Source organism: Thermococcus henrietii, from assembly GCF_900198835.1.
Taxonomy (GTDB): Archaea; Methanobacteriota_B; Thermococci; order Thermococcales; family Thermococcaceae; genus Thermococcus; species Thermococcus henrietii.
On record NZ_LT900021.1, the window covers coordinates 1,048,498 to 1,104,407 of the forward strand.

57 protein-coding genes and 3 pseudogenes (1 of these 60 running past the window's edge) are annotated in these 55,910 nt (G+C 54.5%); 35 read left to right on the top strand and 25 right to left on the bottom strand.

Annotated elements, in window-relative coordinates; genetic code table 11:
- From CS910_RS05835 to CS910_RS05845, 4 genes are all read right to left on the bottom strand, one after another.
- On the bottom strand, positions 1-537 hold the 5' portion of the coding sequence (locus CS910_RS05835; RefSeq protein ID WP_099210213.1) for a translation initiation factor IF-2 N-terminal domain-containing protein. Its footprint begins 90 nt before the window's first position; the window shows 537 of its 627 coding nt (coding positions 1-537); the start codon lies at positions 535-537; its stop codon lies beyond the left edge, outside the window.
- A 43-nt stretch (positions 538-580) separates the two neighbouring features.
- Positions 581-757 (bottom strand): hypothetical protein, encoded by a 177-nt coding sequence (locus tag CS910_RS11890; RefSeq protein WP_158523812.1) that lies wholly within the window; start codon positions 755-757, stop codon positions 581-583.
- A gap of 48 nt (positions 758-805) precedes the next feature.
- Positions 806-1,633, bottom strand: coding sequence for a DUF2202 domain-containing protein (locus CS910_RS05840; protein ID WP_099212444.1), 828 nt, complete (start codon positions 1,631-1,633; stop codon positions 806-808).
- A gap of 200 nt (positions 1,634-1,833) precedes the next feature.
- Complete coding sequence (locus CS910_RS05845) at positions 1,834-3,069, bottom strand: 2,3-bisphosphoglycerate-independent phosphoglycerate mutase (protein ID WP_099210215.1); 1,236 nt, start codon at positions 3,067-3,069, stop codon at positions 1,834-1,836.
- 94 nt (positions 3,070-3,163) lie between these two features.
- Here CS910_RS05845 and CS910_RS05850 point away from each other — a divergent pair, with 94 nt between their 5' ends.
- From CS910_RS05850 to CS910_RS05860, 3 genes are all read left to right on the top strand, one after another.
- Entirely contained in the window at positions 3,164-4,096 is a 933-nt protein-coding gene (locus CS910_RS05850) for a sodium:calcium antiporter (protein WP_099212446.1), read from the top strand.
- Between the two features lie 40 nt (positions 4,097-4,136).
- Positions 4,137-4,631: an HIT family protein gene (locus CS910_RS05855; RefSeq protein WP_099210217.1), complete on the top strand. Its 495-nt coding sequence runs from the start codon at positions 4,137-4,139 to the stop codon at positions 4,629-4,631.
- A 75-nt stretch (positions 4,632-4,706) separates the two neighbouring features.
- Complete coding sequence (locus CS910_RS05860; protein ID WP_173866230.1) at positions 4,707-4,931, top strand: TRAM domain-containing protein; 225 nt, start codon at positions 4,707-4,709, stop codon at positions 4,929-4,931.
- A gap of 5 nt (positions 4,932-4,936) precedes the next feature.
- Here CS910_RS05860 and CS910_RS05865 read toward each other — a convergent pair whose 3' ends face one another.
- From CS910_RS05865 to CS910_RS05880, 4 genes and pseudogenes are all read right to left on the bottom strand, one after another.
- Positions 4,937-5,623, bottom strand: a complete 687-nt coding sequence (locus CS910_RS05865) for a hypothetical protein (RefSeq protein ID WP_099210221.1) — start codon at positions 5,621-5,623, stop codon at positions 4,937-4,939.
- 65 nt (positions 5,624-5,688) lie between these two features.
- Positions 5,689-6,117 (bottom strand): annotated as a pseudogene (gene thyX / locus CS910_RS05870) (FAD-dependent thymidylate synthase); the annotation flags it as partial.
- Positions 6,118-6,312: 195 nt separating this feature from the next.
- Positions 6,313-6,732: pseudogene (locus CS910_RS05875) on the bottom strand (LAGLIDADG family homing endonuclease); the annotation flags it as partial.
- Between the two features lie 264 nt (positions 6,733-6,996).
- A pseudogene (locus CS910_RS05880) lies at positions 6,997-7,326 on the bottom strand (FAD-dependent thymidylate synthase); the annotation flags it as partial.
- Positions 7,327-7,544: 218 nt separating this feature from the next.
- On the opposite strand from CS910_RS05880, the gene argF reads away from it, so the two are divergent.
- The 3 genes from argF to CS910_RS05895 all read left to right on the top strand — a co-directional run bounded on the left by argF (position 7,545) and on the right by CS910_RS05895 (position 10,925).
- Positions 7,545-8,492 carry an ornithine carbamoyltransferase gene (gene argF, locus CS910_RS05885; RefSeq protein ID WP_099210223.1) on the top strand — a complete coding sequence of 316 codons (948 nt, stop codon included), beginning with the start codon at positions 7,545-7,547 and terminating at the stop codon, positions 8,490-8,492.
- A 156-nt stretch (positions 8,493-8,648) separates the two neighbouring features.
- Entirely contained in the window at positions 8,649-9,968 is a 1,320-nt protein-coding gene (locus tag CS910_RS05890) for an ATP-binding protein (protein ID WP_099210225.1), read from the top strand.
- Positions 9,969-9,995: 27 nt separating this feature from the next.
- Positions 9,996-10,925: an NOL1/NOP2/sun family putative RNA methylase gene (locus CS910_RS05895; protein ID WP_099210227.1), complete on the top strand. Its 930-nt coding sequence runs from the start codon at positions 9,996-9,998 to the stop codon at positions 10,923-10,925.
- On the opposite strand, the gene CS910_RS05900 is transcribed toward CS910_RS05895, so the two are convergent.
- From CS910_RS05900 to CS910_RS11895, 4 genes are all read right to left on the bottom strand, one after another.
- Complete coding sequence (locus CS910_RS05900) at positions 10,922-11,908, bottom strand: hypothetical protein (protein WP_099210229.1); 987 nt, start codon at positions 11,906-11,908, stop codon at positions 10,922-10,924. The genes CS910_RS05895 and CS910_RS05900 overlap by 4 nt on opposite strands.
- Complete coding sequence (locus tag CS910_RS05905; RefSeq protein WP_099210231.1) at positions 11,908-12,480, bottom strand: metallophosphoesterase; 573 nt, start codon at positions 12,478-12,480, stop codon at positions 11,908-11,910. The genes CS910_RS05900 and CS910_RS05905 overlap by 1 nt, the downstream gene beginning before the upstream one ends.
- 286 nt (positions 12,481-12,766) lie before the next feature.
- Positions 12,767-13,294: a hypothetical protein gene (locus CS910_RS05915; protein WP_158523813.1), complete on the bottom strand. Its 528-nt coding sequence runs from the start codon at positions 13,292-13,294 to the stop codon at positions 12,767-12,769.
- A complete protein-coding gene (locus tag CS910_RS11895) occupies positions 13,291-13,671 on the bottom strand; it encodes a hypothetical protein (protein WP_158523815.1) in 381 nt (126 codons plus the stop codon). The genes CS910_RS05915 and CS910_RS11895 overlap by 4 nt, the downstream gene beginning before the upstream one ends.
- A 102-nt stretch (positions 13,672-13,773) precedes the next feature.
- Here CS910_RS11895 and CS910_RS05920 point away from each other — a divergent pair, with 102 nt between their 5' ends.
- From CS910_RS05920 to speB, 8 genes are all read left to right on the top strand, one after another.
- The gene (locus CS910_RS05920; protein WP_099210237.1) at positions 13,774-14,847 is read left to right on the top strand and encodes a saccharopine dehydrogenase family protein; all 1,074 of its coding nucleotides are present in this window, start codon (positions 13,774-13,776) and stop codon (positions 14,845-14,847) included.
- Positions 14,825-15,487, top strand: a complete 663-nt coding sequence (locus CS910_RS05925; RefSeq protein WP_099210239.1) for a 16S rRNA methyltransferase — start codon at positions 14,825-14,827, stop codon at positions 15,485-15,487. Before CS910_RS05920 ends, CS910_RS05925 begins: the two co-directional genes overlap by 23 nt.
- Positions 15,488-15,582: 95 nt before the next feature.
- Positions 15,583-16,962, top strand: coding sequence for a sodium-dependent transporter (locus CS910_RS05930; RefSeq protein WP_099210241.1), 1,380 nt, complete (start codon positions 15,583-15,585; stop codon positions 16,960-16,962).
- 67 nt (positions 16,963-17,029) lie between these two features.
- A complete protein-coding gene (locus CS910_RS05935; RefSeq protein ID WP_099210243.1) occupies positions 17,030-17,440 on the top strand; it encodes a translation initiation factor IF-5A in 411 nt (136 codons plus the stop codon).
- 55 nt (positions 17,441-17,495) lie between these two features.
- On the top strand, positions 17,496-18,041 hold the full coding sequence (locus CS910_RS05940) for an adenine nucleotide alpha hydrolase family protein (protein ID WP_099210245.1): 546 nt from the start codon (positions 17,496-17,498) through the stop codon (positions 18,039-18,041).
- A gap of 9 nt (positions 18,042-18,050) precedes the next feature.
- The gene (locus CS910_RS05945; RefSeq protein ID WP_099210246.1) at positions 18,051-19,328 is read left to right on the top strand and encodes an ArsB/NhaD family transporter; all 1,278 of its coding nucleotides are present in this window, start codon (positions 18,051-18,053) and stop codon (positions 19,326-19,328) included.
- A 9-nt stretch (positions 19,329-19,337) separates the two neighbouring features.
- Positions 19,338-19,784 (top strand): universal stress protein, encoded by a 447-nt coding sequence (locus CS910_RS05950; protein ID WP_099210248.1) that lies wholly within the window; start codon positions 19,338-19,340, stop codon positions 19,782-19,784.
- 39 nt (positions 19,785-19,823) lie between these two features.
- Positions 19,824-20,693 carry an agmatinase gene (speB, locus tag CS910_RS05955; RefSeq protein ID WP_099210250.1) on the top strand — a complete coding sequence of 290 codons (870 nt, stop codon included), beginning with the start codon at positions 19,824-19,826 and terminating at the stop codon, positions 20,691-20,693.
- Here the strand turns inward: speB and CS910_RS05960 are convergent.
- From CS910_RS05960 to CS910_RS05970, 3 genes are all read right to left on the bottom strand, one after another.
- Positions 20,688-22,013, bottom strand: a complete 1,326-nt coding sequence (locus tag CS910_RS05960) for a cation:proton antiporter (protein ID WP_099210251.1) — start codon at positions 22,011-22,013, stop codon at positions 20,688-20,690. The two genes, speB and CS910_RS05960, sit on opposite strands and share 6 nt — an antisense overlap.
- A gap of 149 nt (positions 22,014-22,162) precedes the next feature.
- The gene (locus CS910_RS05965) at positions 22,163-23,878 is read right to left on the bottom strand and encodes a chloride channel protein (protein ID WP_099210253.1); all 1,716 of its coding nucleotides are present in this window, start codon (positions 23,876-23,878) and stop codon (positions 22,163-22,165) included.
- A gap of 5 nt (positions 23,879-23,883) precedes the next feature.
- Positions 23,884-24,354: a hypothetical protein gene (locus tag CS910_RS05970; protein ID WP_099210255.1), complete on the bottom strand. Its 471-nt coding sequence runs from the start codon at positions 24,352-24,354 to the stop codon at positions 23,884-23,886.
- Positions 24,355-24,444: 90 nt separating this feature from the next.
- On the opposite strand from CS910_RS05970, the gene CS910_RS05975 reads away from it, so the two are divergent.
- The 10 genes from CS910_RS05975 to CS910_RS06020 all read left to right on the top strand — a co-directional run bounded on the left by CS910_RS05975 (position 24,445) and on the right by CS910_RS06020 (position 35,648).
- The gene (locus CS910_RS05975) at positions 24,445-25,710 is read left to right on the top strand and encodes a TIGR00375 family protein (protein WP_099210257.1); all 1,266 of its coding nucleotides are present in this window, start codon (positions 24,445-24,447) and stop codon (positions 25,708-25,710) included.
- Between the two features lie 85 nt (positions 25,711-25,795).
- On the top strand, positions 25,796-27,034 hold the full coding sequence (locus tag CS910_RS05980) for an ATP-binding protein (RefSeq protein WP_223211935.1): 1,239 nt from the start codon (positions 25,796-25,798) through the stop codon (positions 27,032-27,034).
- A complete protein-coding gene (locus tag CS910_RS05985) occupies positions 27,031-27,984 on the top strand; it encodes a thiamine-phosphate kinase (protein WP_099210259.1) in 954 nt (317 codons plus the stop codon). The genes CS910_RS05980 and CS910_RS05985 overlap by 4 nt, the downstream gene beginning before the upstream one ends.
- Before the next feature lie 17 nt (positions 27,985-28,001).
- Positions 28,002-28,880, top strand: coding sequence for a lysylphosphatidylglycerol synthase transmembrane domain-containing protein (locus tag CS910_RS05990; RefSeq protein WP_099212448.1), 879 nt, complete (start codon positions 28,002-28,004; stop codon positions 28,878-28,880).
- A complete protein-coding gene (locus CS910_RS05995) occupies positions 28,856-30,001 on the top strand; it encodes a glycosyltransferase family 4 protein (RefSeq protein WP_099210261.1) in 1,146 nt (381 codons plus the stop codon). Before CS910_RS05990 ends, CS910_RS05995 begins: the two co-directional genes overlap by 25 nt.
- The gene (locus CS910_RS06000) at positions 29,994-30,716 is read left to right on the top strand and encodes a polysaccharide deacetylase family protein (RefSeq protein ID WP_099210263.1); all 723 of its coding nucleotides are present in this window, start codon (positions 29,994-29,996) and stop codon (positions 30,714-30,716) included. The genes CS910_RS05995 and CS910_RS06000 overlap by 8 nt, the downstream gene beginning before the upstream one ends.
- Before the next feature lie 24 nt (positions 30,717-30,740).
- The gene (gene amrS / locus CS910_RS06005) at positions 30,741-31,790 is read left to right on the top strand and encodes an AmmeMemoRadiSam system radical SAM enzyme (RefSeq protein ID WP_099210264.1); all 1,050 of its coding nucleotides are present in this window, start codon (positions 30,741-30,743) and stop codon (positions 31,788-31,790) included.
- Between the two features lie 2 nt (positions 31,791-31,792).
- The gene (locus CS910_RS06010; protein WP_099210265.1) at positions 31,793-32,626 is read left to right on the top strand and encodes a hypothetical protein; all 834 of its coding nucleotides are present in this window, start codon (positions 31,793-31,795) and stop codon (positions 32,624-32,626) included.
- A 190-nt stretch (positions 32,627-32,816) separates the two neighbouring features.
- Entirely contained in the window at positions 32,817-34,796 is a 1,980-nt protein-coding gene (locus CS910_RS06015) for an S-layer protein (protein WP_099210266.1), read from the top strand.
- Positions 34,797-34,850: 54 nt separating this feature from the next.
- A complete protein-coding gene (locus CS910_RS06020) occupies positions 34,851-35,648 on the top strand; it encodes a hypothetical protein (protein ID WP_099210268.1) in 798 nt (265 codons plus the stop codon).
- On the opposite strand, the gene CS910_RS06025 is transcribed toward CS910_RS06020, so the two are convergent.
- Positions 35,638-37,383, bottom strand: coding sequence for a radical SAM protein (locus CS910_RS06025; RefSeq protein ID WP_099210270.1), 1,746 nt, complete (start codon positions 37,381-37,383; stop codon positions 35,638-35,640). The two genes, CS910_RS06020 and CS910_RS06025, sit on opposite strands and share 11 nt — an antisense overlap.
- Before the next feature lie 59 nt (positions 37,384-37,442).
- Here CS910_RS06025 and CS910_RS06030 point away from each other — a divergent pair, with 59 nt between their 5' ends.
- The gene (locus CS910_RS06030; protein ID WP_099210272.1) at positions 37,443-37,964 is read left to right on the top strand and encodes a ferritin family protein; all 522 of its coding nucleotides are present in this window, start codon (positions 37,443-37,445) and stop codon (positions 37,962-37,964) included.
- Here CS910_RS06030 and rsmA read toward each other — a convergent pair.
- The 6 genes from rsmA to CS910_RS06060 form a co-directional block, all read right to left on the bottom strand.
- A complete protein-coding gene (gene rsmA, locus CS910_RS06035) occupies positions 37,942-38,775 on the bottom strand; it encodes a 16S rRNA (adenine(1518)-N(6)/adenine(1519)-N(6))-dimethyltransferase RsmA (protein ID WP_099210274.1) in 834 nt (277 codons plus the stop codon). The genes CS910_RS06030 and rsmA overlap by 23 nt on opposite strands.
- Positions 38,772-39,392, bottom strand: coding sequence for a DUF655 domain-containing protein (locus CS910_RS06040; protein WP_042689188.1), 621 nt, complete (start codon positions 39,390-39,392; stop codon positions 38,772-38,774). The genes rsmA and CS910_RS06040 overlap by 4 nt, the downstream gene beginning before the upstream one ends.
- Before the next feature lie 69 nt (positions 39,393-39,461).
- A complete protein-coding gene (locus CS910_RS06045) occupies positions 39,462-39,830 on the bottom strand; it encodes an RNA polymerase Rpb4 family protein (RefSeq protein ID WP_042689190.1) in 369 nt (122 codons plus the stop codon).
- Between the two features lie 2 nt (positions 39,831-39,832).
- Positions 39,833-40,129 carry a 50S ribosomal protein L21e gene (locus CS910_RS06050; protein ID WP_042689191.1) on the bottom strand — a complete coding sequence of 99 codons (297 nt, stop codon included), beginning with the start codon at positions 40,127-40,129 and terminating at the stop codon, positions 39,833-39,835.
- A 178-nt stretch (positions 40,130-40,307) separates the two neighbouring features.
- A complete protein-coding gene (locus tag CS910_RS06055; RefSeq protein WP_145955370.1) occupies positions 40,308-41,834 on the bottom strand; it encodes a CGP-CTERM sorting domain-containing protein in 1,527 nt (508 codons plus the stop codon).
- A gap of 51 nt (positions 41,835-41,885) precedes the next feature.
- Complete coding sequence (locus CS910_RS06060; protein WP_099210278.1) at positions 41,886-43,046, bottom strand: tRNA pseudouridine(54/55) synthase Pus10; 1,161 nt, start codon at positions 43,044-43,046, stop codon at positions 41,886-41,888.
- A gap of 44 nt (positions 43,047-43,090) precedes the next feature.
- On the opposite strand from CS910_RS06060, the gene CS910_RS06065 reads away from it, so the two are divergent.
- Positions 43,091-43,384, top strand: a complete 294-nt coding sequence (locus tag CS910_RS06065; RefSeq protein ID WP_099210280.1) for a transcriptional regulator — start codon at positions 43,091-43,093, stop codon at positions 43,382-43,384.
- Here the strand turns inward: CS910_RS06065 and CS910_RS06070 are convergent, their stop codons facing one another.
- Positions 43,385-44,356, bottom strand: a complete 972-nt coding sequence (locus CS910_RS06070) for a glycosyltransferase (protein ID WP_099210282.1) — start codon at positions 44,354-44,356, stop codon at positions 43,385-43,387.
- Between the two features lie 84 nt (positions 44,357-44,440).
- Here CS910_RS06070 and gatD point away from each other — a divergent pair, with 84 nt between their 5' ends.
- The 4 genes from gatD to CS910_RS06090 all read left to right on the top strand — a co-directional run bounded on the left by gatD (position 44,441) and on the right by CS910_RS06090 (position 48,873).
- A complete protein-coding gene (gene gatD, locus CS910_RS06075; protein WP_099210284.1) occupies positions 44,441-45,760 on the top strand; it encodes a Glu-tRNA(Gln) amidotransferase subunit GatD in 1,320 nt (439 codons plus the stop codon).
- 5 nt (positions 45,761-45,765) lie between these two features.
- Entirely contained in the window at positions 45,766-47,658 is a 1,893-nt protein-coding gene (gene gatE / locus CS910_RS06080) for a Glu-tRNA(Gln) amidotransferase subunit GatE (RefSeq protein ID WP_099210286.1), read from the top strand.
- A 30-nt stretch (positions 47,659-47,688) separates the two neighbouring features.
- A complete protein-coding gene (locus CS910_RS06085) occupies positions 47,689-48,192 on the top strand; it encodes a hypothetical protein (RefSeq protein ID WP_099210288.1) in 504 nt (167 codons plus the stop codon).
- A 108-nt stretch (positions 48,193-48,300) separates the two neighbouring features.
- A complete protein-coding gene (locus CS910_RS06090; protein WP_099210290.1) occupies positions 48,301-48,873 on the top strand; it encodes a hypothetical protein in 573 nt (190 codons plus the stop codon).
- On the opposite strand, the gene hmgA is transcribed toward CS910_RS06090, so the two are convergent.
- Positions 48,870-50,090, bottom strand: a complete 1,221-nt coding sequence (gene hmgA, locus CS910_RS06095; RefSeq protein ID WP_099210292.1) for a hydroxymethylglutaryl-CoA reductase (NADPH) — start codon at positions 50,088-50,090, stop codon at positions 48,870-48,872. The genes CS910_RS06090 and hmgA overlap by 4 nt on opposite strands.
- A 17-nt stretch (positions 50,091-50,107) precedes the next feature.
- Positions 50,108-50,851, bottom strand: a complete 744-nt coding sequence (locus CS910_RS06100) for a MinD/ParA family ATP-binding protein (RefSeq protein ID WP_042689209.1) — start codon at positions 50,849-50,851, stop codon at positions 50,108-50,110.
- A 192-nt stretch (positions 50,852-51,043) separates the two neighbouring features.
- Here CS910_RS06100 and tdh point away from each other — a divergent pair, with 192 nt between their 5' ends.
- The 5 genes from tdh (at position 51,044) to pheT (ending at position 55,875) form a co-directional block, all read left to right on the top strand.
- On the top strand, positions 51,044-52,093 hold the full coding sequence (gene tdh / locus CS910_RS06105; RefSeq protein ID WP_099210294.1) for an L-threonine 3-dehydrogenase: 1,050 nt from the start codon (positions 51,044-51,046) through the stop codon (positions 52,091-52,093).
- A 68-nt stretch (positions 52,094-52,161) separates the two neighbouring features.
- Positions 52,162-53,661 carry a phenylalanine--tRNA ligase subunit alpha gene (gene pheS, locus CS910_RS06110; RefSeq protein WP_099210297.1) on the top strand — a complete coding sequence of 500 codons (1,500 nt, stop codon included), beginning with the start codon at positions 52,162-52,164 and terminating at the stop codon, positions 53,659-53,661.
- 5 nt (positions 53,662-53,666) lie between these two features.
- Positions 53,667-53,939, top strand: a complete 273-nt coding sequence (locus tag CS910_RS06115; protein ID WP_099210299.1) for a DUF4258 domain-containing protein — start codon at positions 53,667-53,669, stop codon at positions 53,937-53,939.
- Positions 53,936-54,166, top strand: coding sequence for a DUF2283 domain-containing protein (locus tag CS910_RS06120; protein WP_099210301.1), 231 nt, complete (start codon positions 53,936-53,938; stop codon positions 54,164-54,166). Before CS910_RS06115 ends, CS910_RS06120 begins: the two co-directional genes overlap by 4 nt.
- A gap of 2 nt (positions 54,167-54,168) precedes the next feature.
- Positions 54,169-55,875: a phenylalanine--tRNA ligase subunit beta gene (gene pheT / locus CS910_RS06125; RefSeq protein WP_099210303.1), complete on the top strand. Its 1,707-nt coding sequence runs from the start codon at positions 54,169-54,171 to the stop codon at positions 55,873-55,875.
- Positions 55,876-55,910: the final 35 nt, after the last annotated feature.

Sequence of the window (55,910 nt, forward strand, 5' to 3'; positions counted from 1 at the left end):
CTTCTCGTCAGGGGTCGCCTCTATTCCCTTCTCCTTTAGCTTCTTTACCAGCGCGTCCGCTGAGACGTTGAACTCGTCTGCCAGTTGTTTGACCGTGTAGTCTTTTATCATAGTACCCGTGATGTAGACCGTTGAGTTCGTGGACTCCTCGTAGTAGGAGTCGTAAGTCGTATCGCTCTCCTCACTGCCAACGTAGGCCGAAAAGGCCTGGTATCCTCCCGCGAGGAGCAGGAGTGGTATTATCAGTCCCGCGATGGTCTTTACCTTAGAGCCCCTAAAGGCGGACTTCAACATGACCCACATGCTCTTGAAGCCGACGACCAGATGAACGGCTACGAGGCCAATCATCACGAAGCCAAGGCATGTGTGAACGTTGGTCAGTGTGTCCTTGTCCATTCCGAGGAACGTCCATCCTGTTGTGTGGGCAATCCTCCCGCTGGGCGCCAGGTACAAGCCTATTCCCGTTATCGCTATCGCCACGAAGACTATCAGGAGGAGCAGGTCAACGACTCCCCTAAGGAGTGCGGAGGTCCTCATTGGACCACCTCCGGTGGGCATTTTCCTATACAGAGCATCTTTCTCACCTCATCAACGCGTATATTATGAGCCCTATCACGATGAAGGGCAGGAGCAGGAAAGCCAGCTTGGCGAATATTATCAGCAGGGTGAAGGGGAGGAAGGGCCAGCCGAAGCCGAATCCCCTCCTCCCGTGCATTGGACCCATTACCGGTCCGAATCCCCTTGGCATTTTCACCACCAAATCACGCCGTCTGCTTTAACTCTCGACGAAAAGAAATGAAAGGCTTCAAATGCCGAACCTTCCAAGGAATCCCCTCATCCACTTCCAGGCGTGGGCGAAGGCGTTGGTGATGGTGTTGGTTATACCGCCGTCCTGGGCGGCCTTCATCTGACCACCCATGGCGCCGTGGCCGTGGCCCATTCCGCCCATGCCACCCATTCCGTGGGCCGGTGCGGAGCTCAGTATCTCGTCAACCTGCTCCTGCGGAAGCACCTGGGCGGTGTAGTTCACGCCCATCGCCTCGAGCTGGCCGACGAAGGCCCTGAGGTGGTTCTCACTGCCGGCCATGAGGTTGCTGTAGACGGTCTTGATGTCCTCGTTGTCGGTCTTGGCAATCCAGTCCTCGAGGTCCTTTATGTCGGTTTCCTCGATGAGGGCACCGACCTTAAGGGCGTCCTCGGTGCTCTGGCTTCCCATCCCGACGAGCTGGTCGTAGAGGTTCTGGAGCTCCTCGTTCTGGAAGACTCCTACCTGGTTGAGCGTGCCCGGGGCGGTCAGGTTGTACTTCTCTATGAGACTAAGCACCATGTCCATGTGCCTCTGTTCGCTCTGGGCTATGTTGCTGAAGACGACGAGACCGGTCTCGTTGTAGAGCGTCAGGTAAACGTCCCTGGCAAGCTTCTCCTCCTCAACCATGTAGAGCAGGCCGTTAATCTCGTCCTCGCTCAGGGGTGCATAGTAATTGGCTAGCGTGCTGTTGAGCATGGGCGCCGTCTGGGTGCTCTGGCTCGCGTAGGGGTTGGGTCCCGGCTGACCGCGCCACGCCGCGACTCCTCCCAGGGTCATTCCTATTAACAGGGCAATCAGCCCCAATCCAAACCACATCTTTCTCATGTTCTCAACCTCCTCCATGTGTAACTTCAATGTTACATATGCACGAATGGTTTATAAAGTTTGCGGTTATTGAGAAAGGTAACTGGGGGACCAAAAGGGAACCACTGAAAAAGCAGGGGGACGTTCTACCCAAGAAATCCATCAGGAAAACCCAGTGATGGTGCAACGCAGTCCAAAAAGTTGAAATTTGGAGAAAAGGATTAAGCCCCGAACTTCTCGGAGCGGTTCATGAGGTCCATCATTATGGGCACTATGTCGTGGCCCCTTATCCTGCCGAGTCCGCCACGCATGCACTCGCGCTCGCCGAAGCTCTCGGTGTAGTCCGGCCTGACGCCACCGCCGGCTATGAGAACCGGAACGGGGTCCCCGCTGTGGTTCATGACCTCGCAGGGCGTGCTGTGGTCGCCGGTTATCGCTATGACCACGTCCTCAAGGTCAACGTGCTCAATGATGTAGCCTATCATCCTGTCAGCCTTCTCAATCATCTCAGCCTTGAGCTTCGGGTTGTTGTCGTGGCCCGCTGCATCTGTCGGCTTGAAGTGGAGGAACACGAAGTCGTACTCCTTGAGCAGTTCGACGGTCTTCTTTGCTTTGGCCATCTCATCGGTGTTGTACTCGCCGGTTGCCCCCTCCGGCGTGTAAACGTCGAAGCCTATCGCCCTCGCAACGCCCTTGACGAGCGAAACCGCTATGACGGCTCCGGCCTTGACCTTCCACTGCTCGGTGAACTTCATCGGAATGTTCGGGTAGGTTCCGGCTCCCCTTATCAGGAGGTAATTGGCTACCGGTTTGCCCTCCTTCCTGCGCCTCTCGTTGATTGGGTGCTTTTCAAGAACCTCATGGGCCTGCCTGACGAACTCCTCAAGGATTTCCGCAACCTTCTTGCTCTCCTCGTCCTCCCAGGTGAACCTGTGGGGGGGCTTTCCGGCCTCGTGGGGGTCGTTCTCGCCGACGCGGTAGCCCTTGGCCATGCCCTTGAGGACCAGAACGGCCCTGTGACCGGTGGCCCCAACGAAGATGAAGTCAACCGGGAGCTTTACCTTCTCCTGTATCGCCTTCGCGAGCTCGTGGGCTTCTTCGGTGCTTATCCTCCCAGCTCTTCTGTCAACGATTATCCCGTTCTCGATTGTTGCGAAGTTAACTCTAAATGCCAAATCGTCCTCATCCAAATCCAACCCGACGCCGAGGGCCTCAAGGAAGCCCCTTCCGCGGTAGACCTTGTAGGGGTCGTAGCCGAAGATACTCAAATGTGCCGTGTCGCTTCCCGCCGGCTGGCCGGGCTTTATCGGGTCCTGCTGGCCGAGGATTCCGAGTTTGGCGAGCTTGTCCATGTTTGGGGTCTTTGCGTACTCCAGCGGGGTCTTTCCTCCAAACTCTTTAATCGGTCTGTCGCCGAGGCCGTCGAGGATTATGAGAAGTCCCTTCCTCTTCTTCATACCTATCACCGGGGGTGATTAGTCGGGCCGGTTAATAAGTTTGTTGGGCAACCTTTTAAACGGCTCCCGGGAAGGTGTTCCGGAGGGGAGAAGAATGCTTGAATTCGTGACGTGGACGCTGGCGATAGTCATCGGAATAGCGATTCTCGTCTTGGCTGGGGATAAGCTGTCGGACAAGATAATCGAGGTCGCGAGGAAGGCCGGAATATCGCCCCTCGTCATAAGCATCGTCCTCGTGAGCCTTTCAACGACCCTTCCCGAGATAACGACGAGCGCCCTCGCGAGCTACCAGGGCGTCAACGGAATAGCCCTTGGAAACGCCCTCGGGAGCATATTCGCCAACATCGCCCTAATCCTCGGCCTCGCCTCGATGATTAGGCCCCTGAAAGCGGGTAAATCGGCCTACGAGAACTCCCTCGTTATGCTCGCCTCTCTCGTCTTCCTAATCCTCCTCTCCCTCGACGGCACCCTCAGCCGGCTCGACGGACTTCTGCTCCTCCTTGCCTACGCTATCTACCTCCGCTGGATTCTCAAGAAGCACGCGAGGAGCGAGGTCGACTGGGAGCCGAGCGGGAACGTTACGGCCCTCGACTACGTTCTCCTAATAGTCCTCGGCCTCTTCCTCGTCGGCGGTGCTGAGGCCGTCGTTTTCGGTGGCAAGAACATCGCCCAGGCTCTTGGAATCTCGGACTTCGTGATAGGAGCGACCGTCGTCGCAATCGGAACGTCCCTCCCCGAGATGACCAACGCCCTCTACGGGGCCCTGCGTGAGCGCGGGAGCATAAGCGTCGGCAACATCATCGGCGCCAACATAATGAACGCCCTCGTCGTCCTTGGAATAGCCTCCGTAATAAGGCCCATCCAGACCGGGGCTTCCGTGCTGACAATCCTCCTCGTGCTCTTCGCCATGATTCCGATGATAGTTTCGCTGAAGAGAACCGGCGGGATAGACAGGCGCGTCGGGGCGTACTTCCTCGTCCTCTACGTCGTCTACCTCGTCCTGATTTTCTCGGGCGTGGAACTGTAAGGTTTTTAAGTCCTCTCCCTTTCTTCCTTCGGTGGTGAGAATGAAGGTCCTGTGGGCACCGTGGAGAATCGAGTACATACGCTCACCCAAGCACGATGGCTGTATCTTCTGCGACTTCCCGAAGGAGAACCTGGACAAGGAGAGGCTAATCCTCTACCGCGGAAAGCACGCCTTCGTCATAATGAACAACTACCCATACAACCCCGGCCACGTGATGGTCGCTCCCTACCGGCACGTCGCCAACTGGGAGGAGCTGACCGATGAGGAGCTGCTCGAGATAATGAAGCTCACCCAGCTCATGATTAAGGCGATAAAGAGGGCCATGAACCCGGACGGCTTCAACCTTGGCGTGAACCTCGGCAGGGTGGCTGGAGCTGGAATAGACAGTCACGTTCACCTCCACATAGTCCCGCGCTGGAACGGCGACACGAACTTCATGCCTGTAATAGCGGACACCAAGGTTATCCCCGAATCTCTTCAGGAAGCCTATGACGAGCTCAAGAGGGCTATAGAGGAAGTCGAGAGGGAAGTTTGAGCTTCCATATGGATTCTCCTTCTTCTGGCAAGCTTTTTATAGTTCCTCGTCCCCTCGTTTCTTGAGAACCCTTCGGTGGTGTTTGAGTTGGAGCGGAAAAGCCTTCCCTCCAGGAAGCCCCCTGTAAAGAGGGGCGAGCGCTACAAGGTTCGGATTGAAGGCCTCGGGAAGGGCGGAGACGGCATCGCCCGGATTAAGGGCTTCGTGATTTTTGTGCCGAACACCGAGGTTGGAGAAGAGGTTCAGATTGAAATAAAAAGTGTGAAGGAACGCTTTGCCCTCGGGGAGGTCGTTGGCTGACCTCCTCATATCTTCCTTGCCCTAATCTTGAACTTCTTGTCGAGGGGAAGCCCTTCGAAGGGTTCGCTTCCAAGCTCTATGACCGGTATCTCGGCCTCGATTACGGATTCCTTCATGCCATACCTGACTCGCAGCTCCCTCAGCTTGCCGTCCCGAACCTTGACCGCGAGGTACGTTCCGTCCTCCGCCTCACCCTCCAAGATGAAGTCCTTACCGAACTCCATCGCGATTCTTTTGACGAGTGCTGGAGCCGTTTCGGGACCTATGTGTTCGACTTCACCTTCACTTCCCCGGAATCTTACCACCGGGCATGCCATCGAGGAGCAGAACTCCTTTATTGCCTCGGCTATACCCTTTGCGAAGTTCTCAAGGGGTTTGCCCATAAACGTTTCCCCGAAGCCGGCCCAGCTTGCCGTGACCTTGAGTTTTCTTCCATCCATCTTGAACGTGACCGTTAGGATTCCCTTGTCTCCCCTGAATGTGTATATTGCTTCATCTCTGCCCATGCCGACGTCGAGCTCGAACTCGTAGCCGAAGTTGAAGATGAACCGCGGGACTTTGAACCTGACCCGGCCGTTCTGGAAGCTCTCGAAGTACGGGAAGAACGGCAGGGTCTTTTCGGGTTCACTGAGTATGACCTGGAGTGTCTCCCATCCGTACGGTAGTTCAACTTCAAAGCTCTTTGACTTCACGTTTGTCCACCCCTTTTTAAGTATGGATAAAAGACCGTTGGGGGATTTTTAAATTCTGCGGAATATCACTCGCCGTCTGCAACTTTTTTCCACTTCTCTTTCGTCCTCTTCCAGCAACCCGGCGGCATGAGTTCCCGCTCCGGGCAGTAACCGAGCTGAATGCAGCGCGGCCCGAGCTTCGCCCACCTTATAATCGGTCTGAGCTCGTCGTTTCTGGCAATCTCCTCCAGCATCTTCCAGGCCACTTCGCGAATCTCCCATTGGGCCCTCTCGCAGAGCCTGAGACCGAAGAAGTGCTTCAGCTCGCGCAGGTTCATCGTTACCACTATCTTCGTCCGCACCGCCTGGGGGAGAATGAAGCGCGCGTCCTCCTTTGGAACTCCAGCCTGAACAGACTTAATGTAGAGCTCCCTGGCGTCCCGCATAAGGTCATACCACCGGTATGCCAAAAACGGGTTCTCCAAGACACTTTCAGGTATGGTAAACTCGTACTCCGCAAGCCTCTTTCGTATGGCGTTCTGGATTCTCTCCTTGAGCTCGGGGACAACGGCAAGAGCCTTGAGTATGTTGGCCCTCCTTGTTAGGAATGGGTCGGCGTCTCTGTAGAGAAGTCTTAGCAGATTTTCGGAACCCCTACCCTTGGTGTAGCGAAGGTACCCAATTCCCTGTTTTTCATAGTATTTTAATGCACCTTCAGGAAGCCCCAATTCGGACAGCATGAACATCGTATCCTCGAGGGCTTTTTTACTTGAGCTAACAAACGTTACCTCTGTTCTTTGAAAAGTGCCGTCTCTGAAGACCACTTTGATGTAGCCATCTCCGTCTAGGTAGCCCCTGAGAAAATGAGGCCAGAGGTTTTTGGATACCCCTTTAATCACCCTCTCAAAACTTAGGGTTTTATCCTTTCTTTCAGAAACCCCCCACTTCTTAAGGTCTTTGATTAGCTTTTTGTTTCCAACCCATATCCGGACCGTGTTCCTGCCCTTCTGAGCTTTTACTTTTATCCCTCGCCCAATACGCTCTGCTATCTCTATTAAGAGGGTTTTTTCGAGGTTTTTCTGGTCTATTATAAGGGCGTTCCTTGACTCATTGATGCTACCATCAGCCATTATAAAACCGAGGATGTAAGCCTTGTCCGGCTCGTTAATGTTCTCGAAGAAATCCTCATTCACAATCCTTCCATTGTAAGCTTCTCCCGCTTTTCGGGGAGTGACACCATACGCCCTGAGTATCGAGAGAACCGAAGTGGGATGGAGTCCTGTTATCTTCGCTATTTGCCACGACGAGAGACCATCTTCAATGTACCATTTAACGATCTCCTCTTCTTGGTTTATACTGAGCTTACAGTGCGGGTTTCTCTTCTCTCCAGATGGCTCGGGCAGTTTGTACTCCTTTAGGTTCGCGGAAGAAACGAACTGATACCTCTGGCTCTGCTGGGTGTAGCTTGCTATTCTGTGACGAACAAGTTGATGCGAACAAACACGAGAACAGCCCTCAATTGAGAACGTCAGAACAGCGTGCTCGAGTATGGACTCGTGGCCGTAGCCGAGAACCCTCGGGAGGTGCATCTCGACGTCCGTTTTGGTGATTCGCTCAAAAGCCTCGCTCTCCCATTCGTCCCAGTAGCTTATGAGCGCCGACCATGTGACGGTTTCAAGGGGCTTTTTCGTATAATTGACGAGCCTGACCCTGATTCCATTCATGCCGAGAATCACCAACGAGCAAAGGTGCCCGACCTTATTAGGTTTGCTTTGACGCGGGGGAGTTAAAGTGATGGTTTCTTTAGTGCTTCTTCATGCCCAGTTTTGGTCTACGTTTGGAAAGTGAGAGGCGAGGTGACTTCAAATAATTTCAGGAAAACCGATGTTTTTCCGACGAAAGGGTTATTAAATTCAGGGGCCAGCCTTAAACGGTGATGCACATGGTGGTTAGCCTTGCCGGAAGGGACGTTCTCTGCCTCCAGGACTTCACGAAGGAGGAAATTGAAACGGTTCTCAAGACCGCCGAGATGATGAAGATTTGGAACAAGATTGGAAAGCCCCACCGCGTTCTCGAGGGCAAGACCCTTGGAATGATTTTCCAGAAACCCTCGACTAGAACCCGCGTCAGCTTTGAGGTCGGTATCTACCAGCTTGGAGGTCTGGGACTCTACTTCAGCGCCAACGACCTCCAGCTCAGGCGTGGTGAAACCATAGCCGACACCGCGCGCGTTCTCAGCAGGTACGTTGATGGAATCGTCGCTAGGGTCTACGCCCATAAGGACGTTGAGGATCTCGCCAAGTACGCGAGCGTTCCGGTGATAAACGCGCTCAGCGACTTCAGCCACCCGTGCCAGGCCCTGGCGGACTACCAGACCATCCTCGAGAAGAAGGGCCGCATAGCCGGCCTCAAGGTCGTCTACGTCGGTGATGGAAACAACGTTGCCCACTCACTCATGATAGCCGGAACCAAGCTTGGAGCGAACGTCGTCGTCGCCACCCCCGAGGGCTACGAACCCGACGAGAAGGTCATAAAGTGGGCCGAGGAGAACGCGGCCGAGAGCGGTGGCTCGTTCGAGCTCCTCCACGACCCGGTTCAGGCCGTCAAGGACGCGGACGTCATCTACACCGACGTCTGGGCGTCGATGGGCCAGGAAGCCGAGGCGGAAGAGAGGAGAAAGATATTCAGGCCGTTCCAGGTCAATAAGGAGCTCGTCAAGCACGCCAAGCCGGACTTCATCTTCATGCACTGCCTCCCGGCCCACAGGGGAGAGGAGGTTACCGACGACGTCATAGACGGCCCGAACAGCGTCGTCTGGGACGAGGCCGAGAACAGGCTCCACGCCCAGAAGGCCCTGATGGCCCTCATCATGGGCGGGATAAAGGTCTGACGCCTTTCCCCTCTTTTCTACCTAATGATTTTTGCCAGTTGTGAAAGCCGTCTTTTATAAACCTTGCAATTTATGAAAGTGGTCTTTCACAAAAGGTGCAGTTTGTGAAAGTAGGGTTTCACAAACCTTATAAGTTATGAAAGCATACTTTCACACATGACAGTCAAGATTGTTAAACTCATTAGGCACAATCCCTGGTGGAAGGGGGAAGGCTGGGAGCGAGAAGACCCAAACCTCTCCCGTGTGGGAGAGATTATTCCCAGAAAGGAAATCGAGATACAAAATGGTTCGATAACACTTCTCCGGGGAATCCGCCGGGCTGGAAAGAGTTTCTACGTCAAGACCCTCGTGAAGAAGCTAATCTCAGAAGGGATACCCGCTCAGAGAATAGTCTACATTCCCTGCGACAGGTTCACGCGAAGAGAAGTTAGAGGTTTTATCAACGAGCTGAGGTTCAGACACGGCAAGCTTTACGTCTTCCTCGACGAAATAACTTATCTAGAAGGCTGGCGCCTCCTCCTCAAGGAACTCGGTGAAGAAGGAGTCACTACAGTCGCGACCGGCTCAAATCCTGTGGAGATAAAGAGGGAGGCGGAACTTCTACCGGGGAGGGGCATAGAGGGGAACGAGTACTACTTCAACCCCCTCAACTTCAGGGAGTTTGCGCGCTTCATGAACCCCAGACTGCCCGATGTCTCATTCAGGTACAGTGAGCCTGATGTTGATAACATCTTTCCTTGGTACGAGGAACTTGAAGGGTTGTTTTACGCGTACCTCCTCACAGGGGGTTTTCCAGAGGCCGTCTTAGATTTCAAGGCAACGAAGGTCGTTGGAGAGGAGCGCTACGAGGAGATAATAAGGCTGGTCCTCGGTGAGATTGCCAAGTCCGGAAAGAGCGAGGAGACTGCGAGGGAACTGTTGGAGGCCGTTTTCAGGCTCAGGGGCAACCGCGTTGATTACGTGACCCTCGCGGAAGAAGTTGGCGTTTCCCATCCCACGGTCAGGGATTACCTTGCGACCCTTGAGAGCGCGAGGGTGATTTACACCCTTGAGGCCTGGGACGTGAGCAGAAAGAGGTATGCCCATCGGAAGGAGAAAAAGATAGTCTTCCAGAGCCCCCTCATAGCGACGGCCCTTGCGGTGTATCTCGGAGACGACCCCGTTGAGTTCGTTGAGGGGAACATCGAGTGGCTCGTCGAGAACACCGTCGCCTCTCACGTCATCTGGCACCTTGAGGAACCCCTGTTGAGGGAAAAGCACTCCTTCGCGGGGTTCTACTACGACAGGACCAAGGAGTGCGACCTCGTGATAAAAGAACGCGGAAAGTTCTTTGGAATCGAGGTCAAGTACGGAAAAGTAAAGCGGAATACCTACCCATTCCCAGTGATTTACCTCTCGAAGGACGAGCTTGGAGATGACACCGTTCCGGTATCGCTCTACCTCTACGGCCTGAAGAAGAGCCGGAAGTCAATATGATTTTAAACCCCACCCCCAACTCCCCACATGCTCGAAAAGTTGTTTTCCCTTGGCTACTCCAAGACCTTCGCGGAGCGCTATTACGAACTCTGGGGAGAGCGGGCCTTAAGCATAGCCGAGGCGATGGAAAGGCCCCTGCCAAGGTGCTTCCGCGTAAACACGCTCAGGATAGAGGTTCCTAAGCTCACCAAGCTCCTCAACAAGAAGGGCTTCCAGTTTAAGAGGGTCCCCTGGACGAGGGAAGGTTTCTGCCTGACGAGAGAACCCTTCTCAATTACCTCCACGCCCGAGTATCTGAGCGGTCTCCTCTACATCCAGGAGGCCAGCTCGATGTACCCGCCGGTTGCCCTCGAACCAAAGCCCGGTGAAACCGTTGCGGACATGGCTTCCGCCCCGGGCGGAAAGACGAGCTATCTGGCCCAGCTAATGGAAAACGAGGGCATTATCTACGCCTTCGACGTCGGCGAGGACAGATTAAAGGAGACCCGGCTCAATCTCTCGCGCCTTGGCGTTACGAACACCGTTCTCTTCCACCGCTCTTCGCTCTACATAGAAGAGCTTGGCGTTGAGTTCGATAAAATCCTCCTCGATGCCCCCTGCACCGGCTCCGGGACAATACACAAGAACCCCGAGCGGAAAGCTAACAGAACGATGGAGGACGTCAAATTCTGCCAGAACCTCCAGATGAAGATGCTTGAGAAGGCTTTGAGCGTCCTCAGAAGGGGCGGAATCCTGGTTTACTCCACCTGCTCGCTCGAGCCGGAGGAGAACGAGTTCGTAATCCAGTGGGTTCTCGATAACTTCGACGTTGAACTGCTTCCCCTCCGCTACGGTGAGCCGGCCTTAACGAGGCCCTTCGGAATCGAGCTGAGCGAGGAAATAAAGAAGGCGAGGCGCTTCTATCCCGACAGACACGGGACGAGCGGTTTCTTCGTCGCGAAGCTCAGGAAGCTTTAGCCTTCTCTTCTTCCCCTATCGGTTTCCCCAAGGAGCCTCTCCTCTACCTCGTGGAGCTTTTCCCTGACATCGTCGCTTAGCATCTTCTCAAGTTCAGCCCTTGCTTTCTCGGCCAGCTCGAACTTCGACTTGAACTTCCCGAGTTTCACCCAGTCTATCTTCTTGCCCTCGACGAAGACGTCTATGTCGCAGAGCCTCTTGTAGCCCCTGTATTCAAGCCCCTTCAGCAGGAACTTCACGCGGAGCGGGTCTTCCCACGTCAGGAGCTTGAGCCGATAAACGGGAACGCGCATGAATGGCCTCGGGTAGTCCCAGTCCCAGCCCTCGCCGACGATAAAGCCGAGGTCGAGGTCCTCTATGATGAGAATCAGCCTTTCAATGTTCTCCTCGTAGCGTCTCTCGGTGTCGTAGAGCTTTATCGTTATCTCGTTCCACTCGGGCAGGAGCTTGAAGAGCAACAGTGGCGTATCAATCAGCAGTTCCCGGTAAACGCTCAGGAAATCCTTTTTCACGAGGACCGCCCCTTCAACGTCCTCCGGCCCTATCGGCGAGCTCAGCTTTTTCCTCGTGACCGAAATCACAGTGTCGCAGGCCTCGCCAAGGTTCAGCGCGTCAAGCTGGCTCATTACCTCCCCGTTGAACTCCTCCGCGAGCAACTTCAGGGCCTCGTCAACCTTCTCCGGGACGCGGAGGAGGATTATCGTGCTCTCAATCTCGACCCTCTCAACCGGCAGGTCGCTGTTCACTATCTTAGCGAGAACGACCTTGGCTCCCCTCCTTATCAGGAAGCCCGTGTCCGGTGGCACCGTTTTGGTCTCCTCCGGTGGCGTCACGAGTAGTATCGTTTCAAACTCACTGCTGTCCCTTATCGCCTGCTCTGTTGGAATCTCCTCAACGCCAAAAAGCTCCCGAATTCCGGATTTTAGTTTCTCAACGTCCCCCCTCAGGAACACGATTGAGGGGCCAAAGCGCATGAGCCTCATCACAACCCCCTCCTGAGCTTGTAACCCCTAGCCGTGTCGGTACCCACGGGGTAATCCACCTTCACGACCCTCCCGCTCGGCAGGAAGATGAAGTTGACGCCGAGAACAGCGTTCAAACCCCTTGGAATGACCTTGAAGTTGTGGCCGTAGAGCTTGAAGTCGGCCTCTTTATCGGCAACGTCTCGCCAGCAGTGGCCGAGGGCGAAGGTTCTCCCGCCAATCTCGACGACGCTTCCCGGCTCGACGACACTTTCACTGAAGAACCGCCTCAAAAGTTCCGGGTCGTCTTCGTTGCCGGGGACGATGTAGAGCCTGGCACCGGAGCCCTTGAGAACCCGTGCGAGCTTCCGCAGACCTGCCTCGTAGGCGGGCTTCAGGTCGGGTCTCCGTTCGAGCTTGACGTTGTCCACCAGGTCCCCGGTGTGGATTATCACGTCCGGTCTCTGCTCGTCTATAAGCTCCTCAATGAACCTGTAAACGCTCTCCGGCGTGTCGCCTATGTGCATGACGAGGGTCTCCTCTGAGTTTCCCCTGAGCTTTCTAAGCTTTCTCCTCCTCAGGAAGCCGAGCATGGAGAACACTAATAGAGGTTGGCAGGTTCAGGTATATTATCCTTTTGACATAGAAACCTCAGTGCGAGCAAACCTGCAATCCGACAGACCATGAAGAAGGCCGTCGAAAAGACCACCAGCCGAACGGAATTCAAGAACAGTCCCCAGAACAGGACTGAGGGAAGATACGGTGTGAAAAGGACGTTGCCAAACGGCTTTGGGTTAATCTCGGAGATATCCCCTTTCATCTCAGCGTCGTCCATAATCTTTGAGAGTTCATGGAGGATGTACACTCCAAACAGCACAATCAGAAAGAGACTGCCAAAGGCGAAGAAGCTGTTGGCCGTTTAAACGCCCAGAAGAATGTGAAGGCTACAGTTGCTCCCGAGAGCATGAGAATGACGTCGCCCATGAGCTTTCTCCTCTCGAGAGGGGCAAACGTGGTGGTTCTGTTTATGATGGAGAGCCATATAACTAGATAACCCGCCTCAAAAAGGATGAACAGCCCGATTTGAGTGGCAAGGCTTGAATAAGTGATAAATGGGAATATTAGGAAACTAAAGAAAAACGCCATTGTGGAAGCTACACCTGCAAGCAATCTATCGGGAATGGCGATTCCAGTCAGAAGCGCAAGGAGAATTCCGAGCAGGAAAGGTGTCCTCAGCAGAAGTCCAGCAATTAGCTTTGGCCATTCAATCTCAATGGGGACTAATCCCTGCCAGTAAACCTCAATAAATTGTGTGCCATTTACTTCCGGAGAACTGAACAAGAGTTCTGAGGGTATGCCTACGTTAACAGCATGATTGCCTTTCATTTCCCAGAGGGCTATTTTCACAACATTATATCTGAAATCGAAGCGCAGTTTAACAGGGATAGTTGCCCCAGGAGGATATGTGTGATTTTCCACATTAAGAGCCATCTGAAATGTCCAAGAAAACGGACCCGTAACGTTGAGCTGTTCAGGATAGATGTCTGCCCATTTGGGGTTAGTGATACGTTGGTTGGGTTGGTAATGTATCCCCTGCAGACCCCTTCTGCAGTCGGCTCGATTCCCCATCCCTGCTCATAAACGGCGGTAACCCGTATTGGAGAGCAGTTTAGCGTTGCGTTGACCTTGTATACGGAAGGCATTTTATCCGCGCCTACTGGAAGTGCAAGCAGTAGGATTAGCAACACTCCGAGACCGAGTCCCAGTGCGGTTCTCGCGTTCATCGTCCTCCATGTTTCTTACCGGAGAGCGCTTATAAATTTTTACTTCTGGTAGTATCATGCAAGCCTTATTAAGCTCCACATTAACTTATTCCGGTGTCCAAAATGAAGGTTCTCGTTCTCGGCGCCGGAAACGTTGGAAGGGCTATAGCGTGGGATTTGAGGGACGAGTTTGACGTCCACGTCGCCGACCTCAGCGAGGAGAGGCTGAAGGCCGTCTCCGAGTTCGCCACACCGCTCAAGCTCGATGCCTCTCGCTTCGACAGGCTCGTCGAGGCAATGAAAGGATTCGAGCTCGTTATTGGTGCACTGCCCGGCCGCTTCGGCTATTCATCAATCAAAGCCGCGATAAAGGCCGGCGTTGACATAGTGGACGTCTCATTTATGCCCGAGAACCCGCTAGAACTCCGTGAGGAAGCTGAAAACGCCCAGGTTACAGTGATATTCGATGCGGGCTTCGCCCCCGGACTGAGCCACATCCTCATGGGCAGAATCTGGAACGAGCTCGATGACATGAGCGAGGGCTACATCTACGTTGGTGGCCTTCCAAAAGAGCCGAGACCGCCACTCTATTACAGAATTACATGGTCACCTAAGGATTTAATTGAAGAGTACACCCGGCCGGCGCGGGTTATACGGGACGGCGAAGTTAAAGAGATAGACCCGCTCTCTGAGGTTAAGACCGCCGAAATAGAGGGCTTCACCTTCGAGGCCTTTCCGAGCGACGGCCTGAGGAGCTTGCTCGAGAGCGTGAGGGTCGGGAGGCTTGAGGAGTGGACGCTCCGCTGGCCGGGACACCTTGAGAAGATGAAGGTCCTTAGAGAGCTTGGATTCTTCAAGGAGGAACACGTTGACAAGACGCTCGAGGTCATAAGCCCGCTGATGACCTATGAGAGTCCCGATTTCTCGATTATGAAAGTTATCGGAAGCGAGCCCGGAAGGACGATAAGCTACACCCTCTACGATGAGGAGAGGGAATTCACCTCGATGGCGCGCGTAACGGGTTACACCGCCTCCGCTATAGCGAGGCTTGTAGCCGAGGGAAGCTGCATCTTCGGCGTCATTCCGCCCGAGATTCTCGGCATGCGCATAGACACCTTCAGGAGAATTCTCGACGACCTTGAGGAGAGGGGAATAAAGCCGAGGAGGGATGAGAATGCTCCATCTGGTGATAGCTGATTCGGAGCTTGAGCTCGTGCCAAAATCGATAGTGGAGCATCCAGCCGTTGTGAACTACGCGAGGAGGAGGGGCAAGAAGCCGGAGGAAGTGATACTTGAGAGCAGTTACCACCACGCGGCGCTCAGGAAGCTCGAAGACGGTGAGAGGCGCGGAAGACCGGACATAGTGCACATCTGCCTACTCAACGCTCTGGAGAGCATAGCCAACAAGGAGGGGAAGCTCCGCGTTTACGTCCACACGAGGAACGACGAGGTGATATACATAAAGCCAGAGACGAGGCTTCCAAGGAACTACAACCGCTTCTTGGGCTTAATGGAGAGCCTCTTCAAGAACGGGGTCGTTCCAAAGGATTTAGCTCTACTCCGCATCGAGAAGAAAACGCTGGGTGAGCTCGTGGAAGAAATAGGTCCCGACGGGGTCTTCGTGATGCACGAGGAAGGGGAGCTAATGAAGCCGAGGGACTTCGGCGAGGTTTTAGCGGGGCTGGAGAAACCGCTCGTAATCGTTGGCGGCTTCCCGCACGGGGACTTCAGGAGCTCCGTTGAGGGAAAAAAGGTTAGCCTCTACCGCGAGCCCCTGATGGCGTGGACGATTGTAAACGAGATATTGGTAAATTTCGAGGCCAATCTACTCCTTTGAATTCCATTTCCGTTATTGAACGTCTAGCATGCCACAATGTTTTTATATAATCCTTACATTTCGCCCTTGAGAATCATAGAATAGGGGTGTTTGCAATGAGGAAGGTAAACATAATGATGGCCCTGCTCATTACGGGCTACATCCTCGGTGTGTGGAGTTTCTTAGTGGTTCCAAAGTACTACATGGTCTTTGGTCTCAAGGGCTTCCTGATTTCGCTGGTTCCAGCTGTAGTTGCCCTGTTCCTGGCATACAATGAAGCCCAGAGCACCAAAAAGACGAGATATCTTATATACGAGCTGTTCTTCAAGGTTGCGAGGACCCCCGCGGTGATATTCACCCTGCTGATGTTCTTGCTTGTAATCCTTGGTGTTACGGCCTATGCCTCTGGCTGGGGTCTCGTATACCTGTTCGGTGGCAACACCACGTACACCGTCCCCTTTGCAATCCTAACGATTCTCCTTGCGGCACTCCTCCTCATGCTGGCCAAGGGCAAAACCCTTGAATTCATATCCGGAATCTCCGTTCTGATGATTATCTTCACGATTATCTCAGCGTTCCTTATCAGGAGCAAAGCCCTCAGCGTCGTTACTTCCCAGCAGGCAACCTACTACATGAATCAGGCGGTCTCCAGCATAACCTCCCTCCACCAGCCCCTCTCGTTTGAGGGCGTGATACTGCTCCTCGCCTCGGTCATAGTGGCGTTCGGTCTCGGTGCTGGAGTTTACTACGTCCTTGGTAGCTTTGCTCCGGAGGACCTCGACTTCAAGCGTGTCCTCCTCGGTGTGTTCATCCTCCAGATAATCCTCAGCTTTGCGGCCGCCTACACCATGGCGTACTCCCTCGGCCCCGCCTTCCAGGCCTTCGAAAAGAGCGTCCACAACCCAAACATGAACGTTGAGCAGAGCTTTAAGCTCTACTCCCAGTTCAGGGCCCTTCAGGCGTACGCGACGAACAGCACCGCACCGCTTCCCCAGTCGGTTAGGGTGTTCTACTTCATCCCACAGGTTCTTAAGGGCAACGTTCCGGGGGCAAGTACAATCACGTTCCTCCTGATACTCTCCTTCTACTTCGCAGGTCTCACCACTATAATCGTCCTCCTTGAGATGGGCACCCAAATGCTCTCAGAAGTCATGCAGCTCGGAAGGACGAAGGGACTCGCCGGCGTTTCCATCGTTGGCATGATTGTCGCGATAGTCATGGAGCTCGGTTCGGCTAAGACGATGTTCTTCACAGTCCCGTTCAGCGTCGGTGCAATAATAGCCATAGCTGAGGCATACCCGGTCCTCAAGTCAGACCTTACCTCCAAAAAGAGCCTCCTGTCGCTTTCCCTGGTGTTTTTGGCGTTCGTTGGTGTATTCTCCCTTTACTACGCCTTCAAGAGCTCAAGCGACGCCGTTAAGCTTGGTGCAGTACTCGGTCTCGTCCTGCTGGTACCCCTTTTGATGAACGGGGTGCTCTTAAAGAGCCGTCGCTGAGCTTTTTCAAAAATTTTTTAAACGCCTTTTCTAACTCCTCCCAGAGCGCTTATGGGAGGTATGAAAAATGGGAGACAAGACCAAGGTTCAGGTCAGCAAGCTCAAGCCCGGAAGGTACATAATTATCGACGGCGAGCCCTGCAGAATCGTGAACGTGACCGTTTCTTCGCCCGGAAAGCACGGCTCCGCCAAAGCCAGGATTGAGGCCGTTGGAATCTTCGACAGAAAGGTCAGGAGCATCGTTAAGCCGACCAGCGCGGAAGTTGACGTCCCGATTATCGACAAGCGCGTTGGTCAGGTCATAGCCATAACCCCTGACACCGTCCAGATTATGGACATGGAGACCTACGAGCTCTACGACGTTCCAATCGAGACTGGCGTCGAGGACGAGGTCAAGGACCAGCTCAAGGAAGGAATCACCGTCGAGTACTGGGAGACCCTCGGCAGGATTCAGATTAAGAAGGTCAGGGGCGAGTGAGCCCCTCCCACACAACCTTTTAAAGGCCTCTTCTCGATAAACTTAGGGTGTTGCCATGGTAAACTTCAGTGAGCTTGTTCTCCGCAAGTTCAGAAACATAGCGGGCTCTCGCTACGAGGAGATACTCAAGGCGTATCAGGAGTTCTTCCTAACCGAGGAGGAGCTTCAGATTCCGGTGGTAACCTCGATTCTTCTCATCCTGGACAGGTTCTCGGGCAGGGTTCCAAACGAGGTTTTTGATGTCCTCTCCGCTTACCCCGGTGCAAGGGTTGACGTGGTCTACCTTATAGACGAGGGGCTGTTCGCGTTAATCCGCGACACCCTCGGCGAAAATGAGGCAGAGGAGTTCCGCAGAAAGGAGGAAGCCCTTGGGAGGGAGATGATAACCCTGGCGGAGAGGGCTCTGAGCGAACTTGGCCTCGACTACTCGGTTGAGATAACGTTCGCCGACAAGGTTGAGTTCGTTGAAAGGGAGAGCGAGGAAAGGGATTTGCTTGTTCTCTCAAGGCACTTTGGCTCCGAGAGCGTGAAGACCCACAAGGTCAGCCCAGTTGTTTTCAGAATCGTCCAGGGAATTAAGAAACCCGTAATCGTTTACTGAGGTGGTATCATGAACGCCCAGGAGATTATAGCGCTCGCAGTGTTCCTTGGGGTTTACGCCTTCATCATAACCGAGAGGATTCACAGAACGGTCGCCGCGATGGTCGGCGCGAGCGTTATCCTGCTTGTAGGCATAGTACCCTGGGAGAAGGTCCCCGAATACCTCGACCTCGGAACGATTCTCCTCTTGGCCGGAATGATGGTCGTCGTGAACGTCTCCCGCGAGAGCGGGCTCTTCGAGTACATTGCCATAAAGACTGCAAAGTTCTCAAAGGGCGACCCCATGAAGGTTCTCCTGCTGTTCTCGGTCGTTACCGCGGTTGTGAGTGCTTTCCTTGACAACGTCACCACTGTTCTACTGCTCACTCCAATGCTCCTCTACATAACCAAGAAGATGAACGTTAACCCGGTTCCTTTCCTGCTCGCCGAGATATTCGCGTCCAACATAGGCGGAACAGCGACGCTAATCGGCGACCCCCCGAACATCATGATTGGCTCCGCCGCGAAGCTCAGCTTCAACGAGTTCCTGAGCAACATGGGGCCGATAGCGGTCGTTGACCTGTTCGTGACGGTAGCCATAGTTTACCTCGCATACAGGAATACGATTAAGGTCAGCCCGTCGAAGAGGGCCGAGATTGAGAGGCTGATAATGGGAATGGACGAGCGCGATGCGATACGTGACAGGGAGCTCTTCAGGAAGTCGGTGATAATAATCCTTGGTATCGTCTTGGGATTCTTCCTTCACGACACTATGGGCGTTGAGCCGGCGGTCATAGCGCTCCTCGGCGCTTCTGCGATGCTCCTCTGGAGCGGTTTCTCGCCGGAGGAGGCCCTCGAGAAGGTCGAGTGGGCGACGCTCTTCTTCTTTGGAGGGCTCTTCCTAATCGTTGGAGCCCTAGTCGAAACGGGGGTTATAGACGCGCTCGCCGACAGAATCATCGGGCTCATTCACAGCGAGGCCCAGGCAATATTCGTAATCTCGTGGTTCTCGGCGATATCGAGTGCAATCGTTGACAACATTCCCCTCACGGCTACAATGATTCCGCTGATAAAGGCGATGGGTTCGAGCATGAACACATATCCTCTCTGGTGGGCGCTCTCCCTCGGCGCCTGTCTCGGAGGAAACGGTACCGCTATCGGTGCGAGTGCCAACGTTGTCGTCATTGGAATAGCTCACAGAGAGGGAATTAGAATAACCTTCGGCGAGTTCCTGAAGGTTGGCGCCGTGATAATGTTCTCGACAGTTTTGGTGGGGAGTTTAATGCTCTGGATTAGGTACGGACTGTGAGGTGGTGGTATGAAGATACTTGTCCTTGTTGATGGTTCGAAGTGGAGCCAGAAGGCGGCCCTGCATGCCTTCGCCATAGCGAGAGGCAAAAACGCGAAGGTCGTCCTTTTCTCGGTTCTCGACAGGAGGGAGGCGAGGGCCATAGCGTTCCACGCCAGCGTTCGGAGCGGAAGCCTTGAGGAAATCAAGCGCTTTGAGGAGACCCTGTGGGAGGAAAACAAAAGGAGCATAAAGGACCTGCTAACGACGCTCCTCGAACTCGGCCAGCGCGAGGGCGTCAACTGCGCCTTCAAAATCGTCGAGGGACCGGCCAAGGACAGAATCCTTGAGGAAGCGAACTCGGGCTACTCCCTCGTCGTCATGGGCGCCTACGGAAAGAGCGGAAAGACGAGGATAGGCTCGCTCCTCGAGGAGGTCGTCGGTCACATTGAACCGCCTGTGATGATTGTGAGGTAGCTTTAAAACCCCTCTTCCAATTCCGGGCCGGGTGGTGGTATGGAGTTCCTCTACACCTACGAGACATTCAAGCTTGAGCTCCCCCTCACGGAGCCCGAAAAGGCTAGGTACGTTATACTCGGGGTTCCCTTCGACGGGACAACGAGCTACAAAGCTGGAGCGCGCTTCGGGCCGGCGCTGATACGACAGGCGACGCTGAACCTCGAGAGCTACGTACTGGACTACGACCTTGACATAGCCGAACTCCCGATAGCGGACATCGGTGACGTCGCGGTCGTCGCCGGTGACCCGAGGAGAACCGCCGACAGGGTCAGGGAGACGATTGAAGAGCTTAAGCGGGCGAACCCGAACGCGATACCGATACTCCTCGGCGGGGAGCACTCCCAGACGCTCGGAGCGGTTGAGGCTTTAAGACCCAAAAGCTACGTTGTCTTCGACGCCCACCTCGACCTCAGGGACAGCTACGAGGACAACCCCTACAACCACGCCTGTGTCGCCAGAAGAATAGCGGAGCTGGAAGTTAAGGAGGCCATGTTCGGAATCAGGAGCGGGACGAGGGAGGAAGTTGAGTTCGCGGAGGAAAGAGGAATCCGCTGGGTTCACGCAAGGGACTATGACTTCGAGTCGTTCGTGGAACTCGTTAGGCCCCTTCCGGAACCGGTTTACCTCTCGGTGGACATAGACGTCTTCGACTTGGCCCTCGTCCCGACGACGGGAACGCCCGAGGCCGGTGGTCTGGGCTTCTGGGAAGTGGTTGAAGCAATCGAATGGTTGGTTGAGAACAAGAGAATAGCGGGTTTCGATATAATGGAAGTCGCTGGGGAAACTATTGGTAACCCGACTGCGTTGACAGCCGCAAAGTTGCTCTTCTACTTCATTGGGGCAATGGAAAAAATGGGGAAGTCATGAGGCCCTTGCCCTCTTCTTCTCGTGGTACTTTCTCATCCTGTCCTCTACCGTTTCTGGCTGGAGGAGCCGGCTCTTGAGGAAGGGCACCCACAGGGTCTCGGTTATGACCGACGCCAGGACAGTGATAACCGTTACCGCGAGGATTACCTCTCCCCAGTAGACGGTCAATGTACTGCTGTGGTATTTCATTGCCAAGCTGAGCGGCAGGGCCGCGAGTGCCGATGGAACGACACCCCTCGGGCCCTCGAGGGCTATGAAGATGTACTCCTTCTTGCCCCACCACTTGAGGATTGGTAGCGCCGCTATCGGCCTGGCGACGAGCATTATGAAGTACGCCACGAGGATTCCGCCCCAGAGGTTGTTCAGCAGGGGCTTGAGATTTAGGCTCGCCCCGAGGAGGACGAATATGAATATCGTCGCTATGGCGGCTATGCTCTCGTTGAAATGAACCTCCTTTTCGATGGCCTTCATGACCTTGTTGAGCACCTGGGGCTTCTCTCTCTTGCTGAAGACCTTATAGTTACCGAGGATTATTCCGGTGGTGGTCGCCACAAGGTAACCCGAAGCTTGGAGCTTTTCGCCAATCATAAAGCCTCCAAAGGCCAGGAAGAGGGAGAAAATCTCAATCTCTGGGAACTCGAATATCTTGGTTTTCTTGATGAACCAGTAACCGAAGGCACCGACGGCTATGCCTACGACTATGGAAACGACGACCTCGTAGAGGAAGTAAACGACCGCCGCACCGTAGACGCCGAGGTGTGAGCTAAAGCTTGCGAAGATGCCGCCACTGGCATTGGGCACGAGCATAGCCACTGCAACGGCCGTGAGGACTATACCGAGGGGGTCGTTGAAGATTGACTCCGTGACTATCGTCGTTTCGATGTCCTGCTGGACGCGGTACTGCCTGAAGAGTGGAATCAACGTGGCCGGGTCGGTTGCGCTTATGATGGCGCCGAAGAGGAACCCGATGAGAAACGGGGCGTGAAAGACGACCGAGAAGAACCATGCCGACAGAAGAGCCGTGATGAGGAGCCCGACAGTGTCGAGGGTTGCTATCGTTGGAAAGTTCCTCTTCAACAGCTTCCAACTCAGGTTGTGGCCCTCCGTGAAGAGAATCATTACCAAACCGAAGACACGAACGTAATCAAAAAGCTCGTGGGCAATGTTCCTTGGTACGAGCGCGGCTATCGGACCGAGTATCATGCCCGCGATTATGAAGAGCGGGACGTAGGAGATGTTATAGCGCCTGCTTATCAGCATGGCAATTATCCCTGAACCCAGCACCGCCACAAGGACCCTCGCAACCATGTCTGTTGTCATGTTACCGCCTCCTTTTTTCTTCGTTTCACGTCTTGTAGGATAGAATTTAAAACTTTCCCCAGGTATTTTTAAGAGTTAGGCATCTCTAACGATAGAGTTTCAGAAAAAAAGGCCGGAACTGGGCGTTTATCCATAGAAAGTTGAACCACTCACCAGAGGTATATCCCCTCGATGGCGTGATAATAGGCTTTGTAGATGTCTTTTTTCGTGACGACACCGAGAAGCCTTCCGGAATCATCCACAACGGGGATGAGGTTCTGGTCGTTCATGAGAATCTTTTCCAACGCGTCCTGTGCCGTCTCCCTCGGCGTTACAACTGCAAAGTTCCTTCTCATGAACCGCTCAACGGGGAGCTTCTTGATGGCGGTTGACTTACCGAGTATGTCGGGAACCCCGATTATGCCAACAACTCGTCCCTCGTCATCCACAACGGGGAGGAAATCGTGACCCGTGGAGGCTATTATGCGCTCAACCTCCATTAGGGGTCTCTTTTCGTAAATCCTGACGACTTTCGTGCTCATTATCTCGTGAACGGCTATTGTCTCCAGGATTAATGGTCTTCCCGTCTTGACTTTGATGCCCTTCCGTTCGAGTTTAATTGTGTACACGGAGGACCCCTTAAAGAATGCCCTCGCCGTCAGGAACGCAACGACTGAGGTCAATGCAACCGCCGGCGAGTAGGCGTAGGTTCCGGACATCTCGGTTATCATAATTATTTGAGTTAGCGGGGCCTGAGTTGCCGCCGCAAAGAAGCCGGCCATTCCCGCTAGAGCGTAGGCCTCGACGTTTGCTGGAGCGAAGTGTGAGACTAGGGTTCCAAAAGCTGAACCGAGCATAGTTCCAATGAAGAGGCTTGGGGCAAAGATTCCGCCGGAGAAGCCGGAGCTTATCGCCAAAAGCGTCGCCGTCATCTTTGCCAGCGCGAGAACAATTAGCATATCAAATGCAAACTTTCCAAGGAGTGCATCCTTTATTCCCCCAAAGCCGATTCCAAAGATACCATCGTGGGGCAGGAGCATTCCGATTAGGCCGATTCCCAGGGCGCCGATGAGGAGGCGGAGCTCGAAGGGGTACTTTTTGGAGAATCTATCAAAGGCGTCGGTGGCCCTGTAGAGAGCCTTCGTGTAAGCGTAGCCAATGAGGCCGAGAACAACGCCGAGGAGGAAATAGAAGGGAATCCCCGCGAGAACGCTTATGTTGGGATTCAGAACCGGAAAGCGGGCCGGATTGTGGAGGACCACGAGGGTTATGGCGTTGCCGATTATAGCGGAGACGAATATCGGGACGAGGTTTATCGTTATTGCACCCATGTAGATGACCTCGAGGGCGAACATTGCTCCGGCCAGGGGCGTGTTGAAGGTTCCCGCGATTCCAGCTGCCAGGCCGCAGGTGGTTATGAGCTTCCTCGCCTGCGGTTTTGGGAGCTTCTCGGCCAGCGCCGAATCGAGGGCCGCACCGATGAACGCGGCCGGGCCTTCACGGCCGAGCGGACCTCCAGCCCCAATAGAAATTGCAGTTGCGAGCGTTTTCAGAAATGCCAGCTTCGCACCAATCTTACCGCTCTTGAAGATTATGCCCTCGATGACCTCGGGGACACCGTTTCCCCTCAACTCGGGGTATTTCTTCACCATCGGCGCTATCAGGAGCGCGCCGAACACAGGGAGGAGAATGTACCCGAGGTTGACCCCGTGGAACTCGTAGGAAATCCTCGGAAGCACGGAGGTGAAAAAGAGGGAGTGGATGACCTCAATCAGCACCCTGAACACGAGCGCACCCACTCCCCCAACTAATCCCGCCAGCGCGGAGATTCCGAGGAGGATTGACCATTTCCTGACGTACTTCTGAAGGTCCCACTCCCCGTTCATAGTCCTCAACCGAAGAAGGCTCCCATCATGTCCATCTGCTCGTCGCTCATGGACTTCACTTTGAACTCGGGCATCTCGGCCTTGAGCTCCTCGTACTCCTCCCCGGTTATCTCCCTCGCCTCACCGTCCTCGACGAGGTAGAAGATGCCGTAGTCAGGGTCGCGGTAGGCCACGAGGAACTTCCCGACCTCAATGTCGTCGAAGTTCACGAAGATGACGTTTCCGCCGGTGTAGGGCTTCCTGCACTTGAAGGGGAAGCTGGAGGAGTTGAGCATCGCATCACCCAAGGCCTGGTTGGCCTTCTCGCCGTTTATCTCGGTCCAGAATGGCCTTCCCTCGAAGTCGCCCTCGACGACGATGAGAAACCTCTGGCCGTCGAGCTCGACTATCGGGGCTCCGCTCTCCTGCAGTATCTTGAAGAGCTCGCCGATGGTTTCCGCGTTTCTCAGAGACGAGACGAATCCCTCAACCTTCATGCCTTTCACCGTTCTCAACTCCAAAATCCGGGTTATAAGGGTTTGGGAGAAGGTTTTTTAGAGGCCCCGAAAACTTTGGGCGGTGGTGAGATGTTAGTAGATGCCGACCTTCACCTTCACTCCCGCTACTCCAAGGCGGTCTCAAAGGCGATGACGATACCCAATCTGGCAGAAAACGCGCGCTTCAAGGGCCTTGGCTTGGTCGGAACGGGTGACATTCTCAACCCCCATTGGGAGGTGGAGCTCCTTAGATACGCCAAGAAAGTCGATGAAGGGACCTACGAGCTCAACGGGGTTCGCTTCCTCCTAACTACTGAGGTCGAGGACAGCAGGAGGGTTCACCACGTCCTGATTTTTCCGAGCATCGAGACGGTTCGCGAGATGAGGGAAATCCTCAGAAAATACTCAGCCGACATCGAGACAGAGGGCAGGCCCCATTTGAGCCTTTCAGCTGGAGAGATAGCCGACCTGGCCAACGACCTCGGCGTTCTAATCGGCCCGGCCCACGCCTTCACCCCCTGGACGAGCCTCTACAAGGAGTACGAGGGCTTAAAGGAGGCCTACGGAGGGGCCAAAATCCACTTCCTCGAGCTCGGCCTCTCTGCCGACAGCGAGATGGCTGACATGATAAAGGCCCACCACAGATTAACCTACCTCAGCAACAGCGACGCGCATTCGCCGATGCCCCACCGCCTTGGGCGAGAGTTCAACCGCTTTGAGGTTGAGGAGGTTACCTTTGAGGAAGTCCGGAAGGCGATTCTAAGGCGCGGCGGGAGGAGAATCGTCCTGAACGCTGGTTTAGACCCAAGGCTTGGGAAGTACCACCTGACGGCCTGCTCCCGCTGTTACGCCCACTACTCCCTCGGCGAGGCGAAGGCCTTCAAATGGAAGTGCCCCAAGTGCGGTGGTCGGATAAAGAAGGGCGTAAAGGACAGAATCCTTGAGCTGGCGGATACGGAAGAGAGGCCGAAAGACAGACCGCCCTACCTGCGCCTCGCTCCCCTCGCCGAGATTATCTCAATGGTCATCGGCAAAGGGGTTGAGACCAAAGCCGTTCGGCTGATATGGGAGCGCTTTTTGAGGGACTTCGGGAGCGAGATTAGGGTTCTCGTCGACGTTCCCGTTAAGGAACTTGCAAATGTCCACGAGGAGGTAGCTAAAGCCGTATGGGCCTACCGCAACGGGAAGCTCATCGTTATCCCCGGCGGTGGCGGGAAATACGGGGAGATAAAGCTCCCAGAGGAGATTAGAAAGGCGAGGGTTGAAGACCTTGAGAGCGTTGAGGTAGAAATTCCCGAGGAGACCGAGAAGCCGAGGCAGATGAGCATAACGGACTTCCTCAATGTTGCCCGGTGAGATTGGCAGGATTCGTGAAAAGTTGCTAAACGTGATTGGCAAAATCTTTAAAAATTTGCTAACTAAAATTAGCAAGGTGTGAGTGATGGAAAGCGTTAGGGAGGTCGTCGAGGACTACCTTGAACTCGATGTTGGGGGTGTTGAGAGGGAGCTTGATGTCCCCCTGCCGAGGGTTCCGAGGGCAGTTGCCATAACCGGCCCGAGAAGAGCGGGCAAGAGCTTTTACATGCTCCAGCGCTTCAAAGGTCTCCTCGGAAAGGTTCCTTCCCTCTACCTGCCCCTCGATGACGATAGAATTTACCCCCCAACGCTCAAGACTCTCAACGGGTTCCTTGAGGTTTTCCATGAAATCTACGGTGAGAAAAAGGGTGTTCTATTCCTCGATGAGGTTCAAGAAGTGGAGAGCTGGGAGCTCTTCGTCAAAAGGGCCGTCTCTCTGGGCCACACGGTTTTTGTTTCCGGCTCGTCATCGAAGCTCCTCAGCAGGGAAATTGCGACCCAGTTGCGGGGGCGGGGAGTTTCGTTTGAGCTCTACCCCTTCTCCTTTAGAGAGTTCCTCCGGGCCAAGTCCTTCACACCGGGGGAATCCCTCCCAAAGAAGGCGAGGGTTAAGGCCCTCCTTGAGGAGTACCTCCTATGGGGCGGCTTCCCAGAGGTCGTCCTTGAAGACTCTGAGCTTTTGAAAAGGAGGACCCTCGAAGGCTACGTTGATTTGATACTCTACCGCGACGTTGTTGAGCGCTTCGGGGTAAAGAACACGAGGGCGCTTAAGCTCCTTCTGAAGCTCATCGGCTCGTCCTTCGGCAGGGAGTTCTCGGTGAGCAAGACGGTCAGGTACATGAAGGGTATGGGAGTCGAGACCAACAGGAACACGCTGTCCGCTTACCTTGAACACCTGGAGGACGCGTACCTTGTCCTAAAGGTCAGAAAGCTCGCACCTCCGAGGGAGAGCGAGAAGGCTCCCCCGAAGGTCTACCTCGTTGATTCTGGATTGGCGAGGGTGTTCAAGGACAAGGTCGAGTTCGGAAGGCTGATGGAGTCCGCCGTTTTAGTTGAGCTTTTCAGGCAGGGAATCAGGCCGTACTACCTCAAGACCCACAAGTTTGAAGTCGATTTTGTAATCCGGGAAGGGGATTATTACAGGCTGATTCAGGTAACGCGTTCCACCGAGGGAACGCTCGAAAGAGAAATTAAAGCCCTCGAGGAGGCTTCAAAGGTGCTACCCGTTCACGAAAAGGTCCTCATAACATGGGACGAGGAGGGGAAAGTCGGAGACGTTGAACTTATACCCCTGTGGCGGTGGCTCCTGGGGGTGAAACGGTGAGGGAATCCGAAATCATAGACCTCTTCCTCAGGCACCTCAACCGGCAGGGCGATTTACCCCTCGGGGACGATGCCGGTGCCTTAAAGCTCGGTGAGAAGTGGCTCGTCGCGACCAACGACATGCTCGTCAGGAAAACGGACGTGCCCGATATAATGACTCCCGAGCAGGTCGGCTTCAAGGCAGTAACCATGAACGTGAGCGATATAGCTTCGATGGGGGCAAGGCCGGTAGGCTTCCTCTTCTCCCTTGGGATTCCGGGGGATTTGGATTCGGACTACCTTGAGGGGATTGCGAGGGGAATCGGTGGGGCCCTCGACTTCTACGGCCTTCCTGTCCTGAGCGCCGACACCAACGAGGCCGACGACCTCATCATAGACGGTATAGCGCTGGGGCTTGCCGAGAGACCCCTCACGCGCTCTGGAGCGAGGCCGGGTGAATTGCTCTGCGTTACCGGCGACCTGGGGAGGGCTTTGGCCGGCTACCTCGTCTGGAGGAACGGGCTCGAGGTGAGCGACGCAGTTAGAAAGGCCCTCTACGAGAAGTTCCTCAAGCCAAAGGCGAGGGTTGAGGAAGGGATTGCGCTCTCAAAGGTGGCCAGCTCGGCGATAGACATCAGCGACGGCCTCGCGAAGGAGCTTTACCTCCTCGCGGAGATGAGCGGCGTTGGAATCGAGGTTTATCCGGAGAGACTACCCATCGGAGAGGGCGTTGAGGAGGTGGCGGGGCTTTTAGGCCTCGACCCGGTGGAAGTCGCCCTCGCGAGCGGGGAGGAGTTTGAGCTGGTCTTTACGGTTTCGCCGGACCTCGCGGATAGCATTGATTTTGAGTTTTCGGTCATCGGTGTTGTTACTCCCGGGAAGGGCGTTTACTCAGTGGTTAATGGGAATAAAAAACCAGTTCCAAGGCTTGGTTGGGAGCACCTGAGTCACCAGAAGGTTTATAACCACTGACATGGAAGGAGTTCCGTATGTTTAGTAGTATTAAAATGGAAGTGCTGACTGGAATCCAGCAGGCAAAGTGCGCAAGCCTACACTACTTCCTCCTTGCGATAGCCACATACTACGTAAGCGTCTTCCTGTTCGCCGTCAGATGGAAGTACGTGCTTAGGGGCACCGGTGTTGACGTCCCAATCAGCGAGCTCTTCAAGGCGAACCTTGCCGGGCTATTTATGAACAACATAACGCCGATGAGCAGGGGAGGAGGAGAGCTCCTCAGGATGCTGTGGGTTTCAAAGCTTCGTGGAGTTCCGATGGGCATCTCTGCGGTTACGATAGTCTACGAGAGAATCCTTGAGTCAATCCCCGTCATGGTCATGGTCGCAATAGGCTTTCTGTACTTCGCAACGTCCGAGGCTCTCGTGTTGATTCCCCTCCTCCTCGGCCTGTTAATGATTTGGCTCAAATGGGAGGGGTTCATCGAGCTAACGCTTCGGCTCTTCCGCGTTGAACTCTCCGATGAAGACCGGGGGAGGATACTAACCCTTAGGAGGCGCGGGGAAGTCAACCTCGTCGGAATCACTGCCAGTTCGCTCGTGTGGGCCCTTGACGTCGCGAGGCTCAAACTGCTCACGCTGGCCTTTGGTTTGAAAGTTTCCTTTCCGGTTCTCGTGTTCGTGTCCGTCGTCAACCTTATCCTTGGGATAGCCGCCTTCACCCCCGGTGGGATAGGCATAGTTGAGGGTGGTCTAGTTGGGACCCTCACCTACGTTGGCCTTCCCCCCACACTGGCCGTGTCGGTGGTTGTACTCGAAAGGTTTATTTCCTATGTCTTGGGTAGTCTATCTGGGCTCGTGGTGCTCTTTACCTCCGGGGGAAGGGAAGTATGGAGAGCCTTAAAATCGCGTTAGTGAGTGACTGGTACTACCCAAAGCTCGGCGGCGTTGCGGTTCACATGCATGACCTCGCGCTTCACCTGCGGAAGCTCGGTCATGAGGTTTCGATAGTTACCAACGACCGGGTGACCGGCAGGGAGGAGGAACTCAGGAGGGAGGGTATCGGTTTAATCAAGGTGCCGGGATACACCTTAGGGAGCGTTGGAATCAACATGAGTATCTTCTCCAAAAATGCCTCTCACATGATACCCTACATTGAGGGGCACGACATAGTGCACGGTCAGCACGCCTTCACCCCACTTGCCCTCAAAGCCGTTTCCGCCGGCCGAAAATCTGGAAAGGCAACCCTCCTGACGACCCACAGCATAAACTATGAGAACTCGTCAGCTATAAAGGCTCTGGCGAGGATGACGTTCCCGTACTTCAAGTACTACCTTGGAAACCCGCACAGGATAATAGCCGTCAGCAGGGCCTCAAAGGAGTTTATAAGGCGCTTCACGAGGGTTCCCATAGAGGTCATCCAGAACGGTGTTAACGTGGACTTCTTCGACATACCTCTTTCGAAGGAGGAGGCCAAGGAAAAGCTAGGGCTCGGTGAACGGGTGATTCTCTACGTTGGTCGACTGGAACCAAGGAAGGGCGTTAGCACGCTCATCAACGCAATGAAGCACGTGGACGGAACCCTTCTCGTGGCCGGTCAGGGGAGTATGCTCCCAATTCTTAGGGAGAGGGCCAAGCTTCTCGGCGTTGGGGAGCGGGTCAGGTTCCTCGGCATGGTGGAGTACCCGAAGCTCCCCCTCCTATACAGGGCCAGTGACGTCTTCGTCCTCCCGAGCCTGAGCGAGGCCTTCGGGATAGTTCTCCTTGAGGCAATGGCCAGCGGTACGCCTGTTATTGGAACGAGTGTTGGAGGGATTCCTGAGATAATAGACGGATGTGGTTTGCTCGTCCCCCCGGGGAACTCCGAGCGGCTGGCGGAGGCCATAAACCTCGTCCTCGGCAATCAGAACGTGGAGAAGCGCCTCGGCCGTCTCGGGAAGAGGAGAGTCGAGAGGGTCTACGACTGGAACGTCGTCGTGAGAAGAATAGTGGCGCTCTACCGTGAGGTCCTCGACGAGGTGGCGGAGAATGGCTAAGATAGTAATGCTGACCTTCGACGTTGAGCACGACTGCCCGCCGTTCGCAGAGACAAGGAGGGGCATGGAGGAGGGCCTCCCTCGCGTTATGCACCTCCTCGAGGAGTTTGGAATCAAAGGAACTTTTCTCTTCACCGGCAGAATCGCGGAGGAATTCCCGGAGCTGGCGGAGCGCGCTGGAAAAAAGCATGAACTCGGCTGTCACGGTCTTGAGCACGAACGCTTTGACCGGCTTTCCTTTGAGGAGGCGAAGCGCAGGCTTGAAGAGGCTAAAGAGATTCTCTCCCGCTTTTCCGAGCCGGTCTCTTTCCGCGCCCCCAACTTCCAGTTTCCGGATAGCTACTACCGCATCCTGGCTGAGCTCGGCTTTAGGGTTGACTCAACCAAGGCTCGCCACAAGGGCTGGCGCAAAGGGGTTACCGAAATCAACGGCGTTCTCGAAGTTCCCGCCACGACGACCTCCATAGTTACGCGCCTCCCGTGGAGGATGCAGGAAAGGTTTCACAGAAAGTTTGAGAGTCCGGTCGTTTACATCTTCCATCCCTGGGAGTTCGTGAGGATGCCCAAGCGCTTGAGGCCCGACTGCTGGTTTGGGACCGGTAAAGGGGCGTTGGAAAAGCTCAGAAAGCTGATTGAGTTCCACCTCGATAACGGTGCGAGGTTTTTAACGCTCCGGGAGTTCTACGAGGGATACCAAAAGCTTAAACGTGGGTGAGCGGACTTCTTCTGGGTGAGAGCCATGAAGGAGGCCCTTTACTGGGAGCCCTTAGAGGGGGGCAAGGTTCGCTGTAAGCTCTGTCCTCTTAACTGCATCATAAACGAGGGCAAGAGGGGTTCCTGTAAGATTAGGAAAAACATCGGAGGAAAACTTTACACGCTCAACTACGGCAAGGTCTCGGCAATAGGGGCTGACCCGGTGGAGAAGAAACCGCTCTTCCACTTCTGGCCCGGCTCGTGCGCGCTCTCGATAAGCTCTGTAGGCTGTAACATGCACTGCAAGCACTGCCAGAACTGGGAGATAAGTCAGGCAGACGAGAGCTTTCCCTACCTCCACGACATGACGCCCGAAATGGTCGTTGCCATAGCGAAGCGCTACGGCTGTGAGAGCATAGCATACACTTACAACGAACCCGTAATCTGGTACGAGTTCGTTCTCGACACTGCTAAACTTGCGAAGAAGGAGGGAATTTACAACCTCCTCATCACCAACGGCTACATCAACGAGGAGCCATTTAGAGAACTCGCGCCCTACATCGACGCGATGAACATCGACATTAAAGCCTTCAGCGACGAGTTTTACATGAAGATAGCCGGAGTTCCGAGCGGTGAGCCGAGCAGGAGGACGGCAGTTATAGCGAAGAAGGACTTTGGAATCCACGTCGAGCTGACCTACCTCATAATCCCGACGCTCAACGACAGGGAAGAGGAAATACGGGCCTTCGCCCGCTGGGTTGTCAACGAGCTTGGCGACGACACGCCGGTGCACTTCTCGCGCTTCTTCCCGCACTACAAGCTCCTCCACCTTCCACCGACACCGCTCGAAACTGTGGAGATGGCCTACCGCGTCGCCAGGGAAGAGGGCCTGAAGTTCGTCTACATCGGTAACGTGCCCGGGCACCCGGGAGAGCACACCTACTGCCCGCGTTGCGGAAAGCCTTTAATAGTCCGCTACGGCTTTGAGATTACCGAGTACAATATCACCGAGGACGGAGGGTGTAAGTACTGCGGTGAGAGAATCCCGATAGTTGGCACATACAAGAAAAGGCGCTATCCGGGGATGTGGTGGTGAAAATGGACAAGATTGAGGCGATTTTTTATATCGAAGGCCTTTCCAACGATAAGAAAGCTTTAGAAAGCGCTATGGCCAAGACCGTGGAGATGCTCAAGTCCGAGAAGGAGGCTAGCGTTAAGGATATCCACGTTGAGGACATCTTGGAGGATCCCGAGAGCGAGCTGATGCCGTACTCCGGCATGATAGAGGCGAGGATAGAGGCCCCCTTTGAGGTCATGGTGGATTTGGCCATCCGCTACGCTCCAGCGGCGATAGACGTCGTCACTACATCGAAGATTGAGCTCGATGCGAAAAGGCTTACCGAGATTCTTGGAGGCGTTTCGTACCTCATGGGCCAGCTGATTGAGCGTTTTGGTGCCTTGGCCGCTTATCCAAAGCTCGATGAGCTTGAGGAGCCCAGAATCGGCTATTCTCGGGAGGAGATTGAGTCGATGATTCTCGACGAGAGGATGGTCCTCTACCGCTTCGTCGTCGAGACCTTCAGCGAGGACGAGGAAACACTCAAGAGGGACTTCTCAAAGGCCCTTGCGTATGAGGGATGCAGGATTAACAAATTTGTGGCCAGAGAGCAGGGTACCAGTGAAAAGAGCGGGCTTAAGTACTTCCTCGTTGCAACGGAGCTCGTTTCTGACATCGAGACCCTCTTCCAGCTGGTCGCCAAGTACTCGCCGGTTGCGATTGAGGTCGTCGAGCCGGAGGTCGTTGACGTGACCCCACCGGAGGTTCAGGGAATCTTGTCTGACCTCGCCGGCTTTGCCTACGAACTTGTCACGAGGCCCCTAAAGGCGAAGGTCCTTGAGAAGGAGAACACATCGTTCAAGTTGCAAAGATAATATCGGCAAAAGGCGAATTGGCTGTAGGCATTTAATTAAGCTCCCTTTTATTTTTACGGCGATTGGCGAGCTTCTTTGGGTCTCTGAAAGGGTCTGAAAGCGAAAAGTATATATACCCCTGATGGCCAGAAGGGTATGACAACACTTTAGCGGGGGTTAATCCCCCAACAAATTAAGGAGGTGTTGTGGCATGAAGGTGAAGAAGATCGCGGCACTGGCCGTTGGTGCCGCCATGATTGGTGCCACCATGGGCTTCGCCAGCGCCCAGCCGACCGTCCCGAACATCCCGAAGGACTTCTTCGTTAAGAACGGACAGCCAAACGTTAAAATCGTGGTTGGAAGCCAGGGTGCCGCTCAGGATGTTGCGAGCGCTGCTGACATAGCTGTTGCCATCGGTAGCATACTCTACACCCAGCAGGATGTTAAAGTCACCGACGCGAGCGTTGTCGTTAAGAAGGACGTTTCCTACGACCCGGAGGACATTCCCGTCTTTGACAACACCTACGTTGGTACCACCCGCTCCTACCCTGACAACTACGCTGGTGTTGCCGGCTGGTGGAACGGAGGCTACGTTCCGAGCTATCCGACCTACTCTGACTACTACGATGACATAACCATCTCATTCAGCCCCGACTACAGCGCGACCGACGGTGGAGTTTGGTCCGACGGTGTTCTTGACCAGAGCGAGATTCAGACCTCAACTCCGGTTAAGCTCTACAACGGAACCAGCGTCTACACCGCGTACTACCACAACGATCCGATGATCTTCGGTCCGAGCGACGCCCTCTACTGGAAGCTTGCCCAGCCGGTTACCTACACCGTCAACGGCCAGACCGTTGCCTCGTTCAGCGAGGGCTACATCCTCGGCTACACCGTCGACATAAAGAGGATTGAGTTCGACCACGACCAGTGGGTCCAGTGGACTTCCAAGTACGGTGTCGTCCCACCGCAGAGCATCGACCTCGTTATCCCGGAGAACAGCGTTAACGTCACCATCGACTTCCAGCTCTACGCCGACAAGTACTACTATCCCTCCGCTGCTGGAGTTATCCACAGCGGCTACTTCATCGAGAACTATCCGTACCACGCCCAGGCGGTCCTTAGGGAAGGTGCTACCGTTGGAGACACCATTGACCTCTTCGGAAAGAAGCTCCAGATAGTTGACATTGGAACCCCGAACTTCCTCGGTGACCAGAACACTTACGACATAGTCTTCGGCAACTACCAGGGCGAGTACTACATCGACAAGGGCGCCTCCAAGCAGTTCGGCAACTACACCGTCAAGGTCCTCGACATTGACATAAACAGCGTCAAGGCCCTCATCCAGGTCACCGGCCCGGAGGGAAGCGTTACCACCACCCTCGACATCGACCCGACCACCCCGACCCCGAACGCCACCGTCCTCTTCGGCGGCAAGATAAGGGTCCAGCTCCTCGACACCTTCATCGGTATCGGTGGAACCACCAGCGCCAAGATTGCTGTCTGGACCAACCTCTTCGGTGTTAACGGTGAGGACGACTCACTCTACCAGGGCTGGACCGTCCACTTCGTCGTTAACAGGACTGCCAAGCTCCTCAAGGAGATATGGCTCACCAACAACGAGGAGCTCAAGGGCTCCGAGATAAACCTCTTCGGCCAGTTCGTCGTCAAGTACGAGGAGCACACCTACACTGACACCGACAGCTATGGAACCAAGCACTACGCCGTCGATGCTTACGTCGCCATTGACCCGGCCAAGCCCGAGTACGAGTACGAGACCTACAAGGTCGGCGACGAGATTGGAGACACCGGCTACTACGTCAGCAACATAACCGCCACCGTCAGCCCGGCCAAGGCCGACGTCTTCAGCAAGGTCACCCAGCCGATAACCGTCCTCGACACCGAGATAATGGCCGAGGGCCTCAACAAGGTTGACAGCAACCTCATCCTCGTTGGCGGTCCGGTCGTCAACAGCGTCACCGCCGCCCTCGCCGACAAGCTCGGCATCCCGGCCAACTACAGCGGCTGGAAGGCCAAGTACGGCACCGGCAAGGAGAGCGGTGTCATCAAGTACATCGCCAAGTGCGGTGCCATCAACGACCACGGCGTCGTCCTTGTCGCTGGTACCGACAGGGAGGGTACCAAGGCCGCTGCCGAGGCCCTCATGGAGTACATCGCCAACCTTGGCTGATGTTTCTTTTCTTCTCCTTTAGTTCTCCTTAATTAACACCGGGAGGTTCTTGGAGTGTCAAAGAAGTTACTTGCAGTATTGCTATTGGTAGTTCTGATAGCTGCTCCACTCGGCTACATCGTCTACGGATACGAGGAGTACAAGAGCGTCATCAACCCCTCAAAGCCCACAACCATCCACACGTACGTTGTTATAAAGTACCCAAACGGAACCTACGTTTCCCTGCCGCTACCCGCGTACAATGAGCTCGTCTCACAAGGCTACAGGCCCCCCGTGGGCACGGAGAAGTACGTTATAAACGTTACCGGCTACCTTACTGGCTCTCCAGAAGTGGACGTAAACATGACGATGCTCGCCCCGTACGATAGGTTCACAATAGTCATCGGAAGTCCAAGTGTAAAACTCTGTTCGTCGAATCCGAGCGAGTTCATCGGTAGCTGTCCGCTCAGAACCGCGGCGGTTAGTGAAATCAGCGCACTGGTGAGCTCACTCTTCAAAAGGTATTATTACCAGAAGGCCCGTGCCATGGGAATGGACAACGCCAGCGCCAAGCAGTACGCCTACGAACAGACGATGAACAGGTACGATATCAGATACCTCTCGTTCATGACGAAGGTCTCGATAGGTTTGGGAAGAATCGGCAACGAGAAGCACCTTGCCGTCGTCCTGCTTGGACCCGCGGAGGGGGCAACCAAAAACGAGATACTCATCCCAAGGAAGGGTCTCTTAATCCTCGAGGGCAAAACCGACGGTGCCCTTCGCGCTGAGGTGGCCCTTATCGAGTACATCATTAACTTCCAGTGGCCCACTGGAAATCAGACGAAAAAAGCTACGGTAACGGCTACAGGCTGACTTTTCCTTCGAGGATTTCCCTTTTATCTTCCCCTACAACCGTGAAAAATTCCTCCTCGCTCTTGAATGGTCTCTTTGCGAGGATTCTGGTCGCGGTCTTCTTCCCTATCCCCGGGATAAGCTGTAGAACCTTTGGACTCTCACGGTTCACGTTTATCGGAATCGGAACCCCTGTTATGCTCCTGAAGCCGTGGTCAACTATGAGAACGTCGTAGAAGCGGTTGAGGGGGACTTCCTTGGGAATCCCGACGATTAGTGGGTAGCTCCCTATCTGTCTCCCGTAGGTCAGACCGTCCTCGAAGACCTCTGCCCGAACGTCCTTCAGCACAGTTCCGACGGGGACGACCCTCTTGAGCATCGGCAGGTCAATCTCGTGCCTTATCTTGTGCCTGTAGTGCTGAATCAGCCGCTTGTGCTTTTCCGTCTTAACCTTGCTCCGCATATGCCACAGGGGTGTTCCTGGGAAGACGACGACCTGCCTTATGTTTATCCTCCTTACCATCAGCCCGTCGTCAAGGAGCCTCTTAAGGAACTGGAAGGTTATCTCGTAGCTCTTTTTCGTCTCGCCCGGCAGGCCGAAGATGATGTTTATCCCAGGCAGGAGCCAGGGCATCCCGTTGTAGCCCCTCCTCGCGCCTACTTCGTTGAGAATCTTCACTGCCTCGTAGGTTTCCTCGGCGGTCGCGTTCAGATTGTTCAGCTTGGCAACCTTGGGGTCGGCGCTCTCAAGGCCAAAAGCCACGACGTTGCCTGGCGTCCCGTACTTTATGAGCGCCTTCGCAATCCTAACGCTCTCCTCAGGATAGTTGGCTATGACTGCTGGATTCGCGTTGTCCACGTGGAGCGTTTTAACGTCCGGCGCGACCGACCGGATTCCGGCGAAGAGCTTTTCAATGGCATCGGGGTTGGGAACCGGAACGCGTCCGTTCGGCCTCGCCATGTAGGAGAATATGCAGCTCTGTCTTCCAACCCTGAAGTGCCTCACGCCGAGGTGGTAAAGGGCTTCCACTTCAGCAACAACGTCCTCAACAGGCCTATCCTCGACGGTTTTATAGCGAACTGGCTCCGTGCAGAATGAACAGCCGCCTATGCCCATTGCTTTTGGGCATCCACGCTGGGTTTCAATCTCCACGATGACGAAGTCCGGGTAATCGGGAAACTGCCTCACGACCTCCGCCCCAATAATTGCATAATCGCGTAATTCGTTATAATCCCTGAACCTGAAGGGGTCGGCGTCCTTCGGATTGGTTAGATAATCGAAGAGGAAAGCCTCCAGGTCTCCGTAGACGACGTGGTCGAAAACGCTCTCGGCCAGCCGGAGCTCCCGGCTCGTGATTTTAACGCCACCCATCGAGGCCGAGCCCATGAAGGCCGGCCCGCCAAGGATTTTGGTCGCCTTTACGTCCCTTATGAAGCGCGCCACCTCCTCGACGCTTCCAGGGACGGCGGAGAGGTACTTACCCGGGGTGTGGAGGCCGCCTATGTAAACCACCAAATCGGCCTTCTCCAGGATCTCCCCTGTCTTTGGGAAGTTCGGTGTTCTGTTCCTCGTCTCTATCCCCCTCTCACCGAGGAAGGTCGCGCGCAGGTCGTCAATAGTCAGGTAGAACACCCGAGCGTCCTTTCGGGCCTTCTTTATCGCGCCGTAGGCGTATCTGGGGTAGATCCCAAGGTATGGCGGAACGCCGAGGCCCGCCGGCTCATCTGTGTAGCCGTCTATCAGCACTATCCGCATGTCCGGCCGTACGCGATGGGTTTTAAAAACCAATCGGCCTACACGTATGGGGATACTCAATGGAAGGGGGAGCCGTTCCCGACTGGGTTGATGAGGTGCTGAAGGAGCTTTCGAGGCTCGGTCCAAAGGAAATTCTCTCGCATATCATCGCGCAGGAGCTCAAGAGGGCCGAGCTCTACTACGAGCTTTACGAAATGAGCGGCGAGGTAACCTGGGACCAGAGGGTGCCGAGGCTTTTCAAGCACCTTTATGAGAACTCCCTTAAACGGGCAGAGAGCTACGTTAATCTCTTCCGCGAGCTTTTTCCGGGGGAATCCCCCGAGCCGCCTAAGATTGACACACCTGGCCCCAAAATTTTAAAGGACCGGCTTTGGAAACTGGTTTACTCCGGCAACGTCGGCGAGATAATAGAATACCTGATTCAGCTTGAAGACCTCTCTGACAGAATTCTGACGAGACTTGAGAGGCTCCTTTCAGGAGACGCCAGGGAAGCCCTTTCTCAAGTAAGGGCTCTTGAAAACACGAACCGAGAACTGTTGAGGGAGCTTTACCGCGAGCTCACGGGTGAAGAGCCCCTATAATCCCCTCATCCCTCAGGCGCTCTTCAATCTCCTTGACTTCAGCCGGGCAGAGCTGGAAGACTCTCTTGCCCGAGTGGGGGACGGAGTTCAGCAGGTTTCTCACTTCTTTGAGCTTTCTCTTGCCAACTCCGAGCATGTGGGCCGACTTCTTGAGGGCCGAAGCGACCGTGCTCCTTCTGTGCTGGAAAAGGGCCTTGACAAGGTTTTCGTCGAGTTCTATACGCTCGTCCTTCGGTTTTGGCTCGATTACGACGACGGCTGAATCAACCTTCGGTCTCGGCCAGAAGGCACCTTTACCAATCCTCTCGACGAGCTCGACGCTAGCCTTCGCCTGAACCATTAGCGAGAGGCGCGAGTAGTTCTTATCCCCGGGTTTCGCCACCATCCTCTCGGCGAACTCAAGCTGGTAAATCAAAACCGCCCGCTCGAACTCGTGCTTTAGGAGCTTGAATGTCACCGGCGAGGAAATCTGATACGGTAGATTGGAGACCATCTTGTTGAATTCCGGCCACTCGACCTTAACTGCGTCCCCCTCGATGAGCTCGACGTTGGGCCACGAATATTCGCTTCTCAAAATCTCTATTATCCGCCTGTCCCTCTCGATGGCGTAGACCTTTCCCGCCTTCTCGGCGAGCTCCTTTGTGAGAACGCCCAGTCCCGGCCCGATTTCGAGAACGACATCGCGTTCGCTCAGCTCTGCCCTCTCGACGTTCCTCTCGATGATGTCGGGCACTATCAGAAAGTTCTGGCCGAGGTCGCGGTTGGGTCTGAGGTTGTACTTGTAAATAAGGGAGAAGAGCTCGTCCCTCATCCCCTGAAAATCCTCCTGTGGCCGACGAAGAGCTTGTAGCGGTCCTTGTCCTGGAGCTCATCAACGATTCTCTTGGCTATCATCTTGACCGGGTCGGGGAGGCCCTTAACGCGCTTTCTCAGGTCCTCAAAGCTCTTGAAGGGCTCCCTCTGCCTCTCTTCAATGATTTCCCACATGTGCTTCTTTCCTATGCCCGGCAGGAGCTCGAGGCTGTGGAGCCTGTTGGTTATCGGGGGGGCAACGTTGAAGAACTGGATGAAGCGTTCTTCATTGTTCTTAACAATCTCCTCTACGACGTAGGGGAGTTCCGCTTTGGCAGTGTCGGTCAGGTCGTTGTAGGTTATCTTCTTGTTGATGAGGAGGATTTTATCGCGGTTCCCCTTGCCAATGAAAACCCTCTCGTAGAGCATTAGGTCCTCTTTGGGCGTTACCTCAAGGAGCGTGAAGGCCTTCTCACCGAGCACCTGGGCAACTGGCTTCCCGCTTCGCCTGCCGGTTGAGATATCGAGGTACCCCTCGGGAAGGTAGTCGAGCACGTAAGCGTACTCCTCATATTCAAGGTTTCGCCTCTTCTTCTCGAGGCTTTCACGGTAAGAATGTCTCCTGTACCTGTCCATTCTCTCTCCCCCAGAACTTATTTTGGCCCGGAGTTTTTATACTTTCCTCACGCTAAGAAAAGGAGAAAATCAGTCGAGGGGCCGGTACTCGTCAACGAGCTTGACTATCTCCTCGGCCTCCTCGGGCGAGGGCATGTAGTCCTCCTTCGCGAAGATGACCCTGATGTCGAGGTAGTCCTCGGGGAGGATGTCCACTATCTTCGAGGCTATTCTGTCGTCAATCCAGTCAAAGAGCTCCATGAGCTTCTCCTTGAGCTCCTTTGCCTTCTCGGGGCTGAGCTTGGCGAACTTCTCGGCATGCTCAAGGCTAACCCTTGCCTCGTAGAACATCGGCTCCTCGGGGTTCTCCTCCATGCCCTCCTCTTTCCTGCGCTCGAGGAGCTCCCTGGTCTCGGCTATCGTGAGGTAGCGCTCCCCGAGCTTTTTACGGCCTATCATGCTCATCCCTTCTGTGGCCTGAGGTGAACCGGGTGTATGAAGAAGGTCTTAACCTTGCCCCCGTCCCTTATCTGGACGATGTAAGCATCGCCGCGCTTGCCGACGACGGTTCCGGTCCTTCCGTGGAACCTCGGGTCGGGCATGCCCTTGTGGTAGCTCGGCTCTATGACGATGTGAACCCTCTGCCCGACCTCAAACTCCTGAAGGAACCTGGTAAGCGGGGGAAGACCCCTCTTTCTCGGCTTCTTGCTGAGCTTACCCCTGGTCTTCCTCCTAAAGCTGTGCGCTTTCTGAACCATTTTCACCACCTCTCAACTTTTACGGGCCCCAACGGGCAAACTCGGATTTACGACACGGGATTTTTCAAGGGGGGACGCTTTTCGCTCCGTTTAGACTTAGGACTAACCCCCTGGGAATCACTAAAACCTACAAGGGCCCCTTTATAAATCTTTCACTCAAAAGGTGGAAAAAGGAAAGTCATCCGCGCCTCCGCAGTGCAACGAGGAGCGGGAGGAGGAGAATAACCCCGGGCCCGCAGATGCTTTCTTTATGTGAGTCCTCAACCGTGACGACTTTGACCGGGGCTTTCTCTGCCCTCCAAATTTTTATCGGTTCGTCCACGACCTTCACGCCGAGTTTTCCCTTTGTGACCACTGGTCCAGGGGTTAGTTCAACGTCCACTGGCATTACGTTGACCCTGAAGTCGTGAGCTCCAATTAGGGGGCCCTCGGGTTTTGATTGCAGGTTGGACAGTATTGCAAAGCCCCGGAAGTGTAGCACCGCTCCTGAGGCGGTTGTTTTCCTCCAGATGGCTATGAAGGAATTCCCGTTTGCGCTCACTCCCACGGGCTCTGACAGGAACTCAGGTAGGGTCGTTTTTTCCCATGACATTCCATTGGAGACCGCGACAAAGCTACCAACCACTATTCCCATCGTGTCGGTTTTTATGACTGCGTAGGTGGTGTTAAGGTCATCGTTGCAGGCCAGCCTGAAGGCCTCAACGACAGTTGGCTGGAAAAGGAGGTAGTTCCCTGAAACGGTCAGCGCCGGTGCCGGTTCTGTTGAAGATGTACTCGTGCTCAGGACGGTGACGTTTTCACTTTTTTCGGTGCAGGTTTTCTCGGGAATCAGGGTGTACAGCTTGGCCCAGATGGTGGAGTTTCCGACGATTGCCCCAAGAACCGTCCCGTTCGAGGAACCTCCAAGAAAGTAGACTGTATTCCCCATCGAGAGCGCCGATTTTATGAAAAACCCCTTGAGAGAACTCGTTACCTTCCACGTCTCGACTGGGTTGCCTTCTTTATCGAGCCTCAGGTAGTACCAGTTCCTCTCATCGTGCAGTATCAGGCAGTATCCGTCCCTAACCGTTCCAATCGCCGTGCTGTAAAGTTCTCCGGGGCCGTGAGGTATCCTGTACTTCCCGGCCCAGAGGAGTTTCCCGTTTCCGTCGAGTGCCAGGACGACTGGAACCGTAACCTGTTTTTCACCCTTGAAGCTGTCAACGTGGGTCGCGATGAGTATCTGGTTTCCCGCCTGAACAGCGTCGTCAACGGTCATTATCCAGCCCGGGCTCACGTTGAGCAGGTAATCCTTGGACCACCGGAGCCTTCCATCTTTCCCGAGTTTAATCACCCAGATGTCTGTGTGATTTCCCTCGTCGCTCTGCCCGATGAGGAGGATTGAGCCATTGGCGGTTGCCCTGAGAATCCTTGGTGAGGGATGCAACGGGACACCTTTTACGTTCTCGCCCCACTTAATCGAGCCGTTGGGGTAGAATTCCCCAACCCAGGCCCCTGAGACCACTGGCGTTCCATTGGGGGTCAAGTTGAACGGAACAACGACGATGAAGCCTCCAGCCCCATCGTTCCCTACACCCGCTATCACCTCTGGATACGTTGCCATACCTTCTGGCGGCGCAAGTATGACCGCAGAACCGCTGACAAAGCCAATCGTAAGCAATGCAACAAACACCGCTGGGGGAACCCTCCAAGACATATCTACCACCAAATCCAACTTTGCAAAGGAAATATAAAAAGATTTCTTGAGGGAACACAACTACTCGTCTAAGATGTTCAGCACGTCGAGCCTCTCGCACCAGGCCTTCTTCCCGAGCAAATCACTAACGCTCGGCCTCGTTCGGCCTTTATCGCCTGAGACCAGCTCCTTGATGTAGAGCCCGCCGTCGGTGACGAGGCGAAGCTCAAAGTGCTTCTCGTCAACCCACCTCGCCTCGGCCTCGTGAACCTTCCTCACCCTCACCTTGTCGGCCCTTGCCTTCCTGACGCGCCAGGGTGTTCTCTGATGTATCTCAAGTCCCCTAAGTTTCCCCGCAACCTCCTCGGCTTCCTCCGGCGTTACGCCCTCCTCGACGAGGACGAGCGCGAGGTATTCCTTCCTGTGGTTCTTAGTTAGAACCTCCTCGGCTTCCTTCGCCGAGACGAAGCGAAGATTAAGAACCTCCACCTTCCCACTCGCGTTTATCTCTTCCGCTATCTTCCGGAGGTCAATCCTTCTCTTCTTCGGGCTCTTAATTTCAACGATGAAGGGCCTTCCGTTGCCCAGCATCCTAACGTCAACGTCCTCCCTTCCCGCGCCTTTGAAGACACACTTACCCTCAAAAGCCTTTGAAAACGCCCGGCAGATTATCGAGGCTACGCTGTCCTCGAAGTCGGGCAGAGGCGTCTGGGGAATCCCGCGCACGAGCTTTCTATAACGCCCGTAAACGTAAACCGGGTTGATTTGAAGCTCTATCTCACCAGAGAACGGCTCGACTATGAAAACAAGGTCGGGGTTCTTCGAGGTTTCCTTTCCCGTTGCCCTCCCGAAGGCCTTGCCGAGCTCGCGGTTAAATTCTCTGTTTATTGGCTCGGCGGTGTCAATATTGAACTCCTCCCAGATAGCCTTCTCTTTCTCCTTGATTTCCTCCGGGAAGCGGGAACCGACGAGAAACGTCTCGAACTCAATTCCTTTACTCGCTTTCTTCAGGGCCTCGACGAGCTCGGGAATCCTCTCAAAGACGTTGTGACAGAGCTCACACTCCTCTGGCTCAGCTATCGGTTCTAAGCCCCTCGCGGAGCGCTCCATGTTCAGGACGAACCTTATTGCTTTCCCCCGCTCCTCGTTCGTCCCCTTACCGAGCCTGGCGAAGAGCCTGCCGAGGCAGTGATTGCAGAGTTTGTGCTCCTCAAGAACCCTTTCGGCCTTCTCGACTATCATCGTCCCACCCTAAAGCTTTTTATTCCTCCGCCCAAGTTCCTCCGATGGCCACTCGGAGGGAGCGGATAATAAGCCTTTTGGAGGAGCGGGACTACTCCGTGAGCGAGTTAGCCCAGGTTCTCGGAATCCGGGGCAAGGGGAGCAAAAAGCTAATTCTGGAGGACCTCAAGGCGATTCAGAAAATCCTCAGGCGCGAGGGAAAGGTTCTGCTCGTCAAACCGGCCGAGTGCAGGAAGTGCGGTTTCGTTTTCAGGCCCGAAATCAACATTCCCTCCCGCTGTCCGCGCTGTAAGAGCGAATGGATTGAAGAGCCGAGGTTTAAAATCTCGATTAAGTAGCTATTGGCTGGTCATTATTTTGTATACATTCTTAAACCAATTATTCATCATCTTTTCGTGCTCCGGGTTTATTCTTGGAACTTTATCGTAATGTTCAATGTAATATTTTAACTTCTCGACAAAACCCTCTTTATTTTTGTATAAATATTCTTCGGGTAGCAATTCAGGAAAGCTACAACAATTCGGAGCCAATACAACTGAATTATTCATTATTGCCTCAATTACTTGGTATCCATAGGTTTCTTCTCTGCTCATCATCAATACAACTTTTGCTTTGCTGAGCCCCCCATAATACTCCTCCCAGCTTTTGAAAAATGTCAATCTTGCCTTTAATCCCAAATTTAAAACCGTATTCCAGAGCATCTTGTTAAACTTCTGCTTCGTGAGTCTTCCCGCGTATAGCACGTCATACTCCTTCCTTTCACGGTATGTCTTGAACGGAGGTTTTGGCAAACCAACTACCTTTATTTTGTTTGCGAGATATTGTATTCCATATTTTCTAGACGATATTAGTTTTGTTTTGTGATAATGAGAACTAACGAACACCCCATCTAACATTTTCATTATCCCCACTTCCTGCATAAACTTGCCCTGTCTTACTGGGGCAAAGTAGTCATATTTGTTCAAGCTTGTTGCGTGGCAGAATCCAAACTTCTTTCCTTTTCTTTTGAGGTATATGACCTGAGGCATTAACCCTGCGAAGCTTATATCAGCAAAAAACACATAGTCCGTATCCCGTATATCATGCTTTATGAACTTCTTCAACTGCTCTGCTTCAAATTCAATGGTTTCATCAATCGGGCTAAACAGTTCTAGGGGAGCTTCTTTAATTCTCGCTATATCGGGAGCTATGACGATAACTTCATCAAAATATTCTTGAAATCCCTTAGGCAAGTACCAGTACCACCATTCTTGGTACCTCATCTTTGCGGGATACTGTGGGACAAAATACAGCCTCTCCACTTCAGACATTCTCTCAACCCGCGGGTATTTAGGCAAAAGCCCTTATAAGCCGAGCCCCTATTCTCATTGGTTGAAGTGAGCGAGGCGATGCTTATGAGGAAGGTTGAGGAGTTCATGAAGAGACATAACCTTGAAGTGGGCGACCTCGTTAGGGTCGTCAAGAGGGAAGGGGACGAGAAGATTACCTTTGAGGGCCTCGTGATGCCACCCTACGAGCTTTCGCCCGGCGAAACGCTGACGATAAAGCTCGACAACGGCTACAACGTCGGCGTTCTCATCGATGCAATCGAGGGCGTTGAAATCCTTGAGAAGGCCGTCGAGAAGCCGAAGATGGAGTTCAAGGAAGTTCTCCCGCGGAAGGAGGGCCTCCCGAACGTCAGGATTCTCGGAACCGGAGGAACGATAGCGAGCAGGATTGACTACAAGACTGGAGCCGTTCACCCTGCTTTCACCGCCGAAGAGCTTGCGAAGACCGTCCCCGAGATATTCGAGATGGCCAACGTTACGCCGGAACTCATTATGAACATCCTAAGTGAGGACATGAAGCCGACCTACTGGGTTAGGATTGCCGAGGAAGTGGCCAAAGCCCTCAACGGCGGTGAGGACGGCGTTGTCATAGCGCACGGAACTGATACAATGGCTTACACCGCCTCGGCCCTGAGTTTCATGCTGAGGAACCTTACGAAGCCGGTCGTCCTCGTTGGCGCGCAGAGGAGCTCCGACAGGCCGAGCAGTGATTCTGCTATGAACCTCACCTGCGCGGTCAGGATGGCGACGAGCGATGTTGCCGAGGTCATGGTGGTGATGCACGGCGAGACGAGCGACACCTACTGTTTAGCCCACCGTGGAACGAAGGTCAGGAAGATGCACACCAGCAGGAGAGACGCCTTCAGGAGCATCAACGACGTCCCGATAGCGAAGGTATGGCCCAAAGGTGGGATAGAGTTCCTCAGGAACGACTACAGGAGGAGGAGCGAGGGAGAAGTCATAGCCGACACGAAGATGGAGGAGAAGGTTGCAATCCTGAAAATCTACCCCGGAATCAGCGGTGAGCTCCTCGACTTCCTCGTTGATAAGGGCTACAGGGGTGTTGTGATAGAGGGAACCGGTCTCGGCCACGTTCCGCAGGACTTCATCCCCCACGTCCAGCGCGCGGTCGAGGAAGGCGTGGCAGTTTGCGTCACGAGCCAGTGCCTCTACGGCAGGGTGAACCTCAACGTCTACTCCAACGGCAGGAAGCTCCTCAAGGCAGGAGCGATACCCTGTGAGGACATGTTGCCAGAGACGGCCTACGTCAAGCTCATGTGGGTCCTCGGCCACACGAGGGAGCTTAGTGAGGTAAGGAAGATGATGCTGACGAACTACGCCGGCGAGATTACGCCCTACACGAGGTACGACACGTTCCTGAGGTGATGAAGATGACTGAGAAGTTCGATTACAAAGAGCTCGGCCTTAAGGTCGGTCTCGAGATTCACAGACAGCTCGACACCAAGAAGCTGTTCTCACCCGTTCCGAGTGAGCTGACCGAGAAGGTTGACTTCACCTTTGAAAGACGCCTCAGACCCACGATGAGCGAGCTCGGCGAAATTGACCCCGCGGCACTTGAGGAGTTCAAGAAGGGAAGGAAGTACATCTACGAGGGCAACTACGAGCTGAGCGACCTCGTTTACATGGACGAGGAACCGCCGAGGGGACCAGATAGGGAAGCCCTTGAGGTTACCCTCCAGATTGCCTACCTGCTGAACGCCAAGCCCGTTGACGAGGTCCACTTCATGCGTAAAATCGTCATTGACGGCTCGAACGTCTCCGGCTTCCAGAGGACGGCGATAATAGCGCTCGACGGAAAGGTTGATACTCCGTGGGGAAGCGTTGGAATCCCGACGATATGCCTTGAGGAAGACGCCTGCAGAATCGTCGAGAGGAAGGAGAAGGAGGTAATCTACCGCCTCGACCGCCTCGGCATTCCGCTCGTTGAGATAAGCACGACCCCGGACATACACCACCCGGAGCAGGCGAAGGTGGTCGCTAAATACATCGGTGACGCCCTGAGGGCCACTCGGAAGGTCAAGCGCGGTCTCGGAACGATAAGGCAGGACCTGAACGTCTCGATTAGAGGCGGTGCTCGCGTCGAGATTAAGGGCGTTCAGGAGCTCGACATGATTCCGCTCATCATCGAGAGGGAAGTTGAGAGACAGCTTAACCTGCTTAAGATAATGGACGAGCTCCGCGAGAGGGGCGTTAAGCCCGAAGACATCAAGGAGGAGTTCTATGACGTTACCGACGTCTTCGAGAACACCGGGTCCAAGATAATCGCCAGGGCGATAAAGAAGGGCAGTAAGGTTTTGGCCGTTAAACTGCCGAAGTTCCGCGGTTTAATCGGCAGGGAAATTCAGCCCGGCAGGAGGCTCGGCACTGAGATGGCCGACAGGGCGAAGAAGTACGTGAAGGGCATCTTCCACATTGATGAATTGCCGAATTATGGAATTACTGAAAAAGAGGTTAATGCAGTTACTGAAAAACTCGGCCTCGGAGAGCTCGACGCCTTCGTCCTGGTCGCGGCGGACGAGGAAACGGCAAAGAAGGCCCTCCGCGAGGTGATTAAGCGCGCGAAGGAAGCTATAGAGGGCGTCCCAGAGGAGACGAGGAGGGCTCTGCCCGACGGAAACACTCAATACATGCGCCCGCTCCCCGGAAAGGCCAGGATGTATCCTGAAACGGACATACCATCGATTTTCATTCCGCCGGAGGAGAAGGAGAGGATTAAGGCAAACCTGCCCGAGCTCCCGCAGGAAAGGGTTGAGCGCTACGTGAAGGAGTACAAGATTGACAAAAGCCTGGCAGAGACCCTCGTAAACGATGAGCGCGACGAGCTCTTCGAGGAGCTCGTGAAGAAGGGGGTTAAGCCTTCCTTGGCCGCTTCAATCCTCGTGGTCGTCCTCAAGGGCCTCAAGAAGGAGGTTCCGATTGAGAACATCACGGACGAGCACATCAGGGAGGCATTTGAGCTTTACCTCGACGGTAAGATTGCCAAGGAGGCCTTTGAGGAGATATTTAAGGAGCTTGCGAAGAATCCGGAGAAGAGCGCAAAGCAGGTGGCCGAGGAGAAGGGCTTAACGCTCCTCAGCGAGGAAGAGGTTGAGAAAATCATCGACGAGGTAATTCAAGCCAATATCGAAGTCATCAAGGCCAAGGGAATGGGCGCGATGGGCATGATAATGGGAAGGGCAATGGCGAAGCTCCGCGGAAGGGCCGACGGCAAGCTCGTGAGCACCTTAGTGAGAAGGAAGATTCAGGAGCTGAGCGGGAGCTAACTTTTTAAGTTCTTTTTCTTACTTTTATTGATGGTTAAGGCGAAGTTCGTTGTCTACTATTACGAGATTGAAGACGAGGCCGAGCTGAGAAAGACCCTAAAGGGTTACCTTACGCTTTTCTCTCCCGACGTGACCACGCTAACGGACGCACTCCTTCAGGTTTCGTATTCGAGCCCCAAGATAACGGTCGTGAAAACGCCGAAGGCCATCTACGTCGCTCCAGGGGAGTACGAGGTTGAAGGGAATGCATACGAGTTCCTTGTCTCCAGTGAGAACGGCCTCAGGAAGGTCGCGGAGGAAATCCTCGGTGTGAAGAGGCTCAAGCTCGACACGGTTGTGAACATCGTTCAGGGCGCTCTCTGGGCGCTGGTTCTTTTGCTCGGATACCTTGGCTACAAAAACGACGTTCTCCGGGAGGCCTCTTCTTACATGATAGTCCTCCTCGCGCTCTCATGGGTGATAGAAAACTTCAGAAGGGGTTACAAAAAGCGGGAGCGGGTCAGAGCATCGGCTCCTCATCACGCCTCAGAGTGAGGGAAAAGCGCTCATCATCCCCGTCTCTGTTTTCCTCCCTTCCTTTTAAAGCCTGCCTTACCAACCCGGGGCGAAAACCCTTTAAGGTATGAAATTGTTTTCTTTCCGATGAAGTTCGTCAACGCCGTTCCAATCCTCTACTACGAGCTCAACGTTCCGCCGGAGAGGGTTAGGGAGGCCTTTCCCTCGGCTCTCGAGTTCAAGAACCCCACACCAGAGAGCTTCTCAATCGTCCAACCACCCGGAAAGAACGCGGGACTGCTCGTAATCGACGTCAAAGCTGAAAACCGCTACATCTTCGTCCTTTCGGTTAAAGATGAGCTGGTTTTAATCAACGAAACCTTACCGAGAGTCTTTGTAATCCATCCAAAGAACCTCGGAGAGTTTTTCAGGGCCCTCGCTGAGGACGAGCTTGAGAGCCTCAAGGGCACCAAGAGGAAGGGAAAGTGGTGGCGTTTTCTCATAGACTTCGCCGCAACTTCGGGGGTCATTTACATCGAGAACGAGCTTCACATAGGCTTCTGGACGGCGATTCTCCTGGCCGTAATCTTCGCGGAGGTTGAGCACCTCTTCGGCCCCAAGCAGGTCAAGGGACCTGCCACTGAGCTCGATGAGAAGACAGTCAGGAAAATGTACGAGATTTCGGAGAAGAAGGGAAAGGTGGTGAAGGTCTCCCTTTAGCGTCCCAGCTCTTTATGGGCCTTCGCAAGGTGTTTCGCCGCTATCGCCGCGAGGAGCGAGAGTTCTCCAGCCAAAACCGCTCCGGCAACTATCTCCGCGAACTTCTTGGCGTTGGTTCCCGGCGGGTTTCCTCCCCCAGCGACGCCCATAATGCTTAAAGCCTCCCTCTGGGTCGGGACGCGCGTTCCTCCTCCTACGGTTCCGATTTCGAGGCTCGGCATTGTTATGCTGATGTAGAGGTCCCCCTCCGGCGTAACTTCGGCGAGGGTTATGCCGTGCGAACCTTCGGTAATCTGCGCCTCGTCCTGACCCGTGGCGAGGAATATTGCCCCAACGATATTGCCGAAGTGGGCGTTGAAGCCGTAGGAGCCGGCCTGGGCCGAGCCGACGAGGTTCTTGCGGTAGTTCACCTCTGCTATGAGTTCAGGGGTGGTCTTCAGCTTCCTCTCGACTATCCCGCGCGGTATCACCGCCTCTGCTATGACGGTCTTCCCGCGCCCGTTGATGAAGTTCATGGCGTTGGGCTTCTTGTCAACGCAGAGGTTGCCCGAGAGCGCCAGATACTTCACGTCCGGGAAGTGCTCCTCAATGACCTTCATTATCTCCTCGCTTGAGATGGTCACCATGTTCATCCCCATAGCGTCGCCGGTCTCGAACTCGAAGCGCAGGTAAAGGTTGTTTCCGACTATGAAGGGCTTAACGTCCCTGAGCTTTCCGTGTCTGGTGACCTTGCTGACGGCCTTCTCCTGGAGGTAGTCTATGTTCTCCTTCACCCACTCCGCGACTTCTCTGGCCCTCCTCGCGTCTGGGCACTTGAGAAGCGGTGCGCGGGTCATCTTGTCGTCTATGATGGTAGTCTTAACGCCTCCTGCCTCGGTCAGGGCTGAACAACCCCTGTTAACGCTGGCAACGAGCGCACCCTCGGTGGTGGCGAGGGGTATGTAGAACTCGCCCTTCGCGTACTCGCCGTTGATTTTGAGCGGTCCGGCAACGCCCATGGGTATCTGGACGACGCCTATCATGTTCTCGATGTTCCTGCCGATGACCTGCTCGGGGTCTACGCTGTAGCGCCCTATGTGCTCGAGCTTCACGCCAAGCTTCTTTTCGAGGGCTTTCCTCCTGACCTCGGTCGCGGTTCTCTTGTCCGTGTATTTCTCAACCTGGTGGAGCTTTACCTCTCCCTTAACGACTTTCTCAACGAGCTCCTCAAACTCCATTTCAACACCCCCCAGAATCAGCCAAAAATCCATTCCTCGAGGACTTCTCCGATTTCCTTGAACGCGACGGCGGCGTCGCTGTTGGGGAGGTACTTGATTATCGGAACTCCCACGTTGATGGACTCGGGGACGTTGTAATCGAAGGGAACCCATCCAAGAACGGGGACGTCCAAATCCTCTTCTATGGCTTCTATTATCTTATCAACGACATCGGCGCTCTCACGAACCTTGTTCAGGACGACGCCGATGTTGAGGTTGTACTTCTCCCCGAGGGCCTTCAGCTTTTCTATCTCGTTCTTAACCATGGTCTCAAATGAGTAAATCGGAGAACGCTCTATTTCAACGACTATAAGCTGGTAGTTAGCGACTTGAAATGTTGGAAGGGTATCAAACGGGACGCCGGTTGGAGAATCGACAAAAACAACGCCGAACTTGTATTTCACCCTTTCGAGGATGTCAACGAGCCTCCTCGGAGATATTCCCAGGACGTCTTGAAGCTGTGTGCTCCCGGGCATCACGTAGACGCCGGTTTCTTTGTGGCGGTATATGGCCCACTCTGGGTCAACGTCAGGGTTCTTCAGGAGGGTGTGAACTGTGTACTTAACAGTATCCAAGGCGAAGTGAAAACCGAGGTTGGGCAGGTAGAGGTCACCATCAACGGCCAGAACGCGATACTCCTTCATGGCAAGGTAAGAGCTAAGGTTTGCCGTTGTAGTTGTTTTGCCGGCTCCACCACGCCCCGTTACGACTATCAGTGCCATCGCTACCCCTCTAAGCTTTCTGTAGGGGATTGAGGATATAAGGTTTCCGATTGAACTTCCGTCAGTACGTCGTTTTTTGCGTATGTACCTACACAGTTCTGTCCAGCAATGAGCCTCATCGACTCGATGAACACAAAAGGTTTATATCGTTCCCGTTTAGATTCCCATTGTAAGGCTAAGGAGATGGTTGCCATGGCTGAAAAGATGCCTGCCATCATGAAGACCAAACCTGCCTACGGGGCGGAGCTCGTTGAGGTTGACGTTCCCAAGCCCGGACCGGGCGAGGTTCTCATAAGGGTTCTCGCGACGAGCATCTGTGGAACTGACCTCCACATCTACGAGTGGAACGAGTGGGCGCAGAGCAGGATTAAACCGCCCCAGATTATGGGCCACGAGGTTGCCGGTAAGGTCATCGAGGTTGGGCCCGGTGTTGAGGACCTTCAGGAGGGCGACTACATCAGCGCCGAAACCCACATCGTCTGTGGCAAGTGCTACGCCTGCAAGCACAACCGCTACCACGTCTGCCAGAACACCAAGATTTTCGGCGTCGATATGGACGGTGTCTTCGCGACCTACGCCATCGTTCCGGCCCAGAACGCCTGGAAGAACCCCAAGGACATGAAGCCCGAATACGCCTCACTGCAGGAGCCCCTTGGTAACGCAGTTGATACCGTTCTTGCAGGCCCGATAGCGGGAAGGAGCACGCTTATAACCGGAGCCGGTCCGCTCGGACTGCTCGGCATAACCGTCGCGAAGGCGAGCGGTGCCTACCCGGTCATCGTGAGCGAGCCGAGCGAATACCGGAGAAAGCTCGCCAAGAAAGTCGGTGCCGACTACGTGGTCAACCCCTTCGAGGAGGACCCGGTCGAGGTCGTCATGAGCATAACCGACGGAGCTGGTGTTGAGGTCTTCCTCGAGTTCAGTGGTGCTCCTAAGGCCCTTGAGCAGGGTCTAAAGGCGACGACCCCGGGAGGAAGGGTCTCGCTCCTCGGTCTCTTCCCGCGCGATGTTACGCTCGACTTCAACAACCTAATAATCTTCAAGGCCCTTGAGGTTCACGGCATCACCGGAAGGCACCTCTGGGAGACCTGGTACACAGTTTCGAGCCTGATTCAGAGCGGGAAGCTCAACCTGGACCCGATTATCACCCACAAGTACAAGGGCTTTGAGGAGTTTGAAGAGGCCTTCGAGCTGATGAGAGCAGGAAAGACCGGCAAGGTCGTTTTCTTCCCGAAGGAGTGATTTTTCCTCCTTTTCTTTCACCGCAATTCTTAAGTAAACCCTTCCCCACTTCCCCCGGAGGTGTTGGAATGGAGCTGAGCTATGGGGAGAAGCTCACCCTCATCAAGCTCAACGAACTGAAAAAGGCAAAATTCGAGGAACTCGTTAAAGAGACCAGTCTCGAGCAGGTAGCGGTCATGAGGGCCGTTCTCGGCCTGCAGGCGAAGGGTTTGGCCAAGCTCCACGAGAGGAGCGAGAGAGTAGTTAAGCTCACCGAGACCGGGAAGAAGTACGCCGAAATCGGCCTTCCCGAGTGGAGGGCCATCAAGCTCCTCCGCGAGAGGGGAAAGGTCACGCTCGACGACCTCAGCGAAGTCCTCAGCGACGACGAGCTCAAGCCGATAGTTGGCCTCCTCAGGAAGGAGGGCTGGGCGAGCGTTAGGAAGGAAGACGGAAAGCTCGTCCTTGAAATCACCGAGAAGGGGCTTAAAGCCGGGGAGAGGTCTATTGATAAGGCCTTAAAGCTCCTCGCCGAGAAGGAGGTCGTTCCGGTTAAGGAAATCGAGAAGCTCGTCCCCGTCAAGGAGCTCAAGAGGAGGAAAATCGGCGAGGAGGAAACCGTAACCGAGAGGGAAGTCGAGATTACACCTGCAGGCGAGGAGCTGGCTCCGAAAGTTGAGCTGAAGCGGGAGGTTTCCGTTCTAACCCCTGAACTCATAAAGTCCGGCAAATGGAGGGAAGTTGAGTTCAGAAAGTTCGACATAAAGGCCCCTGTGAGGAGGATTTACCCGGGCAAGAAGCAGCCCTACCGCGCTTTCCTCGACAAGATAAGGAGAAGGCTCATCGAGATGGGCTTTATCGAGATGACGGTTGAGAGCATGATTGAGACCCAGTTCTGGAACTTCGACGCCCTCTTCCAGCCCCAGAACCACCCCGCCCGCGAATGGACCGACACCTACCAGCTCAAGTACCCGAAGAGCGGGCACCTCCCGGAGGAGGAGCTCGTTGAGAGGGTTAAGACCGCCCACGAGCGCGGTCTGGCCGGTTCGCGCGGCTGGGGTTACGTCTGGTCTCCGGAGAGGGCGATGCTCCTCATGCCGAGAGCCCATGGTACTGCCCTTGACGCGAGACAGCTCGCGAAGGGCGTTGAGATTCCCGGAAAATACTTCACAATTCAGCGCGTTTTCAGACCTGACGTCCTCGACAGGACGCACCTCATCGAGTTCAACCAGATTGACGGCTTCGTCGTCGGCGAGGAGCTCAACTTCAGGCACCTCCTCGGAATCCTCAAGCGCTTCGCGGTGGAGATAGCTGGGGCCAAGAAGGTTAAGTTCCTGCCCGACTACTACCCGTTCACCGAGCCGAGCGTCCAGATGAGCGCCTACCACCCTGAACTTGGCTGGGTCGAGTTCGGCGGTGCCGGAATCTTCCGCGAGGAGATGACCAGGGCTCTGGGCATCGACGTCCCGGTCATCGCGTGGGGAATCGGAATCGACAGGTTGGCAATGTTCAAGCTCGGAATAGACGACATACGCTACCTCTTCAGCTACGACCTCCGCTGGCTGAGGGAAGCGAAGCTGGTGTGGTGAGTTCGGTGGTGCACTACACCAAGCATGCCGAGATTCGAATGAGCCAGTATGGCATTTCAAGGGAAGAAGTGGAGAATGCCCTCCGCAGTCCCCTCCGTTTGTTTTTTGACTTTAGCTCAAACCGCTACGTGGCCATCGGAACAAAGAACGGACACGGCTTGGTCGTGGTTTACGAAGTGGTTCACGGTGAAAAGGTCGTCGTTACCACCTACCACACAAGCAAGGTTGATAAAATCATTAGGGCTAAACTGTCATCTGGGAGGTGGATTGAGTTATGAGCGAGGAAATCCTTGTCCGGTATGACCCTGACGTTGATATCCTCTACGTTCAGCTCTCGAAGAAAAAGCCCGTTGATGCCGACATGAAAGGAGATGTGGTCATAGACCTCGACGAGAACGGAGATGTCGTCGGCTTCGAGATTTGGCGCGCGAGGGAGCTAATCCTGCCGGAGTTCATGAAGTTCATCGAGAAGATAAAGGCCGAAAGGGCCCACGTGGAGGGTTGAAGATGCCAAAGTTCGACGTGTCAAAGCGGGATTTGGAGAGGCTCGTCGGGAAGAGCTTCACGGTCGAGGAGTGGGAGGACCTCTTCCTCTACGCCAAATGCGAGCTCGATGATGTCTGGGAAGAGAACGGTGAAATCTACTTCAAGGCCGACTCAAAAGATACGAACAGGCCCGACCTCTGGAGCGCCGAGGGAATAGCAAGGCAGATACGCTGGGCGCTCGGTTTCCAGAGGGGACTGCCGAAATACGAGGTCGAGAAGAGCGACGTTATCGTTTACGTTGACGAGAAGCTGAAGGATATCCGTCCGTACGGTGTTTACGCAATCGTTGAAGGCCTCAAGCTAGACGAAGAGGCTCTCAAGCAGATGATTAACCTCCAGGAGAAGGTGGCCCTGACCTTCGGAAGGAGGAGAAGGGAGGTTGCCATCGGTATCTTCGACTTCGACAAGGTGAAGCCCCCGATATACTACAGGGCAGGGGAGAAGACCGAGAGGTTCGTCCCGCTCGGCTTCGGGGAGGAGCTTACACTGGAGGAAATCCTTGAAAAGCACGAGAAGGGCAGGGAGTATGGTCATCTGATTAAGGACAAGCCCTACTACCCGCTCCTCGTGGACAGCGAGGGTAAGGTCCTATCGATGCCCCCGATAATCAACTCCGAAACGACCGGCAGGGTGACGACCGAAACGAGGAACGTCTTCGTCGACGTCACCGGCTGGGATTTGAACAAGGTCATTCTTGCCCTTAACGTCGTCGTTACAGCCCTGGCGGAGCGCGGAGGAAAGATTAAGAGCGTTAAAGTCGTTTATCCCGACTTTGAGATTGAAACGCCCGATTTAACTCCCAATTCCTTCGAGGTCGAGCTGGACTACATAAGGAAGCTGGCCGGCCTTGAGCTGAGCGATGGCGAAATCAAAGACCTCCTCGAGAGGATGATGTACGACGTAACCCTTGAGGGCGGTAAAGCAAAGCTCCTCTATCCGGCCTTCCGCGACGACATAATGCACGCCAGGGACGTTTTAGAGGATGTCCTCATCGCCTACGGCTACAACGAGATTGAGCCCGAGGAGCCGAAGTTAGCGGTTCAGGGCAGGGGCGACAAGTTCATTGAGTTCGAGGACGCCGTTAGGGAACTCATGGTCGGCTTTGGCCTTCAGGAGGTCATGACCTTCAACCTGACCAACAGGGAGGCCCAATACGACAAGATGAACCTCGAATACGGAAGGGACTACTTCAACAACCCGCCGGCTGAGCTGGTCGAAATAGAGAACCCGATAAGTCCGAAGTGGTCGGCGCTGAGAAACTGGCTTCTGCCGAGTTTGCTCGACTTCCTGAGCCAGAACACCCACGAGGAGTACCCGCAGAGGCTCTTTGAGGTCGGCAAGGTCACCCTGATAGACGAGGACAGGGAAACGAAGACCGTCAGCGAGAGCAAGTTGGCGGTTGTTTTAGCACAGCCGAGGGTTACCTTCACCGACGCAAAGGAAATCCTTGACAGCGTGATGAGACACCTCGGCTTCGAGTACGAGCTTGAGGAGGTCGAGCATCCGAGCTTCATCCCCGGCAGGGTTGGAAAGGTAATCGTAAACGGCCAGACCATTGGCGTAATCGGCGAAATTCACCCAGCGGTTTTAGAAAAGTGGGGAATCGAGATGCCCGTTGCGGGCTTTGAGCTGTTCCTAAGGCCCCTCTACACGGAGCCCTACCTTTAGTCCCTCTTTTTCCTCTTCTCAAGGAGGACGCACAT

Bases quoted from the DNA above. Each gene is read 5' to 3' on its own strand.
- CS910_RS06025 (WP_099210270.1), bottom strand. From the start codon at position 37,383: ATGCGGATAGTGCTGATAGACGGCTACACAGATGAGCCGGCGGGCCTC.
- CS910_RS06010 (WP_099210265.1), top strand. From the start codon at position 31,793: ATGGACAAGATTGAGGCGATTTTTTATATCGAAGGCCTTTCCAACGAT.
- CS910_RS05850 (WP_099212446.1), top strand. From the start codon at position 3,164: ATGCTTGAATTCGTGACGTGGACGCTGGCGATAGTCATCGGAATAGCG.
- CS910_RS05895 (WP_099210227.1), top strand. From the start codon at position 9,996: ATGCTCGAAAAGTTGTTTTCCCTTGGCTACTCCAAGACCTTCGCGGAG.
- CS910_RS06040 (WP_042689188.1), bottom strand. From the start codon at position 39,392: ATGGACAGGTACAGGAGACATTCTTACCGTGAAAGCCTCGAGAAGAAG.
- pheT (WP_099210303.1), top strand. From the start codon at position 54,169: ATGCCAAAGTTCGACGTGTCAAAGCGGGATTTGGAGAGGCTCGTCGGG.
- CS910_RS06070 (WP_099210282.1), bottom strand. From the start codon at position 44,356: ATGTCTGAAGTGGAGAGGCTGTATTTTGTCCCACAGTATCCCGCAAAG.
- speB (WP_099210250.1), top strand. From the start codon at position 19,824: ATGGAGTTCCTCTACACCTACGAGACATTCAAGCTTGAGCTCCCCCTC.
- CS910_RS06085 (WP_099210288.1), top strand. From the start codon at position 47,689: ATGGTTAAGGCGAAGTTCGTTGTCTACTATTACGAGATTGAAGACGAG.
- amrS (WP_099210264.1), top strand. From the start codon at position 30,741: ATGAAGGAGGCCCTTTACTGGGAGCCCTTAGAGGGGGGCAAGGTTCGC.
- CS910_RS05950 (WP_099210248.1), top strand. From the start codon at position 19,338: ATGAAGATACTTGTCCTTGTTGATGGTTCGAAGTGGAGCCAGAAGGCG.
- CS910_RS05945 (WP_099210246.1), top strand. From the start codon at position 18,051: ATGAACGCCCAGGAGATTATAGCGCTCGCAGTGTTCCTTGGGGTTTAC.
- pheS (WP_099210297.1), top strand. From the start codon at position 52,162: ATGGAGCTGAGCTATGGGGAGAAGCTCACCCTCATCAAGCTCAACGAA.
- CS910_RS05935 (WP_099210243.1), top strand. From the start codon at position 17,030: ATGGGAGACAAGACCAAGGTTCAGGTCAGCAAGCTCAAGCCCGGAAGG.
- CS910_RS06065 (WP_099210280.1), top strand. From the start codon at position 43,091: ATGGCCACTCGGAGGGAGCGGATAATAAGCCTTTTGGAGGAGCGGGAC.
- CS910_RS06030 (WP_099210272.1), top strand. From the start codon at position 37,443: ATGGAAGGGGGAGCCGTTCCCGACTGGGTTGATGAGGTGCTGAAGGAG.
- CS910_RS05845 (WP_099210215.1), bottom strand. From the start codon at position 3,069: ATGAAGAAGAGGAAGGGACTTCTCATAATCCTCGACGGCCTCGGCGAC.
- CS910_RS05970 (WP_099210255.1), bottom strand. From the start codon at position 24,354: ATGAAGGTTGAGGGATTCGTCTCGTCTCTGAGAAACGCGGAAACCATC.
- CS910_RS06060 (WP_099210278.1), bottom strand. From the start codon at position 43,046: ATGATAGTCGAGAAGGCCGAAAGGGTTCTTGAGGAGCACAAACTCTGC.
- CS910_RS05975 (WP_099210257.1), top strand. From the start codon at position 24,445: ATGTTAGTAGATGCCGACCTTCACCTTCACTCCCGCTACTCCAAGGCG.
- CS910_RS05965 (WP_099210253.1), bottom strand. From the start codon at position 23,878: ATGAACGGGGAGTGGGACCTTCAGAAGTACGTCAGGAAATGGTCAATC.
- CS910_RS05995 (WP_099210261.1), top strand. From the start codon at position 28,856: ATGGAGAGCCTTAAAATCGCGTTAGTGAGTGACTGGTACTACCCAAAG.
- CS910_RS05890 (WP_099210225.1), top strand. From the start codon at position 8,649: ATGACAGTCAAGATTGTTAAACTCATTAGGCACAATCCCTGGTGGAAG.
- CS910_RS05840 (WP_099212444.1), bottom strand. From the start codon at position 1,633: ATGAGAAAGATGTGGTTTGGATTGGGGCTGATTGCCCTGTTAATAGGA.
- CS910_RS05905 (WP_099210231.1), bottom strand. From the start codon at position 12,480: ATGCTCGGCTTCCTGAGGAGGAGAAAGCTTAGAAAGCTCAGGGGAAAC.
- tdh (WP_099210294.1), top strand. From the start codon at position 51,044: ATGGCTGAAAAGATGCCTGCCATCATGAAGACCAAACCTGCCTACGGG.
- CS910_RS06120 (WP_099210301.1), top strand. From the start codon at position 53,936: ATGAGCGAGGAAATCCTTGTCCGGTATGACCCTGACGTTGATATCCTC.
- CS910_RS05920 (WP_099210237.1), top strand. From the start codon at position 13,774: ATGAAGGTTCTCGTTCTCGGCGCCGGAAACGTTGGAAGGGCTATAGCG.
- hmgA (WP_099210292.1), bottom strand. From the start codon at position 50,090: ATGGAGTTTGAGGAGCTCGTTGAGAAAGTCGTTAAGGGAGAGGTAAAG.
- gatD (WP_099210284.1), top strand. From the start codon at position 44,441: ATGAGGAAGGTTGAGGAGTTCATGAAGAGACATAACCTTGAAGTGGGC.
- CS910_RS05990 (WP_099212448.1), top strand. From the start codon at position 28,002: ATGTTTAGTAGTATTAAAATGGAAGTGCTGACTGGAATCCAGCAGGCA.
- CS910_RS06000 (WP_099210263.1), top strand. From the start codon at position 29,994: ATGGCTAAGATAGTAATGCTGACCTTCGACGTTGAGCACGACTGCCCG.
- CS910_RS11895 (WP_158523815.1), bottom strand. From the start codon at position 13,671: ATGAACGCGAGAACCGCACTGGGACTCGGTCTCGGAGTGTTGCTAATC.
- CS910_RS05855 (WP_099210217.1), top strand. From the start codon at position 4,137: ATGAAGGTCCTGTGGGCACCGTGGAGAATCGAGTACATACGCTCACCC.
- CS910_RS05960 (WP_099210251.1), bottom strand. From the start codon at position 22,013: ATGACAACAGACATGGTTGCGAGGGTCCTTGTGGCGGTGCTGGGTTCA.
- CS910_RS06090 (WP_099210290.1), top strand. From the start codon at position 48,301: ATGAAGTTCGTCAACGCCGTTCCAATCCTCTACTACGAGCTCAACGTT.
- CS910_RS05940 (WP_099210245.1), top strand. From the start codon at position 17,496: ATGGTAAACTTCAGTGAGCTTGTTCTCCGCAAGTTCAGAAACATAGCG.
- CS910_RS05900 (WP_099210229.1), bottom strand. From the start codon at position 11,908: ATGAGGCTCATGCGCTTTGGCCCCTCAATCGTGTTCCTGAGGGGGGAC.
- CS910_RS05980 (WP_223211935.1), top strand. From the start codon at position 25,796: ATGGAAAGCGTTAGGGAGGTCGTCGAGGACTACCTTGAACTCGATGTT.
- argF (WP_099210223.1), top strand. From the start codon at position 7,545: ATGGTGGTTAGCCTTGCCGGAAGGGACGTTCTCTGCCTCCAGGACTTC.
- CS910_RS05925 (WP_099210239.1), top strand. From the start codon at position 14,825: ATGCTCCATCTGGTGATAGCTGATTCGGAGCTTGAGCTCGTGCCAAAA.
- CS910_RS06015 (WP_099210266.1), top strand. From the start codon at position 32,817: ATGAAGGTGAAGAAGATCGCGGCACTGGCCGTTGGTGCCGCCATGATT.
- rsmA (WP_099210274.1), bottom strand. From the start codon at position 38,775: ATGAGGGACGAGCTCTTCTCCCTTATTTACAAGTACAACCTCAGACCC.
- CS910_RS06045 (WP_042689190.1), bottom strand. From the start codon at position 39,830: ATGATAGGCCGTAAAAAGCTCGGGGAGCGCTACCTCACGATAGCCGAG.
- CS910_RS06050 (WP_042689191.1), bottom strand. From the start codon at position 40,129: ATGGTTCAGAAAGCGCACAGCTTTAGGAGGAAGACCAGGGGTAAGCTC.
- gatE (WP_099210286.1), top strand. From the start codon at position 45,766: ATGACTGAGAAGTTCGATTACAAAGAGCTCGGCCTTAAGGTCGGTCTC.
- CS910_RS06100 (WP_042689209.1), bottom strand. From the start codon at position 50,851: ATGGCACTGATAGTCGTAACGGGGCGTGGTGGAGCCGGCAAAACAACT.
- CS910_RS05930 (WP_099210241.1), top strand. From the start codon at position 15,583: ATGAGGAAGGTAAACATAATGATGGCCCTGCTCATTACGGGCTACATC.